At 66.3% G+C, this 41,948-nt stretch carries 35 protein-coding genes and 1 pseudogene; 15 read left to right on the top strand and 21 right to left on the bottom strand.

Going from position 1 to position 41,948, the window contains the following annotated elements; translation table 11 throughout:
• Window positions 1-56: 56 nt before the first annotated feature.
• Window positions 57-488: pseudogene (locus tag R1L06_RS16565) on the top strand (transposase); the annotation flags it as partial.
• Window positions 489-775: 287 nt separating this feature from the next.
• On the top strand, window positions 776-937 hold the full coding sequence (locus R1L06_RS16560) for a hypothetical protein (RefSeq protein ID WP_317218235.1): 162 nt from the start codon (window positions 776-778) through the stop codon (window positions 935-937).
• 83 nt (window positions 938-1,020) lie between these two features.
• Here R1L06_RS16560 and der read toward each other — a convergent pair whose 3' ends face one another.
• The 7 genes from der to ndk form a co-directional block, all read right to left on the bottom strand.
• Window positions 1,021-2,418 (bottom strand): ribosome biogenesis GTPase Der, encoded by a 1,398-nt coding sequence (gene der / locus R1L06_RS16555; protein ID WP_014036905.1) that lies wholly within the window; start codon window positions 2,416-2,418, stop codon window positions 1,021-1,023.
• A 17-nt stretch (window positions 2,419-2,435) separates the two neighbouring features.
• A complete protein-coding gene (gene bamB / locus R1L06_RS16550) occupies window positions 2,436-3,644 on the bottom strand; it encodes an outer membrane protein assembly factor BamB (protein ID WP_032130494.1) in 1,209 nt (402 codons plus the stop codon).
• Window positions 3,644-4,282: a YfgM family protein gene (locus R1L06_RS16545; protein ID WP_032130493.1), complete on the bottom strand. Its 639-nt coding sequence runs from the start codon at window positions 4,280-4,282 to the stop codon at window positions 3,644-3,646. Before R1L06_RS16545 ends, bamB begins: the two co-directional genes overlap by 1 nt.
• A gap of 65 nt (window positions 4,283-4,347) precedes the next feature.
• Window positions 4,348-5,220 (bottom strand): RodZ domain-containing protein, encoded by an 873-nt coding sequence (locus R1L06_RS16540; protein ID WP_032130492.1) that lies wholly within the window; start codon window positions 5,218-5,220, stop codon window positions 4,348-4,350.
• 18 nt (window positions 5,221-5,238) lie between these two features.
• Window positions 5,239-6,024: a type IV pilus biogenesis/stability protein PilW gene (pilW, locus tag R1L06_RS16535; protein WP_317218234.1), complete on the bottom strand. Its 786-nt coding sequence runs from the start codon at window positions 6,022-6,024 to the stop codon at window positions 5,239-5,241.
• Window positions 6,011-7,216 (bottom strand): dual-specificity RNA methyltransferase RlmN, encoded by a 1,206-nt coding sequence (gene rlmN / locus R1L06_RS16530; protein WP_010484584.1) that lies wholly within the window; start codon window positions 7,214-7,216, stop codon window positions 6,011-6,013. Before rlmN ends, pilW begins: the two co-directional genes overlap by 14 nt.
• Window positions 7,217-7,226: 10 nt before the next feature.
• Window positions 7,227-7,652 carry a nucleoside-diphosphate kinase gene (gene ndk / locus R1L06_RS16525; protein ID WP_008265389.1) on the bottom strand — a complete coding sequence of 142 codons (426 nt, stop codon included), beginning with the start codon at window positions 7,650-7,652 and terminating at the stop codon, window positions 7,227-7,229.
• A gap of 321 nt (window positions 7,653-7,973) precedes the next feature.
• Between ndk and R1L06_RS16520 the strand changes: the two genes are divergently transcribed.
• The 3 genes from R1L06_RS16520 (at window position 7,974) to R1L06_RS16510 (ending at window position 12,352) form a co-directional block, all read left to right on the top strand.
• Window positions 7,974-8,639, top strand: a complete 666-nt coding sequence (locus tag R1L06_RS16520) for a TetR/AcrR family transcriptional regulator (protein ID WP_241882127.1) — start codon at window positions 7,974-7,976, stop codon at window positions 8,637-8,639.
• A 26-nt stretch (window positions 8,640-8,665) separates the two neighbouring features.
• Window positions 8,666-11,038 (top strand): 3-hydroxyacyl-CoA dehydrogenase/enoyl-CoA hydratase family protein, encoded by a 2,373-nt coding sequence (locus tag R1L06_RS16515; RefSeq protein ID WP_014036899.1) that lies wholly within the window; start codon window positions 8,666-8,668, stop codon window positions 11,036-11,038.
• A gap of 105 nt (window positions 11,039-11,143) precedes the next feature.
• Window positions 11,144-12,352 carry an acetyl-CoA C-acyltransferase gene (locus R1L06_RS16510; RefSeq protein ID WP_317218233.1) on the top strand — a complete coding sequence of 403 codons (1,209 nt, stop codon included), beginning with the start codon at window positions 11,144-11,146 and terminating at the stop codon, window positions 12,350-12,352.
• Between the two features lie 616 nt (window positions 12,353-12,968).
• Here R1L06_RS16510 and galU read toward each other — a convergent pair.
• The 8 genes from galU to cmk form a co-directional block, all read right to left on the bottom strand.
• Window positions 12,969-13,847, bottom strand: coding sequence for a UTP--glucose-1-phosphate uridylyltransferase GalU (gene galU / locus R1L06_RS16505; RefSeq protein ID WP_019336276.1), 879 nt, complete (start codon window positions 13,845-13,847; stop codon window positions 12,969-12,971).
• Window positions 13,844-15,757: a polysaccharide biosynthesis protein gene (locus tag R1L06_RS16500; protein WP_032130079.1), complete on the bottom strand. Its 1,914-nt coding sequence runs from the start codon at window positions 15,755-15,757 to the stop codon at window positions 13,844-13,846. Before R1L06_RS16500 ends, galU begins: the two co-directional genes overlap by 4 nt.
• Before the next feature lie 3 nt (window positions 15,758-15,760).
• Window positions 15,761-16,750, bottom strand: a complete 990-nt coding sequence (locus R1L06_RS16495) for an MraY family glycosyltransferase (protein WP_317218232.1) — start codon at window positions 16,748-16,750, stop codon at window positions 15,761-15,763.
• A 3-nt stretch (window positions 16,751-16,753) separates the two neighbouring features.
• Window positions 16,754-17,932: a lipopolysaccharide assembly protein LapB gene (gene lapB, locus R1L06_RS16490; RefSeq protein ID WP_005416232.1), complete on the bottom strand. Its 1,179-nt coding sequence runs from the start codon at window positions 17,930-17,932 to the stop codon at window positions 16,754-16,756.
• 6 nt (window positions 17,933-17,938) lie between these two features.
• Window positions 17,939-18,223, bottom strand: a complete 285-nt coding sequence (locus tag R1L06_RS16485) for a LapA family protein (protein WP_317218231.1) — start codon at window positions 18,221-18,223, stop codon at window positions 17,939-17,941.
• Between the two features lie 77 nt (window positions 18,224-18,300).
• On the bottom strand, window positions 18,301-18,606 hold the full coding sequence (locus R1L06_RS16480; protein WP_005409286.1) for an integration host factor subunit beta: 306 nt from the start codon (window positions 18,604-18,606) through the stop codon (window positions 18,301-18,303).
• An 87-nt stretch (window positions 18,607-18,693) separates the two neighbouring features.
• Window positions 18,694-20,379: a 30S ribosomal protein S1 gene (rpsA, locus tag R1L06_RS16475; protein WP_005416230.1), complete on the bottom strand. Its 1,686-nt coding sequence runs from the start codon at window positions 20,377-20,379 to the stop codon at window positions 18,694-18,696.
• A gap of 198 nt (window positions 20,380-20,577) precedes the next feature.
• Window positions 20,578-21,255: a (d)CMP kinase gene (cmk, locus tag R1L06_RS16470; protein ID WP_032130077.1), complete on the bottom strand. Its 678-nt coding sequence runs from the start codon at window positions 21,253-21,255 to the stop codon at window positions 20,578-20,580.
• A gap of 197 nt (window positions 21,256-21,452) precedes the next feature.
• Here cmk and ykgO point away from each other — a divergent pair, with 197 nt between their 5' ends.
• The 6 genes from ykgO to R1L06_RS16440 all read left to right on the top strand — a co-directional run bounded on the left by ykgO (window position 21,453) and on the right by R1L06_RS16440 (window position 25,990).
• Window positions 21,453-21,578, top strand: coding sequence for a type B 50S ribosomal protein L36 (gene ykgO, locus R1L06_RS16465; RefSeq protein WP_005409283.1), 126 nt, complete (start codon window positions 21,453-21,455; stop codon window positions 21,576-21,578).
• A gap of 185 nt (window positions 21,579-21,763) precedes the next feature.
• The gene (locus R1L06_RS16460; RefSeq protein WP_373695432.1) at window positions 21,764-22,063 is read left to right on the top strand and encodes a hypothetical protein; all 300 of its coding nucleotides are present in this window, start codon (window positions 21,764-21,766) and stop codon (window positions 22,061-22,063) included.
• A gap of 39 nt (window positions 22,064-22,102) precedes the next feature.
• Window positions 22,103-23,140, top strand: coding sequence for an agmatine deiminase family protein (locus R1L06_RS16455; protein WP_014036892.1), 1,038 nt, complete (start codon window positions 22,103-22,105; stop codon window positions 23,138-23,140).
• Window positions 23,141-23,332: 192 nt separating this feature from the next.
• Complete coding sequence (locus R1L06_RS16450) at window positions 23,333-24,220, top strand: carbon-nitrogen hydrolase (RefSeq protein ID WP_005409280.1); 888 nt, start codon at window positions 23,333-23,335, stop codon at window positions 24,218-24,220.
• 14 nt (window positions 24,221-24,234) lie between these two features.
• Window positions 24,235-24,765, top strand: coding sequence for a GNAT family N-acetyltransferase (locus R1L06_RS16445; protein ID WP_005409279.1), 531 nt, complete (start codon window positions 24,235-24,237; stop codon window positions 24,763-24,765).
• A gap of 4 nt (window positions 24,766-24,769) precedes the next feature.
• On the top strand, window positions 24,770-25,990 hold the full coding sequence (locus tag R1L06_RS16440) for a TraB/GumN family protein (protein ID WP_143048236.1): 1,221 nt from the start codon (window positions 24,770-24,772) through the stop codon (window positions 25,988-25,990).
• A gap of 224 nt (window positions 25,991-26,214) precedes the next feature.
• Here R1L06_RS16440 and R1L06_RS16435 read toward each other — a convergent pair whose 3' ends face one another.
• Genes R1L06_RS16435 through R1L06_RS16425 form a run of 3 tightly spaced genes read right to left on the bottom strand, consistent with a single transcriptional unit; the run spans window position 26,215 to window position 33,961 of the window.
• Window positions 26,215-29,295, bottom strand: coding sequence for an efflux RND transporter permease subunit (locus R1L06_RS16435; protein ID WP_317218229.1), 3,081 nt, complete (start codon window positions 29,293-29,295; stop codon window positions 26,215-26,217).
• Window positions 29,292-32,813, bottom strand: a complete 3,522-nt coding sequence (locus R1L06_RS16430; protein WP_373695431.1) for an efflux RND transporter permease subunit — start codon at window positions 32,811-32,813, stop codon at window positions 29,292-29,294. Before R1L06_RS16430 ends, R1L06_RS16435 begins: the two co-directional genes overlap by 4 nt.
• Window positions 32,810-33,961, bottom strand: a complete 1,152-nt coding sequence (locus tag R1L06_RS16425) for an efflux RND transporter periplasmic adaptor subunit (protein WP_121503068.1) — start codon at window positions 33,959-33,961, stop codon at window positions 32,810-32,812. Before R1L06_RS16425 ends, R1L06_RS16430 begins: the two co-directional genes overlap by 4 nt.
• Before the next feature lie 206 nt (window positions 33,962-34,167).
• Between R1L06_RS16425 and R1L06_RS16420 the strand changes: the two genes are divergently transcribed.
• Complete coding sequence (locus R1L06_RS16420) at window positions 34,168-34,557, top strand: c-type cytochrome (protein ID WP_005413034.1); 390 nt, start codon at window positions 34,168-34,170, stop codon at window positions 34,555-34,557.
• 9 nt (window positions 34,558-34,566) lie between these two features.
• The gene (locus R1L06_RS16415) at window positions 34,567-35,028 is read left to right on the top strand and encodes a c-type cytochrome (RefSeq protein WP_006361215.1); all 462 of its coding nucleotides are present in this window, start codon (window positions 34,567-34,569) and stop codon (window positions 35,026-35,028) included.
• 287 nt (window positions 35,029-35,315) lie between these two features.
• Here the strand turns inward: R1L06_RS16415 and R1L06_RS16410 are convergent, their stop codons facing one another.
• Both R1L06_RS16410 and R1L06_RS16405 read right to left on the bottom strand, forming a co-directional pair.
• Window positions 35,316-37,196 carry an ATP-binding cassette domain-containing protein gene (locus tag R1L06_RS16410; RefSeq protein ID WP_317218228.1) on the bottom strand — a complete coding sequence of 627 codons (1,881 nt, stop codon included), beginning with the start codon at window positions 37,194-37,196 and terminating at the stop codon, window positions 35,316-35,318.
• A gap of 247 nt (window positions 37,197-37,443) precedes the next feature.
• Entirely contained in the window at window positions 37,444-38,319 is an 876-nt protein-coding gene (locus R1L06_RS16405; RefSeq protein ID WP_125895769.1) for a LysR family transcriptional regulator, read from the bottom strand.
• A 102-nt stretch (window positions 38,320-38,421) separates the two neighbouring features.
• Between R1L06_RS16405 and R1L06_RS16400 the strand changes: the two genes are divergently transcribed.
• A complete protein-coding gene (locus R1L06_RS16400) occupies window positions 38,422-39,501 on the top strand; it encodes a YeiH family protein (RefSeq protein WP_317218227.1) in 1,080 nt (359 codons plus the stop codon).
• Between the two features lie 154 nt (window positions 39,502-39,655).
• The gene (gene dbpA, locus R1L06_RS16395; RefSeq protein WP_149909086.1) at window positions 39,656-41,032 is read left to right on the top strand and encodes an ATP-dependent RNA helicase DbpA; all 1,377 of its coding nucleotides are present in this window, start codon (window positions 39,656-39,658) and stop codon (window positions 41,030-41,032) included.
• Window positions 41,033-41,206: 174 nt separating this feature from the next.
• Here the strand turns inward: dbpA and R1L06_RS16390 are convergent, their stop codons facing one another.
• A complete protein-coding gene (locus R1L06_RS16390; RefSeq protein ID WP_049423694.1) occupies window positions 41,207-41,743 on the bottom strand; it encodes an adenine phosphoribosyltransferase in 537 nt (178 codons plus the stop codon).
• Window positions 41,744-41,948 lie beyond the last annotated feature (205 nt).

Genomic DNA, 41,948 nt, shown 5'->3' with positions numbered 1-41,948 from the left:
CTCATGGCCTGAATCGGCCTTCTTGTAAGTGTCCGTGAAAACGGGGTAGAACCCGATCCGCGAAGCTGATCGCGCGTTACGTCAGCCCCGAAGCAATCATCATGACCGACGAAAGTCCCGCCTACGCGACCGTTTCAGCGACACACATCCACTGCGCCGTCAGGCATAGCCAAGAGTACGTTTCGGTCGAGGGTGTCAACGAGAACCAGGCCGAGTCGTTCTTCAGCCGGCTCAGACGTTGGGAGTATGGGGTTTCGCACGGTGTGCGGCCGGCTTACCTGGCTGACTATGCGAACGAAATGGCGTGGCGCGAGGACGTCCGTAGGTTCTCGATCAGAACGCAGGTCGAAATGCTTCTGGTAAAGGCCCTCACCGTGGGGCATTCGCGGTGGTGGCGCGGCTACTACCAAGGGAAACGGCGCGGGACTGAGATCCTAATGAATCAGGGCATCCCGCCGTCATCGGCGTCGGGCGCGAGTGCCCAGTAACCCTCTACGTTAGTGCTCGGGCTGTTCCGCCGGATGACCCGTCCGGCGGAACAGTGAGCCTGCAGGCATTTGCGTACCCGCAGCCTGAGTTCCGCATACTGCACATTTCCGTCCACCGCCTTGCCCTGCGAGCCGACGAACAGCAGGACCTCAGTCGTAGACCGCCATTCACCCGCCGCCTCTCTCAGGCAGGCTAGGACGTTTCGGCTGATATGGCCGCGCTGTAGCAGCGGACCCTCACTCGACATTCGTACCGGTCGGATAACCTCCGGAGGCACGCAGATGTCGTGAAGGCCAAGAATGCGGTCCAGTGCTTCAAGATCCCTGCGCGTCGCCTCGACGCTGCTGTCCAGATCGGCCGCACGCTGACGAGCAGCGTCGGCCCTTCTCTGGATCTGGGCAATGTGGCCAGCGAGGCGGGCGCGCTTATCGACAAGCCATTTCAGTGACGATGGGGTCCGGGTTTCCATGACCCCACGCTAGCACCGACAACTACCTGATTTCCTTGGGCAAGTGCGCCATCATGGCGGCATCACTTGCCCTTGACGTGCTTCATCAAGCGCCGCTTGGCCTTGACCTGCCGCTCGGTGAGGACGTTCTTCTTGCCCTCGTACGGGTTGGTACCCTCGCGGAAGATGAAGCTCACGGGCGTGCCGATCAGCTTGAAGCGCTTGCGGAAGAAGTTCTCCAGGTAGCGCTTGTACGATTCCTGCAGTTCCTTCAGGCGCGTGCCGTGCACGATGAAGGTCGGCGGGTTGGCACCGGCCGGGTGCACGTAACGCAGCTTGGAGACATGGCCGCGGATGGTCGGCGGCGGGTTGGTCTCATACGCCACTTCCAGCGCCTTGTTCACTTCGCTGGTGGTGAAGGTCTTGTTCGCCGATTCGTGCGCGCGGTGCACCGCGCGGAACAGCTCACGCAGGCCCGAGCCATGCTTGGCCGAGATGCGCACCGACTCGGCCCACGGCACGAAGCCCAGCTTCAGCGACAGCATGGTTTCCGCCTGCTCGCGCTGGTACTCGGTCAGGCCATCCCACTTGTTGATGGCGATCACCAGCGCGCGGCCGGCGTCGAGCACGGCACCGAGCACGGTGGCGTCCTGGTCAGTCACGCCTTCGGTGGCGTCGAGCATCAGCACGGCCACCTGGCACTGCTCGATCGACTGCATGGTCTTGACCACCGAGAACTTCTCGACGACCTCGTCCACACGCGAACGACGGCGCAGGCCGGCGGTGTCGATCAGGCGGTACTCGCGGCCATCACGCTCCAGGTCCACTGCGATCGAGTCGCGGGTGGTGCCCGGCACGTCGGAGGCGATCATGCGCTCCTCGCCGAGGATGCGGTTGACCAGGGTGGACTTGCCCACGTTCGGGCGGCCGACGAAGGCGATGCGGATGCGGTTCGGATCGTTGTCCAGCTCTTCGCCGCTGCCCTCTTCCGGCAGTCGCTGGATCACTTCGTCCAGCAGGTCGTCCAGGCCCTGGCGGTGCGCGGCCGACACGGTCAGCATCTCGCCGAAGCCGTAGCGGGCGAACTCCGAACGCACGGTGTCCTCGTCGGTGCCGTCGATCTTGTTGATCAGCAGCAGCGTCGGGCGCGACAGCTTGCGCAGCCAGGCCAGGATCTCGTCGTCCATCGCCGAGGTACCCTCACGGGCATCGACCACGAACAGGATCAGGTCGGCTTCCGCCGCAGCGGCACGGGCCTGGCGGGTGGTAGCCCCTGCCAGACCCTCTTCCTCTTCCGCGATACCGCCGGTGTCGACGACGAGGAAATGATTGTCCTCGTCCAGACGGCAGACACCGTAGTTGCGGTCGCGGGTGACGCCGGGCTGGTCATGGACCAGGGCGTCACGGGTGCGCGTAAGCGCATTGAAAATAGTCGACTTGCCGACATTCGGCCGTCCAACCAGGGCGACCAAAGGCAGCATCGCGATTACTCCAATTTTTAATTTGCCAACCGGAAGGCGGTCAGCTTGCCATCAACGTTCTGCACCAGCAGCACCCCGTCTACGACGATTGGCTGGGCCAGCAGGGCGTCACCGCCGCTCTTTGCCCGTGCCGCCATCGCACCATCGGAGGTCTGCAGCCAGTGCACGTATCCCTTGTAGTCGCCGACCACCACGTAGTCGCCGTGCAGTGCCGGGCCGGTCAGCGAGCGACGGGCCAGTGCGGTCTGCGACCACATCGCCGCGCCGCTGGCCTTGTCCAGGCCGAACACGCCGCCCTTGTTGTCGGTGACGAACACATTGCCAGACGAGACCGCCACGCCACCGGCACCACCATGGTCGCGCGCCCACAGCGGGCGACCGGTCGGGCCTTCGATGGCCATCGTCTGGTTCTTGAAGCTGCTCACGAACAGGGTATTGCCATCCAGCACCGGCGCACCGTCGACATCGGCCATGCGCTCCAGCTCGGTACGGCCTTCACCGTTGCCCACATTCTGTTCCCACAGGGTGCGGCCATCCTGCTGGGCCAGGGCGGCAACCGCGCCCTCGTCCTTGCCGATGAACAGCACGCCCGGGCCGGTCACCACCGGCGCGTTGCCACGCACGGTCAGCGCCGGCAGCTCGCTCGGGTTGAACCACTTCTGGGTGCCGTTGCCGGCATCGAACGCGGTGATGCGGCCGTCATTGCTGCGCACGTAGACCGCGCCCTGGGCGATGGCCGGCGCGGCGATGACTTCACCCGGAACACGGGCGCGCCACTTCTCGCTGCCGTCGTTGATGTCCAGGGCGATGACCTGGCCATCGAGCGTGCCGATCACGACCAGGTTCTCACCGACCCCCGGGCCGCCGGACAGGCGCAGCTTGGCCTTCTTCTTTTCCTTCTTCGGCTCCCAGGTCCAGACCTTCTTGCCGGTCTGCAGGTCGATGGCGTGCACGCCACCGGTGAGTGCCGCAGCGAACACGTGGCCGTTGGCCACGGCCGGGCCCTGGCGCACGCCGATGCGGCGCTCGCCCTTGCCGAGGTTGACCGACCAGGCCTTGTTGACCTTCACGGTCGGCTCGAACTTGACCAGCTCAGCCGGTTCCTGTGCCTTCTTCGCGGCCGCGTCCTTGCCGGCGAACCAGCCCTTCACGGTGCTGCAGCCGGTCAGGGCCATGCCCATCAGGAGCACGGTGGCGACGCGGGTGATCATGACCTTCTGACTCATCAAACCGACTCCGCAGGGGCGGCAACGGTGCCGCCGGCGTCCATAACCTTGGTTTCCAGCAGGCGCCGCTGCGGCGCTGCCACGTCCAGCGACTTCAGCGCTTTCTCGTACTGGCCTCGGGCGTCATCACGCTTGCCCTGCGCCATCAGCGCGTCGCCATGGATTTCCAGGCTGCTGCTGTCGGTGGCGCTGCCCAGCAGCTTGATCGCCTCGTCACTCTTGCCGGTGGCCACCAGCAGGCGGGCCACACGCTGGTCGACCACGCGCTGCAGGTCACCTTCGACCTTCACGCCGCGCAGGGTGGCCAGGGCTTCTTCGTTCTTGCCGGCGTCGACCTGGGCCTTGGCCAGCTGCAGCGCCGCGAGGTCGCCGTAGATGCTGGACGGGCCGGCTTCGAGCGCCTTGACCGCCTTGGAGGCGTCGTCGAGCTTGTTCTGCTGCAGGCCAACGAGCGCCTTCTGGTACTCGACATTGGCCGAGGCCAGCTTGCCGCCCTGATCCTTCTGGTACCACTGCCAGCCGGCAATGGCACCGATGGCGATGACTACGCCACCGAGGATGCTGGCGCCATTCTTCCGCAGCCAGCTGCGGACGCGTTCACTTTGTTCGTGCTCGTCGAGCAGATCGTCGATCGCCATGCGTACTCTCGCCCCGCCCATCGGGAGGGACCATTGGGATTAATCGAAGGTGGTGAAACCGCGCCTCAGTGCGAAACCGGGACTACGGAGCCTTCAGAGGATACCTGAAAGCGTGCCACGTTGGCTCGCTGGTAGGGGGTCAGATCGACGATAGCGCCGTTCTGCTGAACCTGGACCGCCGAGGCGTTGCCCAGGGTCACCCGGGTCACCTGGCCCGGCGTGAAGCTGCGGCTCTCGCCGGACTTGATCAGCGCCTTCTCGACGGTAGCGCCGTCCGGGCCGCCGATATCGACCCAGCTGTCGCCGCTGAACTGCATGTCCAGCGTGTTGGCGGCAGCCGCTGGTGCCGGGGCTGAACGCGGCACCGGGGCCAGCGAGGCTACGTACGGGGTGGCGGCCGGCTTGCTGGCCGGGGCGCTCGCCACGTCAGCCACGGCGGCCGGCTCGACGCCGGCGGCAGACGGGGTCACCGGCACAGCGGCCGGGATCGCGTCCAGCGAAGCGGTGTTCGGCGACGGCGTCGCACTGCCATCAAAATGACCACGGGTGGCGAACCACACCGGCACCGCCAGCACCGCGGTGATACCGACATACAGGACGCGACGGCCGAGATTCTCGGCAATGCGGCGCGCACGCGGGGTATGGGTATGGCTGACCAGGGTGGGCGGAACCACCGGGCCGACCTGGGCCTGCTCCAGCAGCTGGCTCACATCCACGTCCAGCAGGCGCGCGTAGCTGCGCAGCTGGCCGCGCACGAACACCGGCGCCCCCAGCTTCTGCCATTGTTCCTCTTCCAGCGACTTGACCACCTGGACCGGCATGCGCAGGCGCGAGCCGACATCTTCGAGGGTCAGTCCGGCCGCCTCGCGGGCCTGGCGCAGGCGGCTGCCGCAGCCGGCCGCAGTCTCGAGAGCGCTCACAGTCTGGTCATCAATCACAATGCATCAACCCTGGAGTTAGGAGCCCGCTTCCTGCGGAAATTCCTGTCGAATGCGCTGAAGATAGCGGTCAGATGCCGCCCGATCACCCAGCCGCGCTTCGATTTGAGACGCAAGTTGTAACACGGAACGCGTTGCGGGTGCAGCCGCAATCCTACGTTCGGCGAAGGCCCGGGCCTCCATGAAGCGGCCCTGGCGGAAGCTGAGCTGGGCCATCGCCTCCAGCGCGACCGGGTTTCCCGGCAGCGTTGCCAGCGCCGCACGCAGGTCGCGCTCGGCACGTTCGAACTGGCCGGCGTCCAGCGCACAGCCCCCGGCATTGGCCTGGGACTCGGCCGGCGTGGCGTAGCCCGGCGCCTGCAGCGCACGATCGAACCAGACCAGCGACTCGGCCGGCCGGCCCTGCTGGCACAGCCACGCGCCGTAATTGTTGAGGATGTCCCCGCGCTGCGGCGCCTGCTCGGCAGCCCTGCGGAAGCTCTCGCCAGCCTGCTGGGTCCGGCCACGGCGCTCGTCGATGCCGGCCAGCAGCACCAGCGCATCGGGCGACTCGGGGGCCAGCTTCAGCGCCTCGCGCGCCTTGCGCTCGGCCGCATCGAGGTTGCCCACCTGCATGTCGCGGGCGGCCAGGGCCAGCAGGTCCTGCAGGCGCACCTGGCGCCGCACGTTGTCCGGATCACGGACCGAGTAGACCGGCGCCTCACTGGGGCCCAGCTTGGCCTTGGGATGGGATTTGCAGCCGCCGACCGCAACGGCCAGCACGCCTGCGAACAGAACCAGCCAGAGGCGGTCAGGCCGCGGCATCGCTCCCCTTCCCCGCCTGCAGCGTCTTGTTGAACTCCGCCTGGCGGCGGGTGCGGTCCATCACCTGACCCTTGAGCTGGCCGCAGGCGGCGTCGATGTCGTCGCCTCGGGTGCGGCGGACCATGGTCAGCACGTTGCTGTCGAGCAGGATCTTCTGGAAGGCACGGATATGCGCTTCTTCCGAGCGCTCGTAGCGGGTACCCGGGAACGGATTGAACGGGATCAGGTTGACCTTGCCCGAATCCTTGGCCTGCACCGCGTTGTCGAACTGGCGCATCAGGCGGGCCAGCTCGCGGGCATGCTCGGGCTTGTCGTTGATGCCCTTCATCAGGGTGTATTCGAAGGTGACCGATTCGCGGCGCTTGTTGGCGCGCAGGTAGCGTGCGCACGAGGCCATCAGCTCGGCGATCGGATACTTCTTGTTGAGCGGCACCAGGGTCTCGCGCAGCGCGTCGTTCGGCGCATGCAGCGACACCGCCAGCGACACGTCGCTTTCGGCAGACAGGCGGTCGATCTGCGGCACCAGGCCAGAGGTCGACAGGGTCACGCGCTTGTTGGCCAGGCCGTAGCCCAGGTCGTCGCGCATCACGCTCATGGCGCGCACGACGTTGTCGAAATTCATCAGCGGCTCGCCCATGCCCATCATCACCACGTTGGTGAGGCGGCGCATCTGGTGCGGCACGTTGCCCAGGTGGCGTGCGGCAACCCACACCTGGCCGATGATCTCGGCGGTGGTCAGGTTGCGGTTGAAGCCCTGGGTGGCGGTGGAGCAGAACGTGCAGTTCAGGCCGCAACCGACCTGCGAGGACACGCACAGCGTGCCGCGGGTCTTGTCCGGGATGTACACGGTCTCGATGGCGTTCTTGCCATCCACGCCCATCGCCAGCAGCCACTTGTGGGTGCCGTCGGCGGAGGGCTTGTCGAACACGATGTTGGGAACCAGCACCTCGGCATGGGCCTGCAGCTTGGCGCGCAGGACCTTGCCGAGGTCGGTCATTTCATCGAAGTCGGTGACGTAGCGATGGTGGATCCACTTCATCACCTGATGGGCACGGAACTTCTTCTCGCCGAGAACCTCGACGAAAAACTTCTCCAGGCCCGCGCGATCGAGGTCGAGCAGGTTCTGCTTGCCAGCCGTGGGTGCCGACTTCGGCAGCGACTGGATGGCGGGGGACTGTACGACCTCGTTCACGGCATTACTCTCAGCGCGAAACGACTTCGGTGGCGGCGAAGAAGTAGGCGATTTCAATCGCGGCATTCTCGACCGAGTCCGAGCCGTGGGCGGCGTTGGCATCGATGGATTCGGCGAAGTCGGCGCGGATGGTGCCCGCAGCGGCTTCCTTCGGGTTGGTGGCGCCCAGCAGGTCGCGGTGGGCCAGGACGGCGTTCTCGCCTTCCAGGGCCTGGATCATCACCGGGCCGGAGATCATGAACTCGACCAGCGCGTTGAAGAACGGACGCTCGCGGTGCACGGCGTAGAAGCCTTCGGCTTCACGGCGCGACAGCTGCTTGTACTTGGCGGCCACGACCTTCAGGCCGGCCTTCTCGAAGCGGGCGTAGATTTCGCCGATGACGTTCTTGGCAACGGCGTCCGGCTTGATGATCGAAAGGGTGCGCTCCAGCGCCATGGGATGTCTCCAATGGAATCGGGCCGCTGATGGCCCGAAGGGTAACATGAAAAAAACCCGCGTCGGGACGCGGGCTTAGCCTGATAAACGTAGGCGAATTGTAAAAGATCCCGTTCAGTAGTGCCAGCCCATGGCTGGCAGGCACGATGCGGGATCTCGAGCGCCGGAGCCTGCCCATTCAGGATCAATGGTTGCCAGCCATGGGCTGGCACTACTGAATCCCTTGTAACCGGCCGACATGATTTTGCTGCACTGCAAAATGCCATACGCTACCGTCTGGTCCTAGTATCAAACAATCGTTTGATTAAGGTCCGCCCGCCGATGGCCAAACCCGCCCACTTCTCGACCAAGGACCGGATCCTCGGCGCGGCCGAGGAGCTGTTCGCACAGCACGGCTTCGCCGGCACGTCGCTACGCCAGGTGACCAGCCAGGCCGACGTCAACATCGCCGCGGTCAACTACCACTTCGGCTCCAAGGAAAACCTGGTCAACGAGGTGTTCCGCCGCCGCATGGACGAGATGACCGGCGCACGCCTGGCGCAGCTCGAGCGCGCCCGCAGCGAACACCCCGGGCAGCTGCGCCCGGTGCTGGCCGCCTTCGTCGAGCCGGCACTGGCGCTGGCCCAGGACCGCCAGAACGGCGGCGCCTTCGTGCGCGTGATCGCCCGCGCCTACGCAGAGAAGAACGACAACCTGCGCAAGTTCCTGTCCGACCACTACGGTCACGTGCTGCGTGCGTTCGGCAAGGCGATTGCCGAATGCGCACCCGACCTGAGCAAGGAAGAGCTGTACTGGCGCCTGGATTTCCTGGCCGGCTCGCTCACCTATGCCATGGCCGACTTCGGGCTGATCAAGCGTCCCGCCGGTGTCACCGAAGCGGCGCATCGTGCCCATGCCGCCCACGAACTGATCCATTTCGCCGAAGCCGGGTTCCGCGCCGCCGCACGCGCCAGCGCCCTGCCCGCTTCCCTTGATTCCACCCAGTAACTGCTGACCAACAAAGGCCCTACACCATGTCCAATTCCCTGCTAGTCCGCCGCGCCGCCGTGCTGGGTGCCGGCGTCATGGGTGCCCAGATCGCCGCCCACCTCACCAACGCTGGCGTCGACACCGTGCTGTTCGACCTGCCCGCCAAGGAAGGTCCGGCTGACGGCATCGTGCTGAAGGCGATCGCCAACCTGGGCAAGCTGAGCCCGGCGCCGCTGGCCAGCAAGTCGCTGGCCGAAGCCATCACCCCGGCCAACTACGAGTCCGGCCTGGAGCAGCTGAAGGACTGCGACCTGATCATCGAGGCCATCGCCGAGCGCATGGACTGGAAGCAGGACCTGTACAAGAAGATCGCGCCGTTCGTGGCCGACCACGCGGTGCTGGCCTCCAACACCTCGGGCCTGGGCATCAACAAGCTGGCCGACGTGCTGCCCGAGCAGCTGCGCCACCGCTTCTGCGGCGTGCACTTCTTCAACCCGCCGCGCTACATGCACCTGGCCGAGCTGATCCCGGCCACCACCACCGATGCCGCCGTGCTGGAAGGCCTGGAAGAATTCCTGGTCACCACTCTGGGCAAGGGCGTGGTGTACGCCAAGGACACCCCGAACTTCATCGGCAACCGCATCGGCGTGTTCTCGATCCTGTCCACCATCCATCACACCCAGCAGTTCGGCCTGGGCTTCGATGAAGTGGACGGCCTGACCGGCCCGCTGGTCGGCCGCCCGAAGTCGGCCACCTACCGCACCTCCGACGTGGTCGGCCTGGACACCATGGCCCACGTCATCAAGACCATGGGCGATACCCTGCCCAATGATCCGTGGCATGAGTTCTTCAAGTCGCCGAAGTGGCTGGACGCGCTGATTTCCAAGGGCGCGCTGGGCCAGAAGACCGGCGCCGGCATCTTCCGCAAGGTCGGCAAGGACATTGTGGTGCTGGACCTGGAGAAGCAGGACTACCGTCCGGCCGACCGCGCCGCCGCACCGGAAGTGGTCGAGATCCTGAAGATCAAGAACCCGGCCGAGAAATTCGCCAAGCTGCGCGAAAGCCAGCACCCGCAGGCGCAGTTCCTGTGGGCGACCTTCCGCGACCTGTTCCACTACAGCGCCTACCATCTGGCCGACATCGCCGAAACCGCGCGCGACGTCGACCTGGCCATCCGCTGGGGCTACGGCTGGTCGCTGGGCCCGTTCGAAACCTGGCAGGCCGCCGGCTGGAAGCAGGTGGCACAGTGGATCGCCGATGACATCGTCGCCGGCAAGAGCATGAGCAATGCCCCGCTGCCGGATTGGGTCTTCGATGGCCGCGATGGCGTGCACGCCGCCGAGGGCAGCTACAGCCCGTCGCGCAACGCCAAGCTGCCGCGCTCGTCGCTGCCGGTGTATCAGCGCCAGCGCTTCCCGGATCCGCTGCTGGGCGAGAAGTTCGCGCCGGGCGAGACCGTGTTCGAGAACGACGGCCTGCGCATGTGGCACGACGGTGATGGCATCGCCGTGGTCAGCTTCAAGACCAAGATGAACACCGTGTCCGACCAGGTGCTCGACGGCCTGCAGGAATGTGTCAGCCGCGCCGAGAAGGACTTCCAGGGCCTGGTGATCTGGCAGCAGAAGGAACCCTTCTCCGCCGGCGCCGATCTGGCCGGCGCGCTGGGCCTGCTGCAGGCCGGCAAGGTCGACCAGTTCGAAGAGATGGTCGCCAACTTCCAGCGCACCAGCCAGCGCATCAAGTACTCGCTGGTGCCGGTGGTGGCTGCCGTGCGTGGCCTGGCGCTGGGTGGTGGTTGCGAGTTCCAGATGCACAGCGCCAAGACCGTGGCCTTCCTGGAAAGCTACATCGGCCTGGTCGAGGCCGGCGTCGGCCTGCTGCCGGCCGGTGGCGGCCTGAAGGAACTGGCCGTGCGTGCCTCGCAGGCGGCGGGCCCGGGCGGTGACGTGTTCGCCGAACTGAAGAAGACCTTCGAAACCGTGGCGATGGCCAAGGTGTCCAACTCGGCGGTCAACGCCAAGGAACTGGGCCTGCTGCGCAGCACCGACAAGGTGGTGTTCAACAGCTACGAGGCCCTGCACATCGCCAAGGCCGAAGCGCGCGCCCTGGCCGAAGCGGGCTACCGTCCGCCGCTGCCGGCACGCCGCATCCAGGTGGCCGGCGACGTGGGTATCGCCACCTTCAAGATGATGCTGGTCAACATGCTGGAAGGCCGTTTCATCAGCCCGTACGACTACGAGATCGCCGAGCGCATCGCCACCGTGCTGTGCGGTGGCAAGGTCGACCGCGGCACCCTGGTGGACGAAGAGTGGCTGCTGACCCTGGAGCGCAAGCACTTCGTCGAACTGGCCCAGCAGGAAAAGACCCAGGCCCGCATCGCGCACATGCTCAAGACCGGCAAGCCGCTGCGTAATTGATCGCCCCTCCCTGCTTTCGGTGGGTGCCGACCGTTGGTCGGCACTCCCTGATGTGGCAGTCGAGCATGGCTCGACTCTACAAAACCTATTCGAGAGATCACTGCAATGACCAAGCAAATCCAGGACGCCTACATCGTCGCCGCCACCCGTACCCCGGTTGGCAAGGCGCCCAAGGGCATGTTCCGCAACACCCGCCCCGACGACATGCTTGCGCACGTGCTGCGCAGCGTCGTCGCCCAGGCCCCGGGCGTGGACGTCAACCGCATCGATGATGCGATCATCGGCTGCGCCATGCCGGAAGCCGAGCAGGGCATGAACGTGGCGCGCATCGGCGTGCTGCTGGCTGGCCTGCCCAACACCATCGCCGCGCAGACCGTGAACCGCTTCTGCTCCTCCGGCCTGCAGGCCGTGGCGCAGGCCGCCGACGCGATCCGCCTGGGCAATGCCGACCTGATGCTGGCCGGTGGCACCGAATCGATGTCGATGGTGCCGATGATGGGCAACAAGATCGCCATGGCGCCGAGCGTGTTCGACAACGACCACGTCGCCATCGCCTACGGCATGGGCATCACCGCCGAGAAGGTCGCCGAAGAGTGGAAGGTCTCGCGCGAAGACCAGGACGCCTTCGCCCTGGCCTCGCACCAGAAGGCCATGGCCGCGATCCAGAACGGCGAGTTCAAGGACGAGATCAGCCCGTACGACATCGTCTCGCACCTGCCGGACCTGGCCGACGGCCAGCGCATCATCACCCGCAACAAGATCGCCGAAACCGACGAAGGCCCGCGCCCGGATTCCTCGGCCGAAGGCCTGGCCAAGCTGCGCCCGGTGTTCCGCAACGGCCAGTTCGGCGGCACCGTCACCGCCGGCAACTCGTCGCAGATGAGCGATGGCGCCGGCGCCGTGCTGCTGGCCTCCGAGCAGGCGATCAAGGACTACGGCCTGACCCCGCTGGCTCGTTTCGTCAGCTTCTCGGTAGCCGGCGTGCGCCCGGAAGTGATGGGCATCGGCCCGATCGCCGCGATCCCGAAGGCACTGAAGCAGGCCGGCCTGACCCAGGACCAGCTGGACTGGATTGAACTGAACGAAGCCTTCGCCGCGCAGTCGCTGGCGGTGATCCGCGATTGCGGCCTGGACCCGAACAAGGTCAACCCGCTGGGTGGCGCGATTGCCCTGGGCCACCCGCTCGGTGCGACCGGCGCGATCCGTACCGCGACCCTGCTGCACGGCCTGCGTCGTCGCCAGCAGAAGTACGGCATGGTGACGATGTGCATCGGTACCGGCATGGGCGCAGCGGGTATTTTCGAGGCGCTGTAAGGTTCAAAGCGTTGCCTCGTTGGGCTTCATGGCGTGGGCCGGGTCGGCAGGGCTGCCCGGGACACGCCGTGGACCCATCCATGGGGGCTCGATGGCGCCTTGCTCGTGTGCGCTGTCCTGCGCACACGGCAAGACCGGGGTTGGGCGTCCTGCCCAACCCGCCCAAGGCATGCCTTGGGCCCATGGCGCCAACGGTCCCGGGCAGCCCTGCCGACCCGGCCCTTCCAGCCTCCCCGCGACGGAGGAGTGAGCAAAGGCAAGGGCAGTAGAGCCACGCCATGCGTGGATGCTCGCGGAAACGAAGAAGGCAGCCATTGGCTGCCTTTTTCGTTTCCTTTTTTTCCTTTGATTCCGCCCTTCCCGTCCGCGCCCGCAGGAGACCTGACAGGTGGGATGGGTGGGCCTTTGCAGGACCGTTGGCGCCATGGGCCCAAGGCATGCCTTGGGCGGGTTGGGCAGGACGCCCAACCCCGGTCTTGCCGTGTGCGCAGGACAGCGCACACGAGCAAGGCGCCATCGAGCCCCCAAGGACGGGTTTACGGCGTGTCCTGCAAAGGCCCACCCGTCCCGCCCATCACGTATCAATCAAGGCGCAACACGGAGCGCTTGATAAACCTTATTCCGCCAACATCGCCGTCAGTTTCTCCCGCGCCGGCCCTGCCAGCTTCGGGTTGTCCAGCGCGAAGCGGATCGTCGCCTCCACCAGCCCCAGGTGCGTGCCGCAGTCGAAGCGGGTGCCCTCGAAGCGGTAGGCATCGACCTCTTCGGTCTTCAGCAGCTGCGCGATCGCATCGGTCAGCTGGATCTCGCCACCGGCACCACTGCCGGTCTGTTCCAGCAACTCGAAAATCTTCGGGCTCAGCACGTAGCGACCGACCACGGCCAGGTCGCTCGGTGCGTCCTCCGGCTTCGGCTTCTCCACGATCTGCGAAATGCGACCCTTGCGGCCGTCGAACGCGTCAGTGGCAACGATGCCGTAGCTGGCAGTCTTGTCGTGCGGCACGTCTTCAACGGCGATCACGCTGGCACCACTGGCCTCGTTGAGGTCGGCCATCTGCTTCAGTGCGCCGTCGCCGCGGTTCCAGATCAGGTCGTCCGGCAACAGCACCGCGAACGGCTCGTCACCGATCACGGCCTTGGCGCACAGCACCGCATGGCCCAGGCCCAGTGCTTCGGCCTGGGTCACGAAGATCGCGCGCACGCCATTGGGCAGCACATGGCGGATCATCTCCAGCTGCTCCTGCTTGCCGGCGCGCTCGAGCTTCTGCTCCAGTTCGTAGGCCTTGTCGAAGTAGTCGGCCACGGCATGCTTGTAGCGGTTGGTGATGAACACCAGCGTGTCGCAACCGGCTTCAATCGCTTCATCGACCGCGTACTGGATCAGCGGACGATCAATGATCGGCAACATTTCCTTCGGAACCGTCTTGGTTGCCGGCAAAAAGCGCGTCCCGAGCCCTGCCACTGGAAAAACTGCCTTGCGAATTCGCTTGCTCATTGGTGCCTGTTGGCCTCACGTGCCGGAAAGGGCACGACTTTAGCGGATGAAATGTAAGCATCCTGTTCGATGGGAGAGAACTCCGGCATCGTCGCGAACAGGATCTCCTGGATGCTGGTCGTGTCGTAACCAGCCACGGCATCGCGCAGGCGCGGGACATTGCCCAGCACCAGGTCACGCGAGAACGTACGTACACCGGCCTCGAGAATCTTCGGGTGCGCGGTGGAACGGTAGTCCTCGTCCGAATAGAACAGCGTCTCGTGCAGCTTCTCGCCCGGACGCAGCCCGGTGTAGATGATCGGAATGTCCTTGTACGGCTGCTTGCCGGCCAGGCGGATCATCTGCTCGGCCAGCACGCGGATCGGCACCGGCTCGCCCATGTCGAGCGTATAGATCGCACCATGCGATGCCGAAGCGGCCGCCTGCAGGATCAGCTGGCAGGCCTCCGGGATGGTCATGAAGTAGCGACTGACTTCCGGGTCGGTGACGGTCACCGGACCGCCACGCAGGATCTGTTCGCGGAACAGCGGCACCACGCTGCCGGCCGAGGCCAGCACGTTGCCGAAGCGCACCGTAACGAAACGGGTATGCGTGGACTTCTGGTCCAGGCTCTGGCAGATCATCTCCGCATAGCGCTTGCTGGCGCCCAGTGCATTGACCGGGTCGACCGCCTTGTCGGTGGAGATGAACACGAAATGCTCAACGCGCGCTTCCAGACAGGCGCGGGCCACGTTCTCGGTGGCCAGGATGTTGTTGCGCACCGCTTCGCGCAGCTGCCGCTCCAGCACCGGCACGTGCTTGTAGGCAGCCGCATGGAAGGCGGTGTCGACCGGATGCAGCGACAGGGCGTGGCGGATCACCGCCGGGTCACCGCAGTCGCCCAGCACCGCTTCGATCTCGACATCGGGGAAGCTGCGCCGCAGCTCGCCTTCGATGGTCAGCAGCAGCAGTTCGCTGATCTCGAGCAGGATGATGCGGCCGGCGCCATGCCGTGCGCACTGGCGGCAGAGCTCGGAGCCGATCGAGCCACCGGCGCCGGTGACCATCACCGTACGCCCGCCCAGCCAGCCACGGATCAGGTTCCAGTCCGGCATGATCGGCTTGCGGCCCAGCAGATCCTCGATCGCCACTTCCTTCAGCTGCCCCGGCAGCGACTGGCCCTGCAGGATGTCGCTGAGCTTGGGCACGGTGCGGAACGGCACGCCGGTGCTCTCGCAGATGGCGACGATCCGCTGCATGCCCGCCGCGTCCAGCGACGGAATGGCGATCACCAGCAGCTTGGCTGCCGTCTCCCGGACCACTGTCGGCGCATCGTCCAGGGTGCCGAGGATCGGCAGGCCCTGCAGCTTGGCGCCGCGCAGGTGCGGCGCGTCGTCCAGCAGGCCGACCGGCTCGAAATTACCGGAACGGCGCAGGTCACGGACCAGGGTCTCGGCGGCCTGGCCGGCACCCAGGATCAGCACGCGGCGCGCGGACGAGTCCGACTGCAGTGCCTGATAGTCCTTCCAGGCCCGGTACAGCAGGCGCGGCGCGCCCAGCAGCGCCGACAGCGCGAACGGATAGATCACCAGCACCGACATCGGCACGCCGTCGAAGCGCTTCCACATCAGCACCAGCACGATGGCGACCATGCCAATGAAGCTGGCCTTGAAGATGTTCAGCAGGTCGCTGACGCTGGCGAACCGCCACAGGCCCCGATAAAGGCCCACGCGCCAGAACACCATGCCCTGCAGCAGCAGCACCAGCGTGGTGTCGACGTTCCAGAGAGGGAGCTCGGGGGCGTTGGCCAGGATCGAATACCGCCCCGCATGGAGCAGCTGCCAGCATGCCCAGACCATGAACAGGTCGTGGCAGACGATGGCCGAACGCGGCATCAGGCCGAGGATTCTGTCCCGCCAGGGTGAAGCCATAAGTCAGGTATTTCCTTTTGGGTGGCGCAATCCATTGCGCAGGAGGAGCCAGAGGACGCTCAGCGCAATGAACCACGCGATCGCCACGGCAGCCTCCCACCTCGGCTGCAAATTGGAGCAGACATTAAGCACTGTAATACTGAACAGGCCCAAAGCAAAGTACATCCCTGTTACCTGGGCGTGACTGGCTCCTGCCTGCACCGCGCGCTGGTAGACATGCTGGGTATGGGGTTCCATCCAGCGTTGTCCGGAAATGATGCGCGCCAGCAGTGTGAAGCCTGCGTCCACAAGGAACGGCGATGCCGACACCAGCAGCAGGATCCAGTGGATGTCGGTCTTGACGCTGGCCAGTGCCAGCACTACCGCCACCGCGTAGCCCAGCGCGCCACTCCCGACATCGCCCATGAAGATCCGGGCCCGCGGGAAGTTGAACGGCAGGAAGCCCAGGCAGGCCAGGCCCAACGCGACCGCCGCCAGCGAGTACGGCCAGGGCAGCAGCGGCGCCAGCCCCAGCGCGACCACGATGCCCTGGCTGACCGCGATGCCGTTGATCCCATCCATGAAATTCCAGATGTTGATCAGCGAGGCGGTGAACAGCAGGACCAGCACGGCCAGCAGCCAGCTGCCACCGTGGACCTTGACCAGCGCGGCCAGCAGCGCGGCGGCGATGAAGTGCACCATCAGGCGGCGCATGGCCGGCAGCGGCCGGTGGTCGTCCCACCAGCCGATACCCGCCACCAGCGCCAGGCCAAGGCTGGCGACCAGCAGGCTCGGACGCGCTTCGGGCCAGGCCCACATGGCAACACCGGCGGTCACCAGCAGGCTGATGACAATGGCGATGCCGCCGCCGCGGGGTGTCGCCACGCTATGGCTGCGGCGCTCGCCCGGCTGGTCAAACAGTTGCCGGCGCAGCGCGTAACCCCGCGCCGCCCAGGTCAGTGCCGCACTCAGCAGGGCCAGGCCCAGCAGCGCGCCCATCACGAGCCACGGCATGGATCAGAGCACCGCGTAGTTCAGCAGCGGCTTGACCGTACCCCACTCCTTGCAGCTCGGGCACTGCCAGTGGTGGGTGCGCGCACCGAAACCACAACGGGTGCAGCGATAGGCCGGATTGCGCACCAGCAACTGGTCGGTGATGTGCTTGAGGTCGTGCAGGGTCGCCGTGGAATCGGCGCCTTCAGCCAGGGTCAGGTCGATCAGCGCGGACTCGCCACGCACCGACGGGCGATCCTTGAGCTGGCGGCCCAGGTAGGCACGGGCCGGGGCCACGCCCTCCTGCTCTTCCATCAGGCGGGTCAGCGCCAGCACCGGGGCGATGCCGCGGTAGTGCTCGGTCATCTCCGACAAGAACGCGCGCGCGCCCGCCAGATCGCCCACCTTGCGGTAGTTCTGCATCAGCGCCGGCAGCAGCTCCGGCAGGTACTCCGGATCATTGCGCGCAGCGCGCTCGAAGGCGCGCACGGCCGCTTCCGGATTGCCGGCATCGGTTTCCAGGCGGCCTTCAATGATGCCGGCACGCACCGACATCGCATCGGCCTGGTAGGCCCGGGCAATCGCTGCCCTCGCCTCTTCCAGCTTGCCAGCACCGCGGAAGCGTTCGGCCAGTTCGCACTCGAACTGCCCGATCAGCTTGCCCATCGGCTCGCCGGTGACGTCCTCGAAACGGGTCGCGTTGTCGATCGCCTTTTCCCAGTCGCGCTCGGCCTGGTAGATGCCGATCAGGTGCTTGAGCGCCTGCGGTGCGCGCTGGTCCAGCTGGGCAAGTTCGGTGAACACGGTCTCGGCGCGGTCCAGCAGGCCGGACTTCATGTAGTCCTCGCCCAGCGCCAGCAGCGCCTGCACGCGTTGCGCATCGCTGAGGTCGTGGCGGTTGACCAGGCCCTGGTGCAGGCGGATGGCGCGGTCGACTTCGCCGCGGCGGCGGAACAGGTGGCCCAGCGCGACCTGGGTCTCGAAGGTTTCCTTGTCCAGCTCGGCGATGTGCAGGAACAGCTCGATGGCCTTGTCCGGCTGCTCGTTGAGCAGGTAGTTCAGGCCGCGGAAGTAGGTGCTGGACAGGCGGCTGACCTGGCTGTCACCGTGGCGTTGACCACCACGCCGTCCGATCACCCACCCGGCCAGTGCGGCCAGCGGAACGAACAGGAAGAACCAGAACCACTCGGTGACGAAATCCATCTTCGATCAGCGTCCATCAAAAGATTGGGGGGAAGCAACCGGTGCCGGCGTGGCGACAGCGGACTTGTTGGCGCGGCGCAACTGGCTGTAGAGCGGAATGACCACGCTCACCAGCACCAGGCCGGCACCGACGATGACACCCACCAGCAGCGCGGCGATCAGGGCCACGCCCACCGAGGTATGCAGTTGGGTAAACAGCAGGTTGATCGACATCGCGGTCATGTTGACCGCACCGATGATCAATCCAAGGATCAGAATCGCCAGCAGGACCAGCAGACGAAAAACCTTCATGCGACAGCTCCAGTGGCAGGAGTCCGTAGCTTATCCGACTCGCGGCTGGATTCGCACGCGGTGGCGCGACGGGAGGCTCAGGCCGGATCGGCGTCCAGCGGCAGCACACTGCTGACCCGCTCACGCAGTTCCTTGCCCGGCTTGAAATGAGGGACGTGCTTGCCCGGCAGGGCAACCGATTCGCCGGTCTTCGGGTTGCGACCCAGGCGCGGCGGACGATAGTGCAGCGAGAAGCTGCCAAAACCACGGATTTCGATGCGATCCCCGGCGGACAGCGATCCGCCCATCATTTCCAGCAACGACTTCACCGCCAGATCGACATCATCGGCCTTCAGGTGCGCCTGGCGGCGCGCAAGGATTTCGATCAGTTCGGATTTGGTCATTACCGGCTCACATCAGGGGTATCTCAGCCTGAAACGGCCCGGGCAATGCCCGGGCCGTCCAGGAAACAACGAACAGCGTAAGGCCGATTACTCGGACTTGTTGCCGTTCAGCTGTGCACGCAGCAGCGCGCCCAGCTGGGTGGTGCCGCTGGAAGCCGAAGAGGACTGGTATTCCTCCAGCACTTCGCGCATTTCAGCGTCGTCCTTGGCCTTGATCGACAGCTGCAGGGTACGGCCCTTGCGGTCCATGCCCACGAACTTGGCTTCGACCTTGTCGCCGACCTTCAGGTGCTGGGTGGCGTCGTCAACGCGCTCGTTGGCGATGTCGCGCGCCGAGACGTAACCTTCGATGCCGTCAGCCAGCTCGATGATCGCGCCCTTGGCGTCGACTTCCTTCACCACGCCTTCGACCTTGGAGCCCTTCGGATTGGCAGCCATGTACTGGCCGAACGGATCCTGCTCCAGCTGCTTCACGCCCAGGGAGATGCGCTCGCGCTCCGGATCGACAGCCAGGACGACGGCGTCCAGGGTATCGCCCTTCTTGAAGTTGCGAACGACGTCTTCGCCGGTGGTGTTCCAGCTGATGTCGGACAGGTGGACCAGGCCGTCGATGCCGCCGTCCAGGCCGATGAAGATGCCGAAGTCGGTGATCGACTTGATCTGGCCCGACACCTTGTCACCCTTCTTGTGGGTGGCAGCGAAGGTTTCCCACGGATTGGCGGCAACCTGCTTCATGCCCAGCGAGATACGGCGACGCTCTTCATCGACGTCCAGCACCATCACTTCGACTTCATCACCAACCTGGACAACCTTGGACGGGTTGACGTTCTTGTTGGTCCAATCCATCTCGGAGACGTGCACCAGGCCTTCGACGCCCGGCTCGATCTCAACGAACGCACCGTAATCGGTGACGTTGGAGACCTTGCCGAAGACGCGGCTGTTGGCCGGGTAACGACGGCCGATGTTGTCCCACGGATCCTCGCCCAGCTGCTTCAGGCCCAGCGAAACGCGGTTGCGCTCGCGGTCGAACTTCAGCACGCGGACGTCCAGCTCGTCGCCGACGTTCACGACTTCCGACGGGTGACGCACGCGCTTCCACGCCATGTCGGTGATGTGCAGCAGGCCGTCGATACCACCCAGGTCCACGAACGCGCCGTAATCGGTCAGGTTCTTGACGACACCCTTCAGGATCGCGCCTTCCTGCAGCTTGTCCATCAGCTGCTCGCGCTCTTCCGAGTGCTCGCTTTCGACGACAGCGCGGCGCGAGACCACGACGTTGTTACGCTTGCGGTCCAGCTTGATGAGCTTGAACTCGAGTTCCTTGCCTTCCAGGTAGGCCGGATCGCGCACCGGGCGCACATCGACCAGGGAACCCGGCAGGAAGGCGCGGACATCCTTGATGTCCACGGTGAAACCACCCTTGACCTTGCCGCTGATGCGGCCGGTGATGGTTTCGTTCTTTTCCAACGCTTCTTCCAGCTCGTCCCACACCATCGCGCGCTTGGCCTTCTCGCGCGACAGGACGGTTTCGCCGAAGCCGTTCTCGATCGAGTCGAGGGCGACCTTGACGATGTCGCCTTCGGCGACGTCGATTTCGCCAGCGTCGTTACGGAACTGTTCGATCGGCACGATGCCTTCGGACTTCAGGCCAGCGTTGATCACCACGACGTCGCCGCGGACTTCAACAACGGTACCGCTGACGATGGCGCCCGGCTTCAGCTTGGCCAGATTGGCCTGGCTGGCTTCAAACAGTTCGGCAAATGATTCGGTCATTAGATTTACTCTGTTGGACACATGGGTCGGTGGCGTCCCCTTCAGGGGAATGGCGACCGCCCGCCTGTTGGTCGACCCCGGAAACGCAGGTCGTGTGTAGTAGGAAAACCGCCACGCATCATTGCGCGACGGAGCTGGTACAGCACTGCTATGCGCGACCACCACCGATGCTGCTGGCAGTGCTCCCGCGCGAACGGATCAGGCAGCCGGAACCGGAAGCAGATCCATCACTCTGGCAACGACATCTGCGATGCCGATGCCTGTGGTGTCGATGAGGACAGCATCGTCTGCCGGCTTCAGGGGCGCCACGGTACGCTGAGCATCACGGGCGTCGCGGGCCATGATCTCGCGCAGGAGGTCATCAAAGTTAACAGAAACCCCCTTGTCTTTCAACTGCTTATGCCGGCGCTCGGCGCGCTCCTCGGCACTGGCGGTCAGGAAGACCTTGTAGGAGGCGTCCGGGAAGATCACCGTGCCCATGTCGCGGCCATCGGCGACCAGGCCGGGCAGCTCCCTGAATGCGCGCTGGCGCTCCTTCAGGGCAGCCCGGACCTCGGGAATGGCGGCGATGGCCGAGGCCAGCGCGCCGGTGGTCTCCAGGCGCAGCTCGTCGGTGGCATCGGTCCCGTTCACCATGACCCGCATGGCTTCACCCTGCTCGACAAACTGAACGTGGGTATCAAAGGTGCAGCGGACCAGCGCCGAGGCATCGGAGGTATCGATGTCGGCCCAGCTCGCGGCCACGCCCACCGCCCGGTACAGCGCGCCTGAATCCAGGTAATGCCAGCCCATCCGGCGCGCGATGATGCGGCTGATGGTACCCTTGCCGGCCCCTGAAGGGCCGTCGATGGTCAGGACGGGAGCGAGTGGATTCATGGGGTTCCCAGAGCGTGTGAAGGGGTCATTCTAGCCCCTGTCAGACGCCCCCAATGGGATCTTTTGTGCAACCACTTGAAACCACGAGGAAAAGCCCGGTAGAATGGCGGGCTTGAACGAGCGTCAACTGCCGATTGTCTTTCGCATATCGCGGCCACGCTCCACCCGAACAACTACTGTTTACGCCGAGGTATGCCATGAAAGTCCTGTCCTCCCTGAAGTCGGCGAAGGCCCGTCACCGTGACTGCAAGGTCGTGCGTCGTCGTGGCAAGATCTTCGTCATCTGCAAGTCGAACCCGCGTTTCAAGGCGCGTCAGCGCTAAGCCCAACAGCCTTCGCGGCTGCGGCTGGCCCTACGCGGGGCCGACCCGATGCAAAAAGCCGCCTTCGGGCGGTTTTTTGTTTATGCGGCTTTTTCCTGCCGTTTTTGCTGTAATCGCCTTTCTTGACCACTGGGGAGTAGATCGAGATGAAGCGTTACCTGTCCGCCCTGTCCGCCCTGGCCGTGATGGCCGCCCTGGCCGCCGCCACGCCGGCGCTGGCCGATACCCTGCTTGTCGACCGTGCCCGCGAGAAGCCGGCCGGTGCCCTGCCCGTGCGCGGCCAGAGCATGCAGCAGGTACAGGCGCAGTTCGGCGCGCCGAGCGAGCAGCTGCAGCCGCGTGGCGGGCAGAAGCGGCAATGGCCGACCATCAACCGCTGGGTGTACCCGCAGTTCACCGTCTACTTCGAGAAGCAGAAGGTGATCGACGTGGTGGCCAACCAGGCGGACCCGAACGAAATCGGCCCGAAACCGCCGATCCGTTGATCCCTTTACCCGCCCTGGGCGGGCCTGTGTAGCGAGACCATGAACCAGACCCTTCGTTTTCCTGCCGAGTGGGAAGCCCAGAGCGGCGTCCTGATTGCCTGGCCCACCGCCGACACCGACTGGGCCGACCGCCTGGGCCAGGTGGAAGAGACCTACATCGCGCTGGTCGCGGCCATCACCCGCTTCCAGCCGGTGCTGATCTGCGTGGCCGACGACGATGTGGAGACCTATGCCGAGATGCGGCTGCGCTCCAACCGCATCGACATGGACAAGGTCCACTTCACCACGGCGGCCTACGACGATACCTGGTTGCGCGACTCCGGCCCGATCACCCTGCGCCGTGCCGACGGCGGCTTCCAGCTGCTGGATTTCCGCTTCACCGGCTGGGGCGGCAAGTTCGACGCCACCCTGGATGACCAGCTGGTGGGCGTGCTCGACCAGGCCGGCGTGTTCAACGACGCACCGGTGCGCAGCATTCCGTTCGCGCTGGAAGGCGGCGGCATCGAAACCGATGGCGAAGGCACCCTGCTGACCACCTGGAAGTGCCTGCACGAGCGCCACCCGGACCGCGACCGCGCCAGCCTGACTGCCGACCTGGCCGACTGGCTGCAGCAGGACCGCGTGCTGTGGCTGGACCACGGCTACCTGGAAGGCGACGACACCGACGCGCACATCGATACCCTCGCCCGCTTCGCCTCGGCTGACAGCATCGTCTACCAGGCCTGCGACGACGAGAGCGACTCGCACTACGCCGAACTGCAGGCGATGGGCAATGAGCTGGCCGCGCTGCGCACCAAGGACGGCCAGCCGTACCGCCTGTTCCCGCTGCCGTGGGCACAGCCGGTGATCGACGAAGGTCGCCGCCTGGCGGCGTCGTACGCCAACTACCTGATCGTCAATGGCGCGGTGCTGATGCCGGCCTATGGTGATCCGGCCGACGACCTGGCCCGCGATGTACTGGCGCAGGCGCACCCGGGCCGCGAAATCGTGCAGGTGCCCTGCCGCTCGCTGATCTGGCAGAACGGCAGCCTGCACTGCATCACCATGCAGCTGCCGGCAGGGTTGTTGAAGGCATGACGGATGACGCCGGGCCCCGCCCGGCGCTCTCCTTGTAGAGTCGAGCCATGCTCGACTGCCTTTCCGCGCGATCTGACCGGAGAGCAGTCGAGCATGGCTCGACTCTACAAAGGGCGGCCCATTCAGCGCGCGACACGCCGTCGCCGCCCATCCGCGCTAACATGCAGGTTTTCCCCCGCAGGAACGCCCCGCATGAACTCGCGCAGCCCCCTTACCGTCGCCCTGATCCAGGAGCGCAACCACGGTGATGCCGCCGCCAACCTGGCGGTGATCGAAGCACGCGTGGCCGAGGCGGCTGCGCAGGGTGCCAAGCTGGTGCTGCTGCAGGAACTGCACAACGGCCCGTACTTCTGCCAGCACGAATCGGTGGACGAGTTCGACCTGGCCGAGCCGATCCCGGGCCCGAGCACCGAGCGCCTGGGCGCGCTGGCGAAGAAGCATGGCGTGGTGCTGGTCGGCTCGCTGTTCGAGCGCCGTGCTGCCGGCCTGTACCACAACACCGCGGTGGTGTTCGAGAAGGACGGTACGCTGCTCGGCAAGTACCGCAAGATGCATATCCCGGACGATCCGGGCTTCTACGAGAAGTTCTACTTCACCCCGGGCGACATCGGTTTCAAGCCGATCGATACCTCGGTGGGTCGCCTCGGCGTGCTGGTGTGCTGGGACCAGTGGTACCCGGAAGCGGCACGCCTGATGGCGCTGGCCGGCGCCGAGCTGCTGCTGTACCCGACCGCGATCGGCTGGGACCCGGACGATGTGCAGGACGAAAAGACCCGCCAGCGCGACGCCTGGGTGCTGAGTCACCGCGGCCACGCCGTGGCCAACGGCCTGCCGGTGCTGAGCTGCAACCGCGTCGGCCACGAGGCATCGCCACTGGGCGCGTCGGGCATCCAGTTCTGGGGCAACAGCCACGTGCTCGGCCCGCAGGGCGAATTCCTGGCCGAAGCCGGCACTGACGCCACCGTGCTGCTGTGCGATGTCGACCTGCAGCGCAGCGAGCACGTGCGCCGCATCTGGCCGTTCCTGCGCGATCGCCGCATCGACGCGTACGGTGACCTGCTCAAGCGCTACATCGACTGAGCCGGAGCCCGCGCATGGCCGTCCTCATCCGTGATGCCGGCCCGGCCGACATCGCCGCGATCACCGCGATCTACGCGGTGGAAGTGACCGACTTCGTCAACACCTACGAGTACGACATCCCGGACGCGTCCGAGATGCTGCGCCGCATGCGCGACATCATCGACCGCGGCTTCCCCTACCTGGTCGCCGAGATTGACGGCCAGGTGGCCGGCTATGCCTACGCCAACACCTACCGCACCCGCGTTGCCTACCAGTGGACCGTGGAAAACTCGGTCTACGTCGATGCCGCGTTCCAGGGCAAGGGCGTTGGCACCGGCCTGCTCCAGGCCCTCATCGACGCCTGCGTGGCGCGTGGCTACCGGCAGATGGTGGCGGTGATCGGCGAACCGACCAATACCGCTTCAATCAAGCTGCACGAACGCTTCGGCTTCGAGCTGGTCGGCGTGTTCCGTGGCCTCGGCCGCAAGCATGGCCGCTGGCTGGATACCGTGCAGATGCAGCGCGCGCTCGGCGATGGCGCCGACACCGCACCTTCCAATGAATGAATCCATGACTGAAACCCTTCCTGACACCGGCGACGACCTGTTCGCCGGCCAGCCGGTGCGCGTTGTTGAACGCGACGGCGTGCGCTACACCCTGCTCGGCACCGCGCACGTTTCGCGCGCCAGCGTCGAGGCGGTGGAAAAAGCCATCGATAGTGGCCGCTTCGACGCGGTGGCCGTCGAGCTCGATCCGCAGCGCCTGCAGGCCCTGAGCGACCCGGACACCCTGGCCAAGCTCGACCTGGTCGAGGTGATCCGCAAGGGCCGCGTCGCCCTGTTCGCCGCCAACCTGGCGTTGTCCGCCTATCAGCGGCGCCTGGCCGAACAGCTCGACATCGAGCCGGGCGCCGAACTGAAGCGCGCGGTGGAACTGGCGCGCGAGCGCAACCTGCCGGTACACCTGATCGACCGTGAAGTCGGCCTGACCTTCCGCCGTGCCTCGCAGCGGCTGGGCTTCTTCGGCAAGCTGAAGCTGGTCGCCGGGCTTGGCGCAGGTCTGTTCTCATCCGAGGAAGTGGGCGAAAACGAGATCGAGAAGCTCAAGCAGGGCGACATGCTGGAGTCGAGCTTCGGCGAGTTCGCCAGCGAGAGCCCGGCGCTGTACGAGACCATCATCGGCGAGCGTGACCGCTACATGGCCACGCGCCTGCGCGAAGAACACGATCCGCAGCAGCGTGAGGTGCTGGCAGTGGTCGGTGCCGGTCACCTTGCCGGGCTGGCCCGCTACCTGGAAACCGACACCGAAGCACCGGCACCGCTGCGCGCCGAGCTGGAAGCGGTGCCGAAGAAGCGCAACATTCCGTGGTTCACGCTGGGCATCCTGGCCATCGTAGCGACCGGCATCGGCGTAGGTTTCTACCGCGGTGGTCTGGGCGTGGGCACCGAACTGCTGGCGACCTGGGCGATGTATACCGGCGGCCTCGCCGGCCTGGGCTGCCTGCTGGCCGGCGGCCATCCGCTGAGCATCCTCACCGCGATCGCGGTGGCGCCGTTCAAGCCGTTCCGCCTGAGCATCCCGACCGGCGCATTCTCGGCCCTGGTGGAAGCGCGCCTGCGCAAGCCGGCGTATGAGGACTTCCTGAAGCTGCGCGACGATGCGCAGAGCCTGAAGGGCTGGTATCGCAACCGCGTCACCCGCGTGGTGCTGACCTTCATGCTGACCAACATCGGCAGCATGCTGGGCCTGTGGCTGACCACGTTCAAGGTGTGGGGCAAGGTCGCCGGTTGATTGCAACGCCCCGCCGGGCATGGCCCGGCGCTACCGGCCGCACGGCGTCTGCGCGCGCGACCGGCAGGTGCCAACCTTGGTTGGCACGCTTTACGCCGACCGTAAAGATCGGCCGAGCATGCTCTGCGCAGAACATCAAAAAAAGGGGGAGGCCGCCCCACTACGACCGGCCTCCCCCACACCACAACACGTTGGCGCGCATTACGGTCGAGCAAGCTCGACCACTACACGGGGGTACCCGGCACGATCTCCAGACCGCGGGCGCGGCGGATCAGTCGCGTGACCGCACTGCGCAGGTCATCCAGCACTGCATAGATCGTCGGCAGGAACAGCAGGCTGACCACGGTCGAGAACGCCAGGCCGCCGGCAATCGCGCGCGCCATCGGCGCGTACTCCGGGCCGTTGCCGAACATCTGCGTACTGGTCAGCGAGATCGGCACCATCGCCAGGATCGCCGTGCCCATGGTCATCATGATTGGCCGCAATCGCTCGCGTGAGCCCTCCACCAGCGCCTGGGTGCGTCCCATGCCGCCGCGCCGCAAGTTGTTGATGTGCTCGATCATCACGATGCCGTTGTTCACCACCACACCCATCAGCACCAGGATGCCGATGAAGGACATGATCCCGAACGAGGTGCCGGTGATCCAGAACAGCCAGAACACACCGAAGATCGAGAACAGCACGCCACTCATGATCGCCGCCGGGAACAGCAGCGACTCGAACACCGCCGCCATCACCACGTAGATCATCACCAGCGCGATCAGCAGGTTGAACACCATCTGCTGCATCGCTTCGTCGTCGTTGCCGTAGTCACCGCCATCGAAGGTGAAGCCATAGCCGGCCGGGAAGTTCATCGGCTTGAGCACCGACTCCATCGCCTTGCGGCCATCCGGCGCAGTGACCTTCTCGGCCAGGTTGGCCTTGATGGTCAGCGTGGTCTGGCGGTTGGTGCGACCGATCTGGGTGGCTGACGAACCGACATCGACGGTGACCAGGCTCAACAGCGGCACGCTGCGGCCATCGCCGGTACGCACGCTGAAGCCGGCCAGGTCTTCCGGGCTGCTCTGCTCGGCGCCGGCGAAACGCACCCACACCGGCACTTCGTTGTCGCCGCGGCGGAACTCGCGCATCGGCGCACCGCGCAGCGCCAGGCCAACGAAGCTGGCCACCTGCTCGGCATTGAAGCCGAATGCGGCGGCGCGCTCGCGGTCGACGCGCACCTTCAGTTCACCACCCTTCTCGCCGTTGTCGATGCGCACATCGCGCAGCTCGGCGCGCTGGGCCAGCAGCGGCACCACTTCCTGGCCGATCTCCTGCAGCATCGAACTGGAGTCGCCCACCAGCTGCACCTGCACGCCCTGGTTGCCGCCACCGCCGCCATCACCGCCCTGGTTGCCGACGAAGTAGTCGGTGCGGGCCGACTTCGGCAGGCCCTTGCGCAGTTCTTCCTGCAGCGCCTTGATGTCCTTGGCGTACTTCTCGTCCAGGGTGACCACGGTGGAGCTGCCTTCCTGCTCGCTGTACCAGGAATACACCTGCTTGACGTGCAGGCGCTCGCGGTTGGCGTCGATCCAGTTCTCCACCCGCGCCACTTCCTCGGACATCTGCCGGTAGGTGTAGGCGCCCTTCCACATGTAGCCGATGAAGATGTCCTTGCCGCCGTCGCCACCGAACATGTCGACCTTGGTCAGCTTCATCGGCACCAGGCTGACCAGCACCACCAGCACGATACCGAGCAGGCTCCAGCCGCGATGGCGCAGCGACCAGTCCAGCAGTGTCGCGTAGCGCCGCTGCAGGCGCGCGATCACGCCGGTCTGCGAGTGCACCAGCTTCGGCGTGGCCATGCGCGCGGACAGCATCGGGATCAGGCTGACCGCGACCAGCCACGAGGCCAGCAGCGAGACCGAGATGGTGATCGCGATCTGCGCCATGAAGATGCTGATGTTGTTGGTCTCGCCGAACAGGTTCGGCACGAACACGATGCAGTGGCACAGCGTACCGGCGCTGAGCGCGATGGCCACGTTGCGGGTGCCGATGATCGAGGCCAGGCGCGGCTGCCCCGGCATGCGCTCGCGCTCCTGGTAGATGCTCTCCACCACCACCACGGCGTTGTCGACCAGCATGCCGACCGCCAGCAGCAGGCCCATCATGGTCAGGATGTTCAACGTCACCCCGGCGAAGTACATGAAACCCAGGGTGATGGTGAAGCAGATCGGAATGGCCAGGGTCACCATCAGCGTGGATGGCCAGTGGCGCAGGAAGAAGAACAGCACCGTGATCGACAGGATCAGGCCGACCGCACCGGCCTCGGCCAGTTCCAGCAGCGAGGAGGTCACCGCCTTGCCCTGGTTGTCGATCACCTTGATCTGCACGTCGCGCATCGACGCTTCGGCACGGATGGATTCAACCTCGGCCAGTGCCGCGCGCGACACTTCCACCAGATTGGCACTGCGCTCCTTGAAGATATCCAGGCCAACCGCCGGGTTGCCGTCCAGGCGGCGGCCGTAGTTCATCCGCGCCGGCTTCAGGCGCACATCGGCGATATCGCCCAGGCGCAGGCCCTTGGCGTTGATCACCAGATCGCGCATTTCCTGCAGGTCGGTGATCTCACCCACTGGCTGCACGCGCACGCGCTGGCCGTTGTCGTCGATCTGCCCGGCCGAGATCGAGAAGTTCAGCGTGCGCAGGCGCTCGCTCAGCTCGTTGATGCTCAGCCCGTGCGCGTTGAGCCGGTTCGGATCGATGGCGATCTCCACCTCGTTCGGCGGCGCGCCGGTGATGTCAACGCGGGCCACGCCGGGGATGCGCTCGATGCGCCGCTTGAACTCGCGATCGAGCATGTCGTACGCAGTGGTCAGGTCGGTGGTGCTGGCCAGGCGCACCTTCAGCACCGGCTGGTCGCTGCTGGACCACTTGAACACGTTGTAGCGCTGCAGGTCATCGGGCAGGTCGCTGCGGATCGCATCGATGCGCTCGCGTGCATCGGAGGCGGCGATGGCGATGTCGCGGTCCCAGTCGCTGAACTCGATGAAGATCAGCGCCGCTTCGGAGGTGGCCGACGAGCGCATGCGCTTGATGCCGGTCATCGTCGCCAGCGACTCCTCGACCGGACGGATGATGGTCCGTTCCACTTCCTCCGGGGTGGAGCCGGTGTACGGAATCTGCACGAACAGGAACGGCGCGGAGATGTCCGGCAGCGCTTCCAACGGCAACCGGAACGAAGCGATCAGGCCGATCACCACCAGCGACACGAAACACATGATGGTGGTGACCGGACGGCGGATGGAGAACTCGGCCACACTCATGCCGGTTCCTCCGTACCCGCCGCACTACCCACTGCACCCGGCTCGATCTCACCGGCATGCTTGCGGCCACGCTCGCGGTAATAGGCGTCACCACGGCGGTCCATCAGGTCGTAGACCACCGGGATCACCAGCAGGGTCAGCAGGGTCGACACCAGCAGGCCACCGATCACGGTGATCGCCATCGGCGCGCGTACTTCCGCGCCCTCACCCATCGCCACCGCCAACGGCAGGAAGCCGAACAGCGTGCACAGCGTGGTCATGATGATCGGCCGCAGGCGCGAGCGCGCACCTTCCACCAGCGCCTCGTGCTTGGCCACGCCAGCCTCGCGCAGCTGGTTGACCTTGTCGATCAGGATGATCGCGTTCTTGGTGACCAGGCCGACCAGAAGGATCAGGCCAATGAACACCACCACCGAGATGGGCTTGCCGGTCAGCATCAGCGCCAGGATCGCACCGACCAGCGCCAGCGGGATGGTGAACAGGATCACGAACGGGTGCAGCAGCGATTCGAACTGCGAGGCCATCACCAGGTAGACCAGGAAGATCGCCAGGCCGAAGGCGAAGATCAACGACTTCGCCGCCTGCTCCAGCTCCTCACCCTGGCCACCGATGTGCAGGCCGACGCCCGCACCCAGCGGCTGCTCGGCGACCATCTGCTGCACCTCGCGCATGGCCGCGCCGAGGTCGATGTCGCGCAGGTTGGCCGACACCACCGCCACCCGGGTCTGGTCGGCGCGGTGGATTTCGCTGGGGCCAGTGGTGGCGACCACTTCGGCCACCGCGTCCAGCGTGACCGGACGGGTGCTGCCCGGGTTGACGATCAGCCGGCGGATGCTCTCCACGCTTGCGCGGTCGCCCTCCTGCGCACGCACCAGCACGTCGATCTTGCGGTCACGGAAGCTGTAGCGGGTGGCGACATCGCCGCGCACCTTCTTCACCACCACGTCGGCGATCTGGCGCGTGGTCAGGCCCAGCGCACCGGCACGCTCCTGGTCGAAGCGGATCTGGATTTCCGGGAAGCCCTCTTCCACCGTCGACTTCACATCGGCGTAGTGCGCATTGCCGCGCAGCATCGCCGCCAGGCGCTGGCCGGCCACTTCCAGGGTTGCCATGTCCTGCCCGCGCAACTCGATTTCCAGCGGCGTGGAGAAGCTGAACAACGCCGGCCGCGCGAAGTCGACCTGTGCCCCCGGATGCTGGCCCATGGTGTCACGCAGGCGCTCGGTGATCTCGGCTTCGGTACGCGCATTGCCGCCGCCTTCCATCACCACGGTCAGCTTGCCGATGTTCTCGCCGCTCTCGGTCGGGCTCGCATCCAGGCGGGTGCCACTGCCACTGACACCGTACAGCGAGGCCACGCCTTCGCCCTTGCCGTGTGCCAGCTGCAGTTCGCGCACCAGCGCATCGGTCTGCTTCAGCGGCGTGCCGGCCGGCAGCTTCACCGTCATCTCGAAACGGTCCTGCGCCAGCTGCGGAATCAGGTCGGCACCGAGCATCGGCACCAGCGCCATGGTCGCCACGAAGATGATCGAGGCGACACCCAGCACCTTGCCCGGATGCGCCAGTGCGCTCGGCAGCAGGCGCAGGTAGCCCCGCTCGGCACCGGCATAGGGTTTCATCGCCAGATCGCTGGCCTTGCGCATCACCGGGCCCACCACCGCCACCACGCCACGCCACGCCCGCACGACCAGCCAGGCCAGCGCGTAGAAGCTCCAGCGCGCGGTCGCCACGGCACCACGACGGCCCAGTGCCACCGGCTTCTGCCAGCGGTTCTGCGGTTGCCACGGTTCGTTCGGCGCTTCTTCCGGGAACGCCAGCGGCGGCCGTCCCTTCAGCGAGCTCAGCATCGGGATCAGGGTCATCGACACCAGCAGCGAGATCGCGATGGCGATCGCCACGGTCAACGCCTGGTCGCGGAACAGCTGGCCGGCGATGCCATCGACGAACACCAGCGGCAGGAACACCGCGATGGTGGTCAGGGTGGAGGCGACCACCGCCATGCTCACTTCGCGGGTACCGGCGATGGCCGCCTGCAGAATGCCCAGGCCACGCTCGCGGGCCTTGGCGATGCTCTCCAGCACCACGATCGAGTCATCCACCACCAGGCCGGTGGCCAGTGCCAGACCGCCCAGCGACATCACGTTCAAGCTCAGGCCGAGCTGGCCCATGAAGAAGAACGTGGCGATGATCGAGACCGGCAGCGACAGGCTGATCACGAACGTGCTCCAGCCATCACGCAGGAACAGGAAGATGATCAGGATCGCCAGCAGGCCGCCGATCACTGCATCCTTCTTGACGTCGGCGATGGCGTGCTCGATGAAGCGCGACTGGTCCTCGATGGTGGTCATCTCGACGTCGGACGGGAACGTGCCCTTGATCTGCTCCAGGCGCTTGCGCAGCGCTTCGGCGGTGGACACGGTATTGGCGTCGCCTTCTTTGTAGATCGCCAGTTCGACCGACTCCTTGCCGCCCAGGCGGATCACCGCTTCGCGCTCCTTGTAGCCTTGGCGCACGGTGGCCACGTCCTTCAGGCGCACCGGCACACCGTTGGCGACCACGCTGGAACCACCGCCGGACGATGCGCTCTGCGCCGCCGATGCCGCCGCGATGGCTGCCGCCGAACCGGTCGACGCGGCGATGTTGAACATCTGCTGCAACGCCGAGTCGGCCGCGCTGCCGTTCGACGCCTGGGTGGTGACCAGCAGGTTGCGGATCTCCTCCAGATCGGCGAACTGGTTGACGGTGCGCACCAGGAAGCGCTGCGAGCCCTCCTCCAGGCGGCCGCCAGAGATGTTGATGTTCTCGTCCTTCAGGCGCTTGATGACGGTGTCGATCGGCAGGTTCAGCTGGGCCAGCTTCTGCTGGTCGATGTCGACCTGGATCTCGTCTTCCAGGCCACCGCCGACCTTGACTGCGGCCACGCCGCTGACCGGCTCCAGCTTCTTCTTCAGGTCTTCATCGGCATAGCGGCGCAGGCCGGTCAGCTCGCGGACCGCATCGGCATCGCTGGTCGGCGCCACCTTGTTCGACAGCACCAGGCGCATGATCGGCTCGGTGGACGGATTGAAGCGCAGCAGCACCGGGGCCTTGGCCTCCAGTGGCAGGTTCAGCGCTTCCATCTTGTCGCGCACCTCCAGGCTGGCCTGGTCCATGTTGGTGCCCCAGGCGAACTCCAGCACTACATCGCTCTGGCCGGTGCGCGAGACCGACTTCAGCTTGCGCAGGTTCTTGACCACGCCGACCGCTTCTTCAACCGGCTGGGTGATCAGGGTTTCGATTTCGGTCGGCGCCGAACCGGTGTACTCGGTGCGCACGGTCAGCGTCGGGTAGCTCAGGTCGGGCAGCAGGTTGACCTTGAGGTTGCCCAGCGCGATCAGGCCGAACAGCAGCAGCGTGACCGTGCACATGGCGATGGTCACGCGGCGGCGGGTGGCGAATTCCACCAGGCCGCCGCGCATGCTGGCGGCGGCGCCGTCGCTCGCCGGCGAGGCACCGTGGTCGTGGCCCGGGGCGGTCATTGCTTGCTCCCGGCCTTGTCTGCCGGCTTGGCCGACGCTGCGACCGTCTTCGCCTTTGCCTTCGGATCGGCGATCACCTGCACTGCGGTGCCGTCGCGCAGGGCGACCTTGCCGGCGGTGACCACCTGATCACCGGCCGCCAGGCCATCACGGATCTCCACCCACGGGCCCTCGGCGTAACCCAGCTTGACCGGAACGCGTGCGACCTTGCCTTCGCGCACCCGGAACACCGCCGGCTCACCATCGTCGAGCAGCGCCAGGCGCGGCACCACCAGCGCATCGGCACGCTGGTCGTAATCGATGCGGATGCGACCGAACATGCCGGGCTGCAACGCGTGCGCGGCGCCATCGAAGGCACTGACCACGCGAAACGTACCACTGCCCGAATCCACCACCGGTGCGATGCGATCGACCGTGCCGGTGAAGCTCTGGCCCGGCAGCGCGTCGGCGGCCAGCGTCACCGGCTGGCCGGCGCGCAGGGTGGCCAGCTCGCGCTCGGGCACGTTGAGGGTGGCTTCCAGCCGCGAGTTGTCGACGATGCGGAAGATCGGCGTGTTGATCTGCACGAAGTTGCCGGTCTTGATCGAGCGCGAGGCGATCACGCCGGAGATCGGCGCCACCACCGTGGTGTAGGACAGTTCCAGCGTGGCCAGGCGGTACTGCGCGCGGACGTTTTCCAGGTCGTAACGCAGCTGGTCGACGTCGGCGGCGCTGACCATCTGCTGGCCAACCAGTTTCTGCGCGCGCTGGTAGTTGTTTTCCAGCTTGCGCATCTGCGCTTCGCTCTGCGCCACGGCCAGCCGAGCGCGGTCCGGGTCCAGACGTACCAGCGGCTGGCCGGCGGTGACCCGCTGGCCTTCTTCAACCAGCACCGCCAGCGCCACGCCGGAAGTCTTGGCCACCACCTGCGACTCGGCGCGTGGTTCCAGCGCAGCGGTACCGGTGTAGCTGGCCGCGACAGCACGGTGGCTGGCCACGGCCACTTCGACCGGGACCGCATCGACCTTCTTCTCCTCCTTGGTCTCGGCGGCCTTGGCTTCGGAATTGGGCCCTGCGGCGCAACCGCCCAGCAGCAGGGAGGTGGAGATCAGCAGTGCGGCAGCGCAGATTCCGCTGCGACGGCCGGACAGGAAGGTTGGGTGCGACATCGTCAGATCCCTGGAGGATGCGTGGACAGGTGTGGTAGCAAAGTAATGCACCACTTCACGGCAACACCATATCCCAAAGGTCATGGTGTCTTCGTGCCACTGGTCGGCCCGCCCCCCATTTCAGCTAGATGAAACCTGGGGCTATACTCGGGTCGTTCCGTACCCCACGCCGGAACGACCAGACCCGAATCCCCGGAAACGACACCATGCGCCCGCAGCCGCTCGCCGCTTGTCTCGCTCTGGCCGTCCTCCTGCCCCTTGGGGCCGCCGCACAGCCCGCTCCTGCTCCTGCCACACCCGCCCCGGCTCCGGCTCCCGCCGCTGCCCCGGCGCCTGCCGCCCCCACCGGCAACTTCGACAATGGCCGTGTCCTGGCCTATACCTGCCAGGGGTGCCATGGCATCACCGGCTACAAGAACGCCTACCCCAGTTACCGGGTGCCGAAGATCGGCGGCCAGACCCAGCAGTACCTGGCCCAGGCCCTGACCGAGTACCGCCAGGGCAAGCGCAGGCATCCGACGATGCAGGCGCAGTCGATGAGTTTCAGCGAACAGGAGATCGCCGATCTCTCTGTTTACCTGTCCACCGTCAAGTAAGGCCCGCCCATGTCGAAAGCCGCGCATCCGATGCGTCACGCCATCGCCCTGTCCGTTGCCCTGCTGCTGGCCGCCTGTTCACAGTCGCAGGTGGAAAACAGCGAGAAATCCGCCGCCGACCCGGGCCATGCCAGCGGCGAACACGGCTCTTCATCCTCCGCCGGCCTGCCTCCGGGCCGCGAGGCCGCCGGTGAAGCTCGCGCCAAGGTGAAGAGCAAGGCCACCAACCAGAGCTGCATCGACTGCCACGGCGCCGACGGCAACGCGCCGATCGATGCGACCTATCCGAAGCTGGGTGGGCAGTACGGTGATTACCTGGCGCATGCGCTGCAGGCCTACCGTGCCGGTGACCGCCAGCATGCGCTGATGACGCCACAGGCGAAGGACCTGAGCGATCAGGACATCGCCGATCTGGCGGCGTATTTCGGCAGCCGGCCGAGCCAGCTGCGGGATCTGCACGGGGTCAAATGACCACGCTGCGCGGATCATGACTGCTGCAATCTGAGGCGTTCATGGGCGTTACTTTTCTTTGCGCGCAAAGAAAAGTAACCAAAAGAAACGCTCCGCCGTCCGCGAGCCGATGCTGCGCACCGGTACCCTGCGCTCCTCGGCCCACCGAGGGACGGCGCGGGAACTCGCTGCGCTCAGACACCCGCGCCTCTTCGCCCTCGCCGGACCTGCGGTGCTCGGCTCGCTTCAAGGCGGAATCAGATCAAAAGCCACAGCCGCCCGCCGGGCGAGACGGCCGTTGCAGACGCTCAGCCTTCCAGCTCTTCCCAGCGCGCGTACGCGGCATCCAGCTCGGCCTGCACCTTGGCCAGCTGCTGGGTGTGCGCGGCTACTTCGGCACTGCTGCGGGTGTAGAACGACGGGTCGTTCATCGCCGAGGTCAGCCCTTCGACGTCGCCTTCCAGCTTCTCGATGGTCTTCGGCAGCTGCTCCAGTTCGCGCGCTTCCTTGTAGGCCAGCTTGCGCTTGGGCGCAGCCGGAGCAGCGGCCGTAGCGGCCGGTGCAGCAACCGCCGGCTTGGCTGACGGGGCCGCAGCAGGCGTCGCCAGACTGGCCGCATAGCGCTGCCAGTCGCTGTAACCACCGACGTACTCACCGATCACGCCATCGCCTTCCATCACCAGCGTGGAGGTCACCACGTTGTCGATGAAGTCACGGTCGTGGCTGACCAGCAGCAGCGTGCCGGTGTACTCGCCCAGCAGCTCTTCCAGCAGCTCCAGGGTTTCCACGTCGAGGTCGTTGGTCGGTTCGTCCATCACCAGCAGGTTGGACGGCTGCGCGAACAGCTTGGCCAGCAGCAGGCGGTTGCGCTCGCCACCGGACAGGCGGGTGATCGGCGCACGCGCACGTTCCGGGGTGAACATGAAGTCCTGCAGGTAGGCATGCACATGCTTGCGCTTGCCGTTGAACTCGAGGAAATCACGGCCCTCGGCCACGTTCTCGATGGCGCTCCAGTCTTCGCGCAGCACAGCGCGGTACTGGTCGAAATAGGCAATCTGCAGGTTGGTGCCGGGATTGACCTCACCCTTCTGCGGCTGCAGTTCGCCCAGCAGCAGCTTCAGCAGCGTGGTCTTGCCGCTGCCGTTGGGGCCGATCAGGCCGATGCGGTCACCACGCAGGATGGTGGTACTGAAGTCACGGACCATGGTGCGCTCGCCGAAGGCGAACGAAATGTCCTTGACGTCGATGACCTTCTTGCCGGAGCTGACGCCCTGCGCGGCTTCCATCTTGACGTTGCCGCTGAGGTCGCGGCGCTGCGAGCGTTCGGTGCGCATCGCCTTCAGGCGGCGCACGCGGCCTTCATCGCGGGTACGCCGGGCCTTGATGCCCTGGCGGATCCAGACTTCTTCCTGCGCCAGCAGCTTGTCGAAGCGGGCGTTCTCCTGCGCCTGCGCGTTGAGGCGTTCCTCGCGGCGGCGCTCGTAGTTGGCCCAGTCGCCCGGCCAGCTGGTGACCTGGCCGCGGTCGATCTCGACGATGCGGGTGGCCAGCGCACGCAGGAAGCGGCGGTCGTGGGTGACGAACACCACGCTGCCGCTCCAGCCCTTCAGGAACGCTTCGAGCCAGTCGATGGCTTCGATGTCCAGGTGGTTGGTCGGTTCGTCCAACAGCAGCACGTCGGGGCTGGACACCAGCGCGCGGGCCAGCAGCACGCGGCGCTTCATGCCGCCGGACAGGCGGCCGAACTCGGCCTCGCCATCCAGGTCGAGCTTGGTCAGGGTTTCGCTGACACGCTGGTCCAGGCCCCAGCCGTTGGCGGCGTCGATCTTGGCCTGCACGTTGCCGAGGGCTTCGCCATCGAATACATCGGCATGGCTGAGGTGGTGGAATTCGGCCAGCCACTGGCCCAGTTCGCCGAGGCCGTCGGCGACGACGTCGAACACCGAGCCAGCAGCGCCGTGCGGCACTTCCTGCTCCAGGCGGGTGACACGCACGCCCTGCTGCACGCGGACTTCGCCGTCATCGGGCTTGTGGTCGCCGGACAGCAGCTTGAGCAGGGTGGATTTGCCGGCGCCGTTGCGGCCGATCAGGGCGATGCGTTCGCCCGGCTCGATCGACAGTTCGGCCTTTTCCAGCAACAACGGGCCGCCGACGCTGAAGTCGACGTTCTGCAGAGTAATCAGAGGCATCCGGATATTGTACGGGTTGGGGGCGTCGGCCGGGTTGCACCCGGCACCCGCGGTAGTGCCGGCCGCTGGCCGGCAACCTCAACGGCAACGGCAGAAGCTGGTTTCCTGTGGGAGGCTACCGCGATCTGTCGGGGCGGCATTCTGCTCTGGTGGGTGTCGACCTTGGTCGACACGGTAGATCCACGCCATGCGTGGATGAGCGCTACAAGAAGTGTCGATGGATGGAATCGACTGGGAATCTGATGGCTTACCCCACCTCTCCCAGCAACGCCTGCAACCCCGGCAGCCATTGCTTGCCGGGGTGGCGTACCAGCCACAGGGTGCGCTGCAGGGCGGGCAGCGGGGTCTCGAGCACGCGCAGGCGGCCGAGGGCCAGCGGCTCTTCCAGCGCATGACGCGAGAGACAGGCCAGACCGAGCCCGGCGATGGCGGCCTGCTTGATCGCTTCGGTATTGCCCAGCTGCAGGGTCTGCGCGAAACCGCGCAGGTGCGGCAACAAGGCCTGCTCCACCGCTTCGCGGGTACCCGAGCCCGGTTCGCGCAGCAGCCAGCGTGCGCGGCGCAGTTCGTCCAGCGACCAGCGCGCGGGGGCATCGGTGGCGGCGACGATCACCAGCGGGTCCTGCTGCCAGGCGGTGACCTGCAGGCCGCGCTCGTGGCACGGGCCTTCGATCAGGCCGGCGTCCACATCCAGGCGCTGCACGGCAGCAACCACGCCGGCACTGTTGTCGATGCGCAGGTCGACCTCGGCCTGTGGCGCCTGGCGCAGCAGATCGGCGATGCGTGGGGGCAGCAGGTAATTGCCGATGGTGGTGCTGGCGGCCAGCACCAGCCGCAGTGGTGCGCCCTGCGACGGGTCGCCGCCGGCGGCCAGCTGCCGCTCCAGATCGGCGGCGTTGACCAGCAGAGTGCGCGCCGGCTCCAGCAGCGCGCGGCCATGTCCATTCAGGGCCAGGCGGCGGCCGATGCGGTCGAACAGCGGGGTACCGAAGTGCGCCTCCAGTTCCTGCAGCGCGGCACTGCTGGCCGACTGTGAAAGGGCGATGGCCTGGCCGGCGGCGGTGGTGCTGCCGTGATCGGCGATGGCGACGAAGACCTGAAGCTGGCGCAAGGTGAGGCGCATGGCTGTTACCCGCTTGATAGGTAGGTTTCACCCATATTATTCGTTTTACAGGTCGATCAAGCAGGCGCACGCTTGCCCTATCCCTCCAGCCCTGCCCCTGCCATGAACGCCCCCGCTCTCCCCTCCTGGTCCCTGCCCGCCCTGCGCCAACGCTGGCAGCCGCGTCTGCCCGGCCTTCTGCTGGTGGGCCTGATCGCGGCGGCGTCGCTGTACCTGGCCGAGCTTCCCTGGTTGCAGGCGCATGGCCTGAGTGCACTGACCGTCGCCATCGTCGCCGGCATCGTGGTCGGCAACACCCTCTACCCGCGGCTCGCGCCAAGCAGCGCGGCCGGCGTCGGTTTCTCCAAGCATTGGCTGCTACGCGCCGGCATCGTGCTGTACGGCCTGCGCCTGACCTTCCAGGACATCGGCCATGTCGGCGTCAGCGGCGTGCTGATGGACGTGCTGGTGGTGGCTAGCACCTTCGGCCTGGCCTGCTGGCTGGGCGTGCGTGTGTTCAAGATGGAGCGTGAGGCGGCAATGCTGATCGGTGCCGGCAGCGCGATCTGCGGCGCGGCGGCGGTGATGGCCGCCGAACCAGTGGTGCGCGGCCGTGCTGCGCAGGTCACGGTAGCGGTGTCGACAGTGGTGGTGTTCGGCACGCTGGCGATGTTCCTGTATCCCGCCCTGTATGCGCTGGTGCAGTCGCACGGCTGGCTGGCGATGGACGCGCAGCAGTACGGCTTGTTCACCGGTGCGACGGTGCATGAAGTGGCACAAGTGGTGGCGGCTGGCCGCGCGGTCAACGAAGCGGCGGCCGATACCGCAGTGATCACCAAGATGGTGCGGGTGATGCTGCTGGCGCCGTTCCTGGTCGCGCTGTCGCTGTGGCTGGCGCGTGGCGGCAAGGCCGGCGCCGATGGCAGCAAGGCGCGCATCGTGGTGCCGTGGTTCGCGTTCGGTTTCGTGGCGGTGGCCGGGTTCAACTCGCTGCATCTGCTGCCGGCCAGCCTGCAGGCGGGGCTGGTGCAGCTGGACACCGTGCTGCTGGCGATGGCGATGGCCGCGCTGGGCCTGACCACCCACGTCTCGGCGCTGCGCCAGGCAGGCCTGAAGCCGCTGCTGCTGGCGCTGATCCTGTTCGGCTGGCTGCTGTTCGGCGGGCTGGCGATACACCAGGGTGTGCTGGCGGTGCTGGGCTGAGCAGGAGCGTGCCGACCAAGATCGGCACCCACCAGTAGATCCACGCCATGCGTGGATGGCGGCTCCAATTGGGGGGCAGAGCCCTTTCCTGCGGAAAGGGATCCGACCCCACCCCATTAGGCGGGGCCGGCCGCGCGGGCGGGTACAATGCGCCATGACTGATTTCTCGACCCTGCCGCTGAGCCCGGCCCTGCAGCCCGGCCTGGACGCCCTCGGCTACACCACCCTCACCCCCGTGCAGGCGCAGAGCCTGCCGGCCATCCTGGATGGCCGCGATGTGATCGCACAGGCGCCGACCGGCAGCGGCAAGACCGCCGCCTTCGGCCTGGGCCTGCTGCAGTCCATCGACCCCAGCCTGATCCGTGTGCAGGCGCTGGTGCTGTGCCCGACCCGCGAACTGGCCGACCAGGTCGGCAAGCAGATCCGCAAGCTGGCCACCGGCATCCCCAACCTGAAGCTGCTGCTGCTGGTCGGCGGTGTGCCGCTGGGTCCGCAGCTGGCCTCGCTGGAAGGCCATGACCCGCACGTGGTGGTCGGCACGCCCGGCCGCGTGCAGGAGCTTGCACGCAAGCGCGCGCTGAATCTTGGCGCGGTGCGCACGCTGGTGCTGGACGAGGCCGACCGCATGCTCGACATGGGCTTCGAGGAGCCGATCCGCGAGATCGCCGGCCGCACCCACAAGGACCGCCAGAGCCTGCTGTTCTCCGCCACCTTCCCCGACAGCATCCGCGCCATGGCGCGTGACCTGCTGCGCGACGCGGTGGAAGTGACCGTGGAAGGCGCCGACCAGGCCCCAGCCATCCGCCACCTGTTCTGCGAGGTGGAACCGGCACATCGCCAGAAGGCACTGGCCGGCCTGCTGCTGAAGTACACGCCGGAATCGGCGGTGGTGTTCTGCAACACCCGCAAGGACGTGGACGAAGTGGCCAACTCGCTGCAGCAGTTCGGCTTCTCCGCACTGGCCCTGCACGGCGACATGGAGCAGCGCGACCGCGAGGAAGTGTTGTTGCTGCTAGCCAACCGCAGCTGCAACGTACTGGTGGCCAGCGATGTGGCCGCACGCGGCCTGGACGTGGAAGAGCTGGCGGCGGTGATCAACTACGAGCTGCCGACCGACGTGGAGAGCTATCAGCACCGCGTGGGCCGTACTGGCCGTGCCGGTGCCAGCGGCCTGGCGATCAGCCTGGTGGCCGGCCGCGAGAAGACCCGTGCCGAAGCCATCGAAGCGCAGATGGGTCAGGCGCTGGACTGGCAGAAGACGCCGCTGGCGACTTCGCGCCCGGCCGAGCTGCCGCAGGCCGCGATGCGCACGCTGCGGATCGACGGCGGCAAGACCGACAAGCTACGCCCGGGCGACATCCTCGGTGCACTGACCGGCGACGCCGGCCTGTCGAGCAAGTTCATCGGCAAGATCGCGATCTTCCCGACCCGCTCCTATGTGGCGATCGCGCGAGAGCAGGCCAACAAGGCCGTGGCCAAGCTGGAAGCCGGCAAGATCAAGGGCCGACGTTTCCGCGTGCGGATGATGTGATTGAAGCAACGTTGCCAACCACGGTTGGCAACGACGTGACCTGGTAGGGGCCAACCTTGGTTGGCCCATCCGTGGCGCCAGTCGCGAAAGGCGCTGCCAACCAAGGTTGGCAACTACCGGCTCCAGGCCATTCGCTCTGGTAGATGCCAACCTTGGTTGGCACCTACCCTTCGATCAGAACACCAGTTCGGTGTGCAGCGGCAGGCCCGATTCCCAGCGGGCGCGACCACCGAGGCCGTCCAGTTCGACCAGTACACCGGCACCGACCACGTCAACGCCCAGCCGGCGCACCAGCGACAGCGCGGCGACCAGCGTGCCGCCAGTGGCCAGCACGTCGTCGATGATCGCCACGCGGGCACCGGCCGGCAGCGCGTCGGCGTGCACTTCGATGCAGTCGCTGCGGTATTCCAGCGTGTATTCCTCGCGCAGCACCTGGCCCGGCAGCTTGCCCGGCTTGCGCACCGGCACGAAGCCCACGCCCAGTTCCAGCGCCATCGCGGCGCCGAGGATGAAGCCACGCGATTCGATACCGATCACCGCGTCCAGCTTCTGGTCGCGCCAACGGTCGGCCATCGCGGTGATGGCACCGCGGAAGTCCTCGCCGTGGGCGAGCAGCGGCATGATGTCCTTGAAGAGGATGCCGGGCTTGGGGAAGTCGGCGATGTCGCGCAGGCGGGAGGCCCACTGCGGAGCGACGATGGCGTCGGTCATGTCACGTTGGCTATCTGATGGCGGCATAGGGTACCTGTTCCGGGCGCCGCCTGCCTGTTGGGGGGTATCGGCCGGGCTGCGCCCGGCACCTGCAGAGGCCAGGTCAAACGCCAGAGCAAAAGCGGATTCCGTGGCTTGGCGGGGCGGTGTCGGAGTGCGGGGACGCCGCAAGTACGTCCCTGTAGGCTTGGCAGCCGCTTGCTCG

Source organism: Stenotrophomonas mexicanensis, from assembly GCF_032911605.1.
Taxonomy (GTDB): Bacteria; Pseudomonadota; Gammaproteobacteria; order Xanthomonadales; family Xanthomonadaceae; genus Stenotrophomonas; species Stenotrophomonas maltophilia_A.
The sequence above is the reverse complement of the archived record's forward strand: the minus strand, read 5'-3'. Positions and strand labels throughout refer to the sequence as shown.

Excerpts from the sequence above, each read along its gene's own strand:
- der (WP_014036905.1), bottom strand. The coding sequence starts at position 2,418 with ATGCTGCCTTTGGTCGCCCTGGTTGGACGGCCGAATGTCGGCAAGTCG.
- bamB (WP_032130494.1), bottom strand. The coding sequence starts at position 3,644 with ATGAGTCAGAAGGTCATGATCACCCGCGTCGCCACCGTGCTCCTGATG.
- R1L06_RS16545 (WP_032130493.1), bottom strand. The coding sequence starts at position 4,282 with ATGGCGATCGACGATCTGCTCGACGAGCACGAACAAAGTGAACGCGTC.
- pilW (WP_317218234.1), bottom strand. The coding sequence starts at position 6,024 with ATGCCGCGGCCTGACCGCCTCTGGCTGGTTCTGTTCGCAGGCGTGCTG.
- ndk (WP_008265389.1), bottom strand. The coding sequence starts at position 7,652 with ATGGCGCTGGAGCGCACCCTTTCGATCATCAAGCCGGACGCCGTTGCC.
- R1L06_RS16520 (WP_241882127.1), top strand. The coding sequence starts at position 7,974 with ATGGCCAAACCCGCCCACTTCTCGACCAAGGACCGGATCCTCGGCGCG.
- R1L06_RS16515 (WP_014036899.1), top strand. The coding sequence starts at position 8,666 with ATGTCCAATTCCCTGCTAGTCCGCCGCGCCGCCGTGCTGGGTGCCGGC.
- R1L06_RS16510 (WP_317218233.1), top strand. The coding sequence starts at position 11,144 with ATGACCAAGCAAATCCAGGACGCCTACATCGTCGCCGCCACCCGTACC.
- galU (WP_019336276.1), bottom strand. The coding sequence starts at position 13,847 with ATGAGCAAGCGAATTCGCAAGGCAGTTTTTCCAGTGGCAGGGCTCGGG.
- R1L06_RS16500 (WP_032130079.1), bottom strand. The coding sequence starts at position 15,757 with ATGGCTTCACCCTGGCGGGACAGAATCCTCGGCCTGATGCCGCGTTCG.
- R1L06_RS16495 (WP_317218232.1), bottom strand. The coding sequence starts at position 16,750 with ATGCCGTGGCTCGTGATGGGCGCGCTGCTGGGCCTGGCCCTGCTGAGT.
- lapB (WP_005416232.1), bottom strand. The coding sequence starts at position 17,932 with ATGGATTTCGTCACCGAGTGGTTCTGGTTCTTCCTGTTCGTTCCGCTG.
- R1L06_RS16485 (WP_317218231.1), bottom strand. The coding sequence starts at position 18,223 with ATGAAGGTTTTTCGTCTGCTGGTCCTGCTGGCGATTCTGATCCTTGGA.
- R1L06_RS16480 (WP_005409286.1), bottom strand. The coding sequence starts at position 18,606 with ATGACCAAATCCGAACTGATCGAAATCCTTGCGCGCCGCCAGGCGCAC.
- rpsA (WP_005416230.1), bottom strand. The coding sequence starts at position 20,379 with ATGACCGAATCATTTGCCGAACTGTTTGAAGCCAGCCAGGCCAATCTG.
- cmk (WP_032130077.1), bottom strand. The coding sequence starts at position 21,255 with ATGAATCCACTCGCTCCCGTCCTGACCATCGACGGCCCTTCAGGGGCC.
- ykgO (WP_005409283.1), top strand. The coding sequence starts at position 21,453 with ATGAAAGTCCTGTCCTCCCTGAAGTCGGCGAAGGCCCGTCACCGTGAC.
- R1L06_RS16460 (WP_373695432.1), top strand. The coding sequence starts at position 21,764 with ATGGCCGCCCTGGCCGCCGCCACGCCGGCGCTGGCCGATACCCTGCTT.
- R1L06_RS16455 (WP_014036892.1), top strand. The coding sequence starts at position 22,103 with ATGAACCAGACCCTTCGTTTTCCTGCCGAGTGGGAAGCCCAGAGCGGC.
- R1L06_RS16450 (WP_005409280.1), top strand. The coding sequence starts at position 23,333 with ATGAACTCGCGCAGCCCCCTTACCGTCGCCCTGATCCAGGAGCGCAAC.
- R1L06_RS16445 (WP_005409279.1), top strand. The coding sequence starts at position 24,235 with ATGGCCGTCCTCATCCGTGATGCCGGCCCGGCCGACATCGCCGCGATC.
- R1L06_RS16440 (WP_143048236.1), top strand. The coding sequence starts at position 24,770 with ATGACTGAAACCCTTCCTGACACCGGCGACGACCTGTTCGCCGGCCAG.
- R1L06_RS16435 (WP_317218229.1), bottom strand. The coding sequence starts at position 29,295 with ATGAGTGTGGCCGAGTTCTCCATCCGCCGTCCGGTCACCACCATCATG.
- R1L06_RS16430 (WP_373695431.1), bottom strand. The coding sequence starts at position 32,813 with ATGACCGCCCCGGGCCACGACCACGGTGCCTCGCCGGCGAGCGACGGC.
- R1L06_RS16425 (WP_121503068.1), bottom strand. The coding sequence starts at position 33,961 with ATGTCGCACCCAACCTTCCTGTCCGGCCGTCGCAGCGGAATCTGCGCT.
- R1L06_RS16420 (WP_005413034.1), top strand. The coding sequence starts at position 34,168 with ATGCGCCCGCAGCCGCTCGCCGCTTGTCTCGCTCTGGCCGTCCTCCTG.
- R1L06_RS16415 (WP_006361215.1), top strand. The coding sequence starts at position 34,567 with ATGTCGAAAGCCGCGCATCCGATGCGTCACGCCATCGCCCTGTCCGTT.
- R1L06_RS16410 (WP_317218228.1), bottom strand. The coding sequence starts at position 37,196 with ATGCCTCTGATTACTCTGCAGAACGTCGACTTCAGCGTCGGCGGCCCG.
- R1L06_RS16405 (WP_125895769.1), bottom strand. The coding sequence starts at position 38,319 with ATGCGCCTCACCTTGCGCCAGCTTCAGGTCTTCGTCGCCATCGCCGAT.
- R1L06_RS16400 (WP_317218227.1), top strand. The coding sequence starts at position 38,422 with ATGAACGCCCCCGCTCTCCCCTCCTGGTCCCTGCCCGCCCTGCGCCAA.
- dbpA (WP_149909086.1), top strand. The coding sequence starts at position 39,656 with ATGACTGATTTCTCGACCCTGCCGCTGAGCCCGGCCCTGCAGCCCGGC.
- R1L06_RS16390 (WP_049423694.1), bottom strand. The coding sequence starts at position 41,743 with ATGACCGACGCCATCGTCGCTCCGCAGTGGGCCTCCCGCCTGCGCGAC.